Raw genomic sequence first — 55,771 nt, forward strand, 5'->3', positions numbered from 1 at the left:
TGCCGTGGAACGCGAAACTGTCCCCCGGCACGTCCACCACGTTCGGTCTGAACGGCACAAGCGCCGGCGGCCCGAACCCCGACCCCACCCTGGTGACCCTGAACGGAAAGGCCTGCACCCTCTCCTGACCGGGTTCTCCCTCGACCGCAGATCATGGAGTTGTGGCGCCCGGGCTAATGCAGTGATCATGAAGTTGGCGGCGGTGTTGATCTACATTGATGCCGCCAACTTCATGATCACGGCGATCTCCCGCTCGGCGCCCTTTGGGAGCCCGCCCGTTGCTGATCCCGCACGGGTACGGTCCCGGGATGGCGTACCTGTTCCTGGCCCTCGCGATCGCGGCCGAGGTGATCGGCACCAGCCTGCTCAAGACGAGCGACGGCTTCACCCGGCTCTGGCCCACGGTCGGCCTGGTGGTGTGTTACCTGTCCGCGTTCGGGCTGCTCGCCCTCGTGGTCCGGGACGTCCCGGTCGGCGTCGCGTACGCGATCTGGTCCGGGCTGGGCACCGCCGCGATCATGGCGGTCGGGGCGGCGTTCCTGGGCGAGCCGCTGAGCGTGGCGAAAGTGGTCGGGGCGGGCCTGGTCATCGCCGGCGTGGTGGTGCTCAACCTGGGTGGCACGCACTGAGGCCGGGCGGGACGGACGGTCCGGGTTGGTCCCGCGCCGCGCGCAGCAGCCGGAGCTGACCGATCTCGGCCGCGTTCTTCATCAACTCGGCGTTGACCCAGCCGACCATGTGCGCGACCGTGAGTCCGGCGTCCGCCGACCACGGGAAGGCGGCGGGCCGCGCCAGGTCGTCGACGGTCAGGCGGTCGAGTTCGTCCGTCCATGTCGTCCGCAGGCCACGCAGCCAGGTGATGGTTTCCTCCCCCGGCCCCGGCCACACCACGTCCGCACGCCGTCGTGCGGGCCGCCCGACGAGGTGGTCACCGGCGACCGACCACCACCAGCCGAGATGCCAGGTGAGCCACGCGATCGTGGGCACCGGGACCGGATCCGGCTCGGTGTCGGCCCAGTCGGGACGCCAGGCACCGTCCGCGTCGCGGCGCATAGTCCAGCAGAGCGCGGCCGGCTCCCGGAGGAAGTCGTCCGGTTCCAGCCGGTCGAGGTGATACGCGAACAACGACCAGGTCAGGTCGAACTGCCAGCGCAGCAGGGCGGGAGCGGTGATGGGCATCCGGCAAGAATGGCACGGCGGGCCCCACCGATCGACCGATTTACCCACAGCGGCCGGACGGCTCAGTGAACCGGTCGGCGCATCGCGACCCGGTCGGCCGGGTCGAGTCCGAGCGCCGCCTCGGCCACGAGCAACCTGACCAGCCCCGGCGTCAGCTCCGCCCCGGACAGCTCGCGGAAGCCGCAACGCGCGTAGTAGGGCGCGTTCCACGGCACCGACCGGAACGTGGTCAGCGTCAACGCCGGCAGCCCCTGCGCCGCTGCCCACCCCGCCACGTCGTCGAGCAGGCCCCGACCGATGCCGCGCCGGGCGTACGCCGGGTCGACGCTGAGCTGCTGCACGTGCGCGGCGCCGTCGACGAGGTCGACGAGCGCGAACGCGACCGGGCGGTCGGCCGCGTCGACCGCGACCCGCAGCCGGCCGGCGCGCTGCGCGGCGGCGAGCGCGTCCAGGGGCGGCGGTGGCATGTCCGCCACCAGGCGCATGCCGATCTCCCGGAACGGCGCGCCGGAGGCCACCTCGATCCGTTGCACCTCGGTCAGCTCGTCGGCCCGGCCCGTTCTGCTGCGCTCCACAGCGCCGACCCTGGCAGAGCGGACGGGACGGGGCGAGCGGATTTCGGCGTACCCTGCACCGGTGACGCTTCCCCTGCCGGCCGGCGACTTCCGCGCGTACCTGTTCGACTGCGACGGCACTGTCGTCGACTCGATGCCGGTGCACCACCGGGCGTGGAGCGCGGCGCTTGCCGAGTGGGACTGCGAGCTGCCGGAGGACCTGTTATACGCCTGGGGTGGCCGGCCGGTCGCCGACATCGTCGTCGACCTCAACGAGCGGCACGGCCTGGCCATGCCGGTCGAGGCGGTGGCCCGCCGCCGGGAGGAGCTGTTCCAGCGGCTGCTGCCCGGGGTGACCGCCGTGCCGGAGGTGCTGGCGCACATCGAGGACGCGCACGGGCGGGTGCCGTTCGCGGTCGTCTCCGGCAGCACCCGGGAGTCGGTGACCGCCTCGCTGACCGCGCTGGGTCTGCTGGACCGCTTCGAGACGCTTGTCTGCGCCGAGGACTGCGCGCGGCCCAAGCCCGACCCGGAGGGCTACCTGCTGGCCGCTCGTCGGCTGGGCGTCGACCCGGCCGGCTGCCTCGTGTTCGAGGACACCGACCTGGGCGTGGCGGCGGCGACGGCGGCGGGCATGGCGTCGGTCCGGGTGCCGCACCCCCACGACCGCGCCCCCACCGACCCGGCCTGACCCCGACCGGCTCCCCCGCACCGCGGCATCCCGTCGATCTTGGACTTGTGGCGCCCAGGAAGTGTTGAATGCGGGCTTTGTCAACCGCCACAACTCGAAGATCGACGAACGGGGCAGGATCGCGGGATGACCGACGAACGAGGCATCACCATCCGGTCGGGCGGGCCGGGGGACGCGCCCGCCGTGCTGCGGCTGTTCGACAGCGCCATCGCGTGGCTTGCCGAACAGGGCCGGACCGGCCAGTGGGGCGTCGACCCGGCCTCGACCGACCCGCGGCGCATCGCCCAGGCCGACGCCTACGCCGCCGGCGACGGCCTGTGGTTCGCCGAGATCGACGGCACCGAGGTCGGCGCGCTCGTGGTCGGCGCGGCGACGGAGTACGTGCCGCCGGCCACCGAGCCGGAGCTGTACGTCAACCTGCTGGTCACGGACCGGGCGTACGCGGGCCTCGGGATCGGCGCGCGGCTGCTGGCGCACGCGGCGGACCTGGCCCGCGAGCGTGGGCTGGGCCTGCTGCGGGTGGACTGCTACCGGAGCCCGGACCGGGCGCTGGCGCGGTTCTACGAGGGGTGCGGCTTCACCGCCACCGACCCGTTCACGGTCGAGCGGCCGGGCCGGGCGCCGTGGCCGGGGCAGGTGCTGGCCCGCCGGCTCGACTGAGCGCCGCCGACGTCAGCCGATCTCCTCGTCCACATAGCACCAGCGCCACGACTCCCCCGGCTCGATGGAGCGCATCACCGGATGCCCGCTCGACTCGAAGTGCTTCGTGGCGTGCTGGTAGACCGAGGAATCGCAGCAGCCCACGTGCCCGCAGCTCAGGCAGGAACGCAGGTGCACCCAGTCCCGGTTGCCGACCGCCACGCAGTCGGGGCACTCGGTGGTGGTGGCGGGCTCGACGTCGCCCGCCTCGGCCAGGTGCTGGCAGCTCATTCGACAACCTCCTGTCGTAGCAGGGACTCCTCCAGGTCCAGATCACGATAGGCGCGGGTGAGCACCTCCTCCGGGATCTGGCCGGAGTCGCGGGCGGCCCGGAACACCTCCCGCTCGGCGTCGATCATCTCCTGCCGCAGTCGCGCGTACGCCTGGGAGGGGGTTTCCCGTTCGGTGCCGCCGAGCCGTTCCCACGCCAGATTGGACCGGGACGTGGTCAGCCCGCGTAGCCGGTCCACCACCGCCGGCGGGGCGTCGTCGGCCATCGCGTCGAGCCGTTCCAGGGCCGCCCGGCTGGCCCGCTGCTGCACCCCGGCGGCGGAGAGCGCGTCCTGCACCGGGTCGTCCGGGGGCAGCCGCAGCTTCCGGGCCACCCAGGGCAACGTGGCGCCCTGCCCGACCAGGGTGGCCACGATCACCGCGAAGGCCAGCCAGATCAACAGCGCCCGGGGGTACGGCCGGTCGCCGGCGAGGGTGAGCGGCAGGCCCAGCGCGGCGGCGAGCGTCACCACGCCGCGCATGCCGGCCCAGCCGATGACGATGGGGATCTGCACCGGCGGCGCGGGGTCGCGCTGTCGCACCCGGGGCACCAGCCGGGCCACGTAGGTGGCCGGGAAGACCCAGACGAACCGGGCCAGGAAGACGGCGGCCAGCACCCCGACGGTGATCCCGACGAGCGAGCCGACCGGCTCGTCGAGGTCGCGTAGCACCTCCGGCAGTTGCAGGCCGACCAGCAGGAACACCAGCCCTTCGAGTAGGAACTGGATCAGCCGCCAGAACGCGGTCACCTGCAACCGGGAGGCGGCCGACATCAGCAGGGGCAGCTTGTGCCCGATGCCGAGCCCGGTCACCACCACCGCGACCACCCCGGAGGCATGGATCTGCTCGGCGGCGAACACCACCGCGAACGGCACGATCAGCGACAACGCGTTGTCCAGCATCGGGTCGGTGACGAGTTTGTGCAGGTAGCCGAAGACCACCACGCCGAGCAGCCCGACCACGATGCCGCCACCGGTGGCGACGAGCACCTCCCGGGCCACGTAGCCGAAGCTGACCCCACCTGCGCTGGCGGTGGCGGCGACGATCGCCACCCGCAGCAGCACAAGCGCGGTGGCGTCGTTGACCAGGCTCTCGCCCTCCAGGATGGTGACGATCCGCCGGGGCAGGCCGACCCGACGGGCCACCGCGGTGGCGGCGACCGCGTCCGGCGGCGCCACCACCGCGCCGAGCGCCAGGCAGATGGCGTACGGCAGGTCGGGCAGGAACAGGTGCACGACGGTGCCCACCACGAACGCGGTGAAGATCACCAGCCCGACGGCGAGCAGCAGGATCGGCCGCAGGTTGAGCCGGAACGCCGGCACCGACGTGTTCACCGCCGCCACGTAGAGCAGCGGCGGCAGGATGCCGATGAGCACCAGATCCGGTTCCAACCGCACGTGCGGGAAGAACGGCAGGTAGGACAGCGCGAGGCCGAGCACGACAAGCAGGATCGGCGCGAGCAGGCCGAGCCGGCGGGCCAGCGCCGCGCCGAACGTGGCGATCGCCAGGAACACCACGACCTCGAACAGAGCGTCCATGGGGTACGAGCCTAGGCGGCGCCGGTGTGGCGCATGTTCACGCGGTCGGCCGCACCTTCGGCAGCACCTCGGCGCCGAACGCGTCCAGGAACGCCCGCTGCTCCTGCCCGACGTGGTGCAGGGCGATCTGGTCGAAGCCCAGCTCGACGTACTCCTCCAGCCAGCCGACGTGCCGGCCCAGGTCGGCGGAGACGTTCACCGAGTCGGTGACCCTCGACATCGGCAGGTCGGCGCTTGCCTCGTCGAAGTGCGCGGCGGTCTCCAGGTCCCAGCAGACCGGCGGGGCGAAGACGTTGCTGCGCCACTGCTCGTACGCGATCGCCTCGGCCTCGGCCTGTTCCGGCGCCCAGCTCACGTGCACCTGGAGGTGCAGCGGCCCGCGCCCGCCCGCGTCCCGGTAGGCGTCGATCATCTGCCGGAGGTGGTCGACCGGCGCGTTGACCGTGATCAGCCCGTCGGCCCACTCGGCGCACCAGCGGGCGGTGGCGACGCTCACCGCGGCGCCGACGAGCGCGGGCGGCTCCTCGGGGCGGGTCCACAGCTTCGCCCGGTCCACGGTGACCAGCCCGTCGTGGCTGACCTCCTCCCCGGCCAGCAGCGCCCGGATCACGTCGACGCACTCGCGCAGCCGGGCGCTGCGGATGTCCTTGCGGGGCCAGCGGTCGCCGGTGATGTGCTCGTTGCTCGCCTCGCCGGTGCCCAGCGCCGCCCAGAACCGTCCCGGGTACATGGCGCCGAGCGTGCCGATGGCCTGCGCGATGATCGCCGGGTGGTAGCGCTGGCCGGGCGCGTTGACCACGCCGAACGACAGGTTGGTGGCCTGGAGGGCGGCGCCGAGCCAGGACCAGGCGAAGCCGGACTGCCCCTGCCGCTCGCTCCACGGCGAGAAGTGGTCGGAACACATGGCGGCGTCGAAGCCCGCGCGTTCGGCGTGGATCACCGCCTCCAGTAGCCGGGCCGGGTGGATCTGCTCATGGGATGCGTGAAAGCCGAACGCCGTCATGGGCAGCACTCCTACCCACCCCGCCGGGGATGTAAGCAGGGGCCCCCGCTTAACGCCTCCGGTAGAGGCGGGGCCCCCGCTTAACACCTCACCTCACTCGGCGTGCGCCCCGGCGCCCGCGCCGGACTCGCCCGCGCCGATCCACACCGTCTTGGTGTTGCAGAACTCGCGCATGCCGACGGCGGACAGCTCGCGGCCGTACCCGGAGTTCTTCACGCCACCGAACGGCAGCTCCGGATAGGACGTGGTCATGCCGTTGATGAACACGTTGCCGGCGTCCAGGTCGGTGGCGAAGCGCTCCTGCTCGGCCGGGTCGGTGGTCCAGGCGTTCGAGCCCAGGCCGAACGTGGTGCCGTTGGCCACCTCGATCGCCTCGTCGTACGAGCCGACCCGGTAGAGACCGGCGACCGGCCCGAACACCTCCTCGCCCCACATCCGCATCTCCGGCCGCAGGTCGGTGACCACTGTCGGCGGGTAGTACCAGCCGTCCCCGGACGGCTTCTCGCCCCCGCAGAGCACGGTGGCGCCCTTGTCGACGGCGTCGCGCACCTGGTCGTGCACCTCGTCCCGGCCGCGCTCGCTCGCGAGCGGCCCGACGTCTGTGGCGTCGTCCATCGGGTCGCCGACGCGCAGCGCCGACATCCGGGCGGCGAACTTCTCGGCGAACGCGTCGAAGACGTCTGTGTGCACGATGAACCGTTTGGCCGCGATGCAGGACTGGCCGTTGTTCTGGCAGCGGGCCGTGGTGGCGACCTCGGCGGCCTTGTCCAGGTCGGCCGAGGGCATCACCACGAACGGGTCGCTGCCGCCCAGTTCCAGCACGGTCTTCTTGATCTCCCGGCCGGCGATCTGGGCGATGGAGCGCCCCGCCGGTTCGCTGCCGGTGAGGGTGGCGGCCCGCACCCGAGGGTCGCTCAGGATCCGGTCGACCGCGCCGGAGCCGACGAGCAGCGTGGTGAACGCGCCTTCGGGGAAGCCGGCGCGGCGGAACACGTCCTCCAGGTAGAGCGCGGTCTGCGGGACGTTCGAGGCATGCTTGAGCAGGCCGGTGTTGCCGGCCATCAGGGCCGGCGCGGCGAAGCGCATCACCTGCCAGAGCGGGAAGTTCCACGGCATCACCGCGAGCACCGGGCCGATCGGCTGGTAGCGGACGTACGCCCGCTTCGCCTTGACCGCGGCGGCGTCGGCGGGCACGTCGGCGAGCATCCGCGGCGCGTTCCCGGCGTAGAAGCGGCAGGCGGTGGCGCACTTGGTGACTTCCGCCTTGGCCGCCGCGAACGTCTTGCCCATCTCGGTGGTCATCAGCCGGGCGGTCTCGTCCCGCTCGGCGTCGAGCAGGTCGGCGGCGGCGACGAGCCACCCGGCCCGCTGGTCGACGCCTGTGTCGCGCAACTGCCGGAAGGCGAGGTCGGCCCGCTCGATCGCGGCGTCGATCTGCTCCTCCGACATCGCGTCGTACGTCTTGAGCACCTGTCCGGTGGCGGGATTGGTGGTGGCGATGGGCATCTCGTACTCCTGTCACTCGAACAGCGAGTGCCGCACGCCCGGCTCCTCCCGGCGGCGAGCGGCGCGACGGCGCTGGATGACGACCATATCGACCACGGCCACCACGGCGAGGATCGCGCAGACGACGCCCAGCCAGGCCAGGCCGGCGACGAACGCGAGCACCGCGAGGACGGTCATCACGACCAAACCGAACAGCGCCAGCACGAGGCGCAGGTTCAGCGCGCTGTTCGCGTGGCCGACCGTGCCACGGGCGCGGCGGGGCTGTGCTCGGGTCATTCTTCCCGGCTACCCCGACACGGCCGGGGTTAACCGGCGGGACCCGCCGCGCCGGTGATCCCGGACACGGCGCGGGCGGCCGGCGGACGCGACCACCGGGGGGACGCGTTGGATCGTGCTGCCGGCTCCGGCGGAGATCCCGCCGCGGTGGAGAGGATGGCATGACCACGATGCAGGCCGGACCCGTGACCGTCGCCGTGTCCCGGCGCGCCGACCCGGCCCGTACCGGCGAGATGGTGGCGTGGATGCGGGCCGGCACGGCGCTCGCGGAGAGTTTCCCCGGGTTCCTCGGCGCCGGCTTCGTCCGCAGCGCGCCCGGTTCCGCCGACTGGCACGTGATGTACCGGTTCGCCGATGCGGACACGCTGCGCGGCTGGGAGGATTCGTCGCAGCGGCACTGGTGGCTGAGTTCGGCGCAGGGCATCGTCGAGCACACCCGGGTGGAGCGCCGCACCGGCATCGAGGGCTGGTTCGACCCGCCGGTGGACCACGTGGTGGAGACGTTCGGGAAGGCGGAGCCGGCCGCGCCGCCGCGCTGGAAACAGGCGGTCACCATCTGGCTGGCGTTCTTCCCGCTCAGCCTCACCGCCACGCTGCTGACCTCCCGGTTCCTCGCCGACGTGCCGCTGGCGGCGCGGACGCTGCTGATGACGCTCTGTCTCACCCCGCTGATGACCTACCTGGTGCTGCCGCGGATCACCCGCGCGCTGCACTGGTGGCTGCACGGAAAGCCCGCGCCCTGGCGCAGCACGCTCACGTGAACGACGGGGGTCGATGCAAGAAAGGCGACAGACCTCCCGTACGGACGGTCCAGGGGCATAGGGTCGACATGCTGCTCCGTGCCGCCGGACGGAGGACCGGATGCCTCGACGTTGGATCGCCGCGCTCGCCTGCCTCGCGGCGCTTGTGGCGCTGGCCTGTGACGGCTCCGGCTCGGCGTCGCCCCGCCCGTCCGGATCGGCCCGACCCGGCGACCCCCGGGTGCTGACCGCGCTCGGCGACTCGGTCACCACCGGCTTCGGCTCCTGCCTGGTGCTGGTGAGCTGCGAACGCAACTCCTGGTCGACCGGGGACAGCCTGCGGGTGGAGAGCCTCTTCCGGCGGCTGCGCGCGGACGTGCCGGCGTTGCGCGGGGACAACCGGGCGGTGCCCGGCGCCCGCGCGGCCGGGCTCGCCGACCAGGCCCGATCCGCCGTACGCGACAAGGCCGACCTGGTCACCATACTGATCGGGGCGAACGACGCCTGCCGCGACGACGTCGACGCGATGACGCCGACCGCCACGTTCCGGGAGCAGGTCGACGCGGCGCTGGCCGTGCTGCGTAAGGGCCGGCCGAAGGCCCGGGTGCTTGTGGTGAGCATCCCGGACCTGTACCGACTCTGGGTGATCGGGCATACCGAGAAACGGGCCGTCCGGGCCTGGTCGCACGGCGTCTGCCCGGCGCTGCTGGCCGACGCCACGTCCACCACGGCCGCCGCGAAGGCCCGCCGGGCCCGCGTCCGGGACCAGATCGACGCGTACGACGAGCAGCTCCGCGGCGCCTGCCGGGCCTACGGATCGCGCTGCCGGTGGGACGGCGGCGCGGCGCACCGCCTCCGGTTCAGCCTGGACCAGGTGAACTCGCTCGACTGGTTCCACCCGAACGCCGCCGGTCAGGGCCGGCTGGCCGAGGTGGCCTGGAACGCTTCCGGCTGGGCCCGCGACTGAGGCCGGGCCGCCTCTCCCCGGCGCGGCCGGGCCCGGCGCGGGCCGGTCAGGGCTGGCGCGGGCCGGTCAGGGCTGGCGCGGGCCGGGGATCTGACGGCCGGTGCCGCGGTAGAGCGCGCGGGCCCGGTCGGCGAGTTCCTTGGTGGCCGAGGAGTTGGCCCAGGTGCCGAGGATGATCGCGGCGCCGGGGATGACCTTGGCGAACATCCGCTTGGCGGCGCGTACCCCGGCCATCCGGGCCAGCCGGACACCGAGTTGCAGCATCACCCGGCCCAGCGCCCGGTCGCCGGACGAGCCGAACAACGCGCCGGCCCGTTCCCGGCCGGCGGCCACGCCGAGCGCCAGCCGGGCGGCCTCGGCGGCCTTGTGCACCCGCTGGAGCACCAGCAGGTCGGTGGCCCGGTCGGGGTTCGTCGGGTCGGCGCCGTAGGCGGCGGCCACGTGCAGCACCAGCCGGGCCTGGGTCCAGGCCAGCACACCGACGTCGATCACCGCGCCGGGCAGCCCGGCGGCGCCGGAGACCGCGCCGGAGAGCCGGGCGTGGTTGACGAACTTGCGGACCGCCAGGTCGGCCAACTGCTCGGGGGGCGCGTCCGGCCGCTGCGCCCGTTCCCGGGCGGCCCACTGCGCGGCCTCCGGACCCAGTCGACGCACCGCCTCCAGGGCCAGGTGCTCCGGCGCGTACTGCGGGTCCTCGCGCATCCGGTCCCAGAGGGTGGCCGGGGGCCCGTCGGGCACCTCCACCGGCGGGACCGGGACGGCGGGGACGGCGTTCGGCTCCCCGTCGACGGGGGCGGGGTCGGTCACGGGACGCTCCGGGGCTCGTCGTACGGGGGCGGGCCGGTCAGCGGCGGCGCGTCGAGGAGAGGCGGGTGGCGATCTGCCGCAGCCGCTCCTGGTTCTGCGGCTTGGCCATCTCGCGCCACCCCCGGTCGACCAACTGCTGCCCGCGCGGGGACCGCAGGAAGGTGGTGATCCGTTGCATAAGCGTCATGGCGTCCTCCAGTCCGCGGTCCCCTTCATGTGTACCGGGAACCCGCAAGCCCCTGATACCCGGACCGGCGCTCCGGCAACCGTCCACTCCGGTCAGCCGAGGATCTCCGCCACCACCGTGCCCGCGTTCCACTCGTGCTGCGCGTACGCGTCGGGGAAGGCCGAGATCTGCACCGCCTGGGCGGCGACGGACAGCGGCAGGTCCTGCCAGCCGGGGATCTCCTGCAGCGCGAACAGGAACGCCCTGGTCGCGTACCTGGGGTCCATCAGCTCGGCGACGGTGCCCCAGCCGCTGCTGGGGCGCTGCTGGAACAGCCCGACCGAGTCGTGGTCCCAGCCGATGGCCTGGTGCGGGTAGTTCTGGGACTCGGGCAGCACGCCGCTGGCGTAGTTGAGCAGGGTGCTCTCCTGCATCGCGGTGGCCACCGCGATGACCAGGCCGCGGCGCGGTACGCCCATCTCCCGGCCGGCCCGGACGATCTTCGTGGCGTTGTCCATCTGGATGCGGTTCAGCCCGGCGACCGGGACGATCCGGCGCGGTTCCGGCTTGCGCTTGACCGTGACCTTCGGCTTCGGCTTGGCGGTCGCCGAGGGGCTTGCGCTGGGGGTGGCCGGGGCGGTGCTCGGGGCGGTCGTGCTCGGGGCGGCGCTCGGGCGGGCCAGGCCACGCGAGGCGGCGCCGAGCGCGGCCCGCTCGGCGATCTCCGCGGCGGGGGCCGGCTTCGTCGTCGTCCGGTCGGCCGCGAAGCCGAACTGGCTGACGCCAACCAGGCCGAGGCAGCAGGCCGCGCCGGCGGCGACCACCAGCTTGGCGCGGTGGTTCATCACCCCCCGCAGGCGGGTACGCCGAGTGCCGTCGTCCTGCGACGAGGAAGCGGTTGTCCGGTAGGTCGAGGGGGTATCGTCCAAACGGTCAGCCGGGCGGCCGGGGCCGTTCGGGTGTTCAGGGGTGCCGTTGTCACGCATCCGACGAGGCTAGACAGGGCAAACCGGGATCACCCAGACCCATAAGGTGACCCCCGTCACACTATCTCCATGATCATTCGGACATCGATGCGGGACCCTGCCCGGCGCGCCGTCAACCTCACCGAACGGTCGAACCTCCGATCCGCCGCGAAGCTTGCCCGCCGGGGCAGGAACGTCGCAGCCGCTCCCCGCCCCACGGATGATCGACAAACTCGTCCTTTCGGCCGATCCGGGATGGGCCGCCGGACCGGGGCGTAGCCGAATTGTGATCACCATCCGGGCTCCGGACGGGTCCGTAACGGAATGGACCACGTACCCCGGTACGTTTGCCGAATCGGGGACGCCGTTCGCGCGCGGCGCTCCCGTACGCGTCGACAGGGAGGACCCACCGGTGCTCGACCCACACGAGCTCTACGAACTCACCGACGAGCTGCCCGACGTCGGCCAACCGGTGCTGATCCAGGCGCTCACCGGCTTCGTCGACGCCGGCAGCGCCACCCGACTGGCCCGGGAGCAGCTCCTCACCGCGCTGGACGCCCGGATGATCGCCCGCTTCGACATCGACCAGATCTACGACTACCGCTCCCGCCGGCCGGTGATGACCTTCGTCGAGGACCACTGGGCCGACTACGACACCCCGACGCTCGAACTGCACCTGCTGCACGACGACGACGAGACCCCGTTCCTCCTGCTCACCGGCCCCGAGCCGGACGTGCAGTGGGAGCGGTTCGTGGCCTCCGTCGCCGGGCTGTCGGCCCGTCTCGACGTCCGGCTCACGGTCGGGCTCAACTCGATCCCGATGGCGGTGCCGCACACCCGACCCAGCGGCGTCACCGCGCACGCCACCCGGCCGGAGCTGATCGCCGGCCACGAGCCGTGGCTCCAGAAGGTGCAGGTGCCGGCCAGCGTCGGGCACCTGCTGGAATACCGGCTCGGCGAGCAGGGGCGCGACGCGCTCGGCTTCGCCGCCCACGTGCCGCACTACGTCGCCCAGACCGAATACCCGGCCGCCGCGGAGGCGCTGCTCGCCGCCGTGTCCCGGAGCACCGGGCTGCTGCTGCCGAGCGACGGCCTGCGCACCGCGGCCGAGGCGATCCGGGTGGAGATCGACCGCCAGGTGGCCCAGACCGAGGAGGCGGCCACGCTTGTCGCGGCGCTCGAGGAGCAGTACGACACGTTCGCCCGGGGTCGCGGTGAGAAGAGCCTGCTCGCCACCGAGACCGGCCCACTGCCCTCCGCCGACGAGCTCGGCGCCGAGCTGGAACGCTTCCTCGCCGAGCAGACCCGCCCGGGCGACACCCCGGAACGCTGACGCCGGGCGGGCCGGGCGAGCCGGGCCGGGATGCGGCAGGCTGGGGGCATGCGCCTGGCGACCTGGAACGTCAACTCGGTGAAGGCCCGTCTCCCCCGGCTGCTCGACTGGCTGGGCACCACGAAACCCGACGTCGTCTGTCTCCAGGAGACGAAGTGCCCGGACGGGGCGTTCCCCGTCGCCGAGGTCGGCGAGCTGGGCTACGAGGTGGCCAGCCACAGCGACGGGCGGTGGAACGGCGTGGCCGTGCTGTCCCGGGTCGGGCTGGCCGACGTCACGGTCGGGTTCCCCGGCGAGCCCGGGTTCCCCGAACCCGAGGCCCGCGCCATCGCGGCCACCTGCGCCGGCCTGCGGGTCTGGTCGGTGTACGTGCCGAACGGCCGCGCCCCGGACGACCCGCACTACACGTACAAGCTGGCCTGGTTCGCGGCGCTGCGCGACGCGCTGGAGCCGGAGGTGGCCGCCGCCCTCCCGCTCGCCGTCTGCGGCGACTTCAACGTCGCGCCCACCGACGCCGACGTCTGGGACCCGGCGCTGTTCGCCACCTCCACCCACGTGACGCCTGCCGAACGGGCCGCCCTGGCCGCGCTGCGCGACCTGGGCCTGGCCGACGTGGTGCCCACCCCGATGAAGGGACCGCACCCGTACACCTACTGGGACTACCGCGCCGGCATGTTCCACCAGAACAAGGGCATGCGGATCGACCTGGTGTACGCCACCGCGCCGTTCACGGACGCGGTCCGCTCCGCGTACGTGGATCGGGAGGCCCGCAAGGGCAAGGGCCCTTCCGACCACGCCCCGATCGTGGTCGACGCCGACCTGGTGCCCGCCGTCGAGGCGCTCTGACCGGCCGCCGACGCGGGCGGCGGGCGCCGACGCGGGCGGCGGGCGCCGACGCGGGCGGCGCTGGTTAGGGTGGACGCATGGCAGTCGTGAAAATCAATGCGATCGACGTCCCGCCCGACGCCGGCGAGGAGTTGGAGAAGCGGTTCGCGGCCCGGGCCGGCGCGGTGGAGAACTCCCCCGGCTTCCTCGGCTTCGAGCTGCTCCGCCCGGTCGCCGGCGAGACCCGCTATTTCGTCTACACCAGGTGGGAGACGGAAGAGGCATACCAGGCGTGGGCGCAGGGCCCGTCCCGGGCGGCGCACGTCGGCGCCGGCGGCGAGCCCCGCAAGCCGGTGGCCACCGGCGCCACCCTCCTGGAGTTCGAGGTAGCCCTCCAGCTCCCCACTCCCTGAGCACCCGGCCACGGCTTCGGTGATCATGAAGTTGGCGGCCCTTCCTGTCCGTTTCCTCGACGTCAACTTCATGATCACGGTCAGCGGCGCTTTGATTCCATGGCGGTAAAGACTTCCACGAACTCGGTTATCGCCCAGTCCAGTTGGTTGCAGGTATGCCAGTCGACGCAGCTCAGGCACCCCAGTCGTCGCGGAGTGACGCTGGCCGCGAGGAAGTGGTTGTGGAGAGTCCGCTTGACTTCGAAGAGTCTGCGGAAGGCAGAGTCTTCGGAGGGGTCATCCATCGGCACGGCGAGAACACCCTCCCGAGCGAGCATGGTTGGGGCCCGCCCAGGGGGGGCAGAGTCCATGCGTCGTGCTCCCCCGGGCGGTTTCATGGCGCGGGCCGTCGTTGCCGAACGAAGAGACCTAGCCGCGACCAACAGCTTAGAGACCTTTCGTACCTAAGGCAATGCTGGTCTTGAAGGTGCACACTTCTCGTGATCCGATCAGAGGTGCCGAACGAAGGAACCTCGACATGCCCATACCGACTGGCGGCTACCGGGAGGTGGCCGAAGATCTGGCTACCCGCATCAAGAGTGGCGAGCACCCACCAGGTGAGCGATTGCCGACTTACAAGGAGCTTGCCGACCTGTACAGCGTCAGCGTCACGACCGTGCAGAGGGCAATCATCATCCTTCAGGATCGCGGCCTTGTGGTCGGTCTACAGGGTCGCGGCCTGTGGGTTGCTGAGGAGCTTCGGGGCTGAGATCAACCACTTCCCACCACCCACTATCGGAGACCACGCCGGATCTTGGAAGGAAATGGCCCCCGGAGGGGCCTTCCGCTTCCAAGATCTCTGCGGGACTGGTCAGCGCGGACGTGTGGTGAGCAGAGAGGCGAAGACGATCACGTTGTCCTCGTAGCCGGTGCGACCGCCCAGCCACGTGCCGCCGCAGGTGATCAGGCGCAGCTCCGCCGGGCCGGAGTCGCCGTAGACCCGGGCGGCGGGCAGTCTCGCCTTGTCGAAGTTCTCCACGCTGTCGACCTTGAACGTCACCACGCTGCGGTCGGCGCGGGTCACCTGGATCCGGGCGCCCGGCTTGAGTTGGCGCAGGCGGTAGAACACGGCCGGCCCGCTCTTGGTGTCGACGTGACCGACGATGATCGCCCGGCCGGGTTCGCCCGGCACCGCGCCCCGGTCGTACCAGCCGGTCTGGTCGGTCTCGGTAAGCGGCGGCACGTCCACCGACCCGTCCCGCGCCTGACCGACCGGGGTGACCGGCGCGGTGACCTTGATGGCCGGCACGGACAGGCGGACCGGAAGGCTGGCCGGTTTCCGGGCCGGCGCCGGGGCCGGCCCGGACGCTACCGCCGCACTCGACCCGGCCGACGCCTCGGCCCAGTCGAACGGCCCGGCGGTACGGCCGAGCCCCGCCCCGACGGCGAATACGCCGAGCAGCACCAGCACGACGGCAAACGGTTTCGACCAGGAGCTCCGCCTCCGATCCCGCTCCACCGGCGACCCAGCAGGCGACGACCCAGCGGGCGGCGGACCGGCGGGCGGCGGACCGGCGGACGACAGAAAGGCTGGCGGCGGACCGGCGGACCCGGATCCGGATCCGGATCGCACGGGCAGCGGACCGGCCGAGGGCGGTGTCCATGGACGGGATGCGGCAGGCGGCGGCATCCAGGGCCGCGATGCGGACGGCGGGACGTGCGCCGTCCGGGCCGCGGCGGGCGGCACGCCAGCAGGTGGCGGATCGGCCGGCGGCGGACTCCAGGGCCGAGAACCGGAGCGTGAACCGGATCCCGCCGCGGCGTCGGCAGCAGGAGCAACGGGCGGGACAGCGGCGGCACGAGAACCAACGGGCGGCCGGCCGGCGGCACGAGGACCGGCGGGCGGGGCGGCGGGCGGGGGCAGGGCGACGAACGGCCAACCGGAGCGCCGGGAACCGGCGGGCGGCGGGGCGGTGTGGTCGGCCATGGCGGGGCTCAGCGCCGCGCGGCGTGACGGCGGGAGGCGGCCACCCCGAGCCCGGCGCCGACCATGGTCAGCGCCAACCCGAACGGCACCAGCAGGCCGCCGAGGCCGGTGCCGGCGGTGCCGCCGAAGCCGGTGGCCGGGCCGCGGCTCGGGAAGTGGCTGGGCGGGTGACTCGGCGGCCGGGTCGGCTGCGCCCGCTTGACCACCTGGAGCATGGTGGACGCGGTTTCCCCGCCCGGACATTCGAGCTTGACCCGGTAGTTGCCGGGCCGGGTGCGCTCGTTGACCATCGGCGACGCGGTGAGCAGGCCGCGTTGCGGCTGCACCTGGATCCGGCCGAAGGCGTCGGAGACGACGATCGCCGGCACCGAGTTGTCCCGGCAGCTGGCCCGGATGCCGACCAGGTAGCCCGGTTCCACCGTGCCCGGGGTGACCTCCACGAAGATCACATCACCCGCGCCCGGCTGCTCCGGCATCGGCTCGGCGACGCGCGGCGCGGCCTGGGTGGGCGTCGCGCCGAGCAGCGGGACGGCGCACGCGACGGCCGCGACCAGCAGCGCCACCCGTCCCCTGACTGAACCCATGACCCCTCCCGGCGTACGGGATGAATCCTCTCACCCCCGGCCGCACCTCACATCCGATCGGCGCGGCAGTCGCGTAGGCTCGGGTCGCTGTGACCACCACCGACGCCCCCGCCGCCCGCATCCGCACCTTCCATCCGCGTCGCGGGCGGATGAGCGACCGACAGCGCGACGCGCTGGCGCGGCTCTGGCCCGCGTACGGCCTCCGGATCGCCGCCCTCGACGGGCCGTGCGATCCGACGGCGCTGTTCGACAGGCGGGCGCCACTGGTGCTGGAGATCGGCTCCGGCATGGGCGACGCCACCGCCGCCATGGCGGCGGCCGACCCGAGCCGACACTATCTGGCGGTCGAGGTGCACACGCCGGGAATCGCCAACCTGCTGGAGCTTGTGGAACGGCACCGGCTGGGCAACGTCCGGGTGGCCGAGGGGGACGCGTTGGACCTGGTCCGGGCCATGCCGGAGGGCTGCCTGGACGCGGTGCACGTCTACTTTCCCGACCCGTGGCCGAAGACCCGCCACCACAAGCGGCGGATCATCGCGCCGGCGCACGTGGCGCTGCTGCGATCCCGGCTGGCGTCGGGCGGCACGGTGCACTGCGCCACCGACTGGGCGGAGTACGCGGAGTCGATGCGGGCGACGCTTACCGCCGACCCGGAGCTTGTCGACGTGCACGGCGGGTACGCGCCCCGGCCGGCGCACCGGCCGGTGACGAAGTTCGAGCGTCGTGCGTTGGCCGCCGGCCGGGAGGTATTCGACCTGATGCACAGGAGACGCTGAACCCGGTTGGCGCGGCGGGGCACCGCCCAGGCACGATGGGAGCCGCCATGACTCTCACCGCCGCGCTGCCGAAGACCGCCGACCCGGACACCCTCTACGACGCGTTCGCCTCCTGGGCGTCCGAGCGCGGCCTCGACCTCTATCCCCACCAGGAGGAGGCGGTCATCGAGATCGTCTCCGGCGCGAACGTGATCATGAATACCCCGACCGGCTCGGGCAAGAGCCTGGTGGCGATCGCGGCGCACTTCGCCGCGCTCGCCGACGACCGGACGACCTTCTACACCGCGCCGATCAAGGCGCTGGTGTCGGAGAAGTTCTTCGCGCTCTGCGAGGTCTTCGGCGCGGAGAACGTCGGCATGCTGACCGGTGACGCGAGCGTCAACGCGGACGCCCCGATCATCTGCTGCACCGCCGAGATCCTGGCCAATCTGGCGCTGCGGGAGGGCCGCCGGGCCGACGTCGGCCAGGTGGTCATGGACGAGTTCCACTTCTACGCCGAGCCGGACCGCGGCTGGGCCTGGCAGGTGCCGATCATCGAGCTGCCGCAGGCGCAGTTCGTGCTGATGTCCGCCACGCTCGGCGACACCACCCGCTTCGTCGACGACCTGACCCGGCGCACCGGGCGGCCGACCGCCGTCGTCCGCTCGGCCGAGCGGCCGGTCCCGCTCCTCTTCTCGTACGCGACCACGCCGCTGCACGAGACGCTCGAGGAACTGCTGGAGACGAAGCAGGCCCCGGTGTACGTGGTGCACTTCACCCAGGCCGCCGCGCTGGAACGGGCGCAGGCGCTGACGAGCGTCAACGTCTGCACCCGGGCCGAGAAGGACATGATCGCCACCGCGATCGGCAACTTCCGGTTCACCTCGGGCTTCGGCAAGACGCTGTCCCGGCTGGTCCGGCACGGCATCGGCGTGCACCACGCCGGCATGCTCCCGAAATACCGCCGCCTGGTGGAGACGCTCGCCCAGGCCGGCCTACTCAAGGTCATCTGCGGCACGGACACGCTCGGCGTCGGCATCAACGTGCCCATCCGCACGGTGCTCTTCACCGGCCTCTCGAAGTACGACGGGGTGCGGACGCGCCTGCTCAAGGCCCGCGAGTTCCACCAGATCGCCGGCCGGGCGGGGCGGGCCGGCTTCGACACCATCGGCCGGGTGGTGGTGCAGGCCCCCGAGCACGTGATCGAGAACGAGAAGGCGCTCGCGAAGGCGGGCGACGACCCGAAGAAGCGCCGCAAGGTGGTGAAGAAGAAGCCGCCGGAGGGCTCCATCGGCTGGGGCGAGCCGACGTTCCAGCGGCTGGTCGAGGCGGAGCCGGAGCCGCTCACCTCAAGCTTCCAGGTCAGCCACTCGATGCTGCTCAACGTGATCGGCCGGCCCGGCGACGCGTTCGCCTCGATGCGGCACCTGCTCACCGACAACCACGAGGACCCGGCCGCCCAGCGCCGGCACATCCGCCGGGCCATCGCCATCTACCGGGCGCTGCGGGCCGGCGGCGTGGTCGAGGAGCTGCCCGAGCCGGACGAGACCGGCCGGCGGGTCCGCCTCACCGTCGACCTCCAGCTCGACTTCGCGCTCAACCAGCCGCTGTCGCCACTCGCGCTGGCCGCCATCGAACTGCTCGACCGGGAGTCCCCGTCGTACGCGCTCGACGTGCTGAGCGTGATCGAGGCGATCCTCGACAACCCGCGGCAGATCCTGTCCGCGCAGCAGTTCAAGGCCCGCGGCGAGGCGGTCGCCGCGATGAAGGCCGAGGGCATCGAGTACGAAGCGCGCCTGGAGCTGCTCGACGAGGTGACCTGGCCGAAGCCGCTGGCCGAGCTGCTGACCGGCGCGTACGAGATGTACCGGCAGGGCCACCCGTGGGTCGCCGACCACGAGTTGGCCCCGAAGTCCGTGGTCCGGGACATGTACGAGCGGGCCATGACCTTCCCGGAGTACGTCCAGTTCTACGGCCTGTCCCGCTCCGAGGGCCTGGTCCTGCGCTACCTCGCGGACGCCTACAAGACGCTGCGGCAGACCGTGCCGGAGGACGCCAAGACCGAGGAGCTCGTCGACCTCATCGAGTGGCTGGGCGAGCTGGTCCGCCAGGTCGACTCCAGCCTGATCGACGAGTGGGAGCGGCTGCGCAACCCGTCGGACGTGCCCGAGGTGGCCGCCTCGCTTGAGGACCGGCCGCCGGCGGTGACCCGCAACGCGCGGGCGTTCCGGGTGCTGGTGCGCAACGCGCTGTTCCGCCGGGTCGAGCTGGCCGCCCTGCGCCGCTGGGACCTCCTCGGCGAGATGGACGCCGCCGACGGCTGGCACGCGGACGCGTGGGCGGACGCGCTGGAGCCGTACTTCGACGCGTACGACTCGATCGGGGTGGGGCCGGACGCGCGCGGGCCGGCGCTGCTGATGATCGAGCAGGGCCGCGAACGGTGGACCGTACGCCAGATCCTGGACGACCCGGAGGGCGACCACGACTGGGGCATCAGCGCCGAGGTGGACCTCGCCGCCTCGGACGAGGTGGGCGCGGCGGTCATCCGGGTCACCGACGTCGGCCAGCTCTAGGACTATGCGAAAAAGGGCCGCCCGGGATGTCCGGGCGGCCCTTTTCATACCCTGGGCGATGTCAGACCCGTCGATTAGAATGTATGTACTAAACGAGCTGTTGACCTGGGAGGATGCTCGTGACTGCGCCCACCTCCGCTGCCCCTGTCACCCCCTACGCCACCCTTCTCGGGTTCACCCGCTACGTGGACCGCACCGGCCCCACCAAGGCCACGTTCGTCGGCGGCCTGCGCCGGCAGCGGGCCAGCCGGCACGGCTTCAACCCGCACGGCCAGTTCGTCAAGGCGCTCAAGGCCGACGTCGCGTTCCACACCGGCGGCACCCATCTGGCCCAGGTGGCCGACCTGGTCAAGCCGCGCTGGCGCCCGCTCTACGAGGCGCTCACGCCCGGCGCGACCCGATGGCTGCACTCGCTCGGTGAACCGGCCGGCGTCGACCTGGCACAGGCCCGTGAGGCGCTCGCGATGCTCGGCGACCTACCCGTGAAGATCAACCCGCAGTTCGGCGTACGCTTCGCCGACGGCCGGGCCGAGGCGATCCGGCTGCACTTCGACGAGGCGCCGCCGAGCGAGGAGGCCACGCTTGCCACCCTGCACCTGATGGCCCGGCACATGGACGCCGTGCTGCCGCACGCCGAGCCGGTGCTTGTCGACGTGCGCCGCGGCCAAACGCACCGAATGCCCCCCGACGCCAAGCCCGCGCAGATCGAGCAGTGGCTGGCCGGCGAGGCCGCCGCGTTCCGCGCCATCTGGTCCACCGCCGCCTGACGCGCGCTGATTCACGGAAAGGGTGGCTATCCGGCGCCGGATAGCCACCCTTTCCGTGAATCAGCGCGCCCAAAAAAAGGGGGGTTAGTACTCCAACGTCACTTGATCTGCCGGCTGGCTTACTCGGCTAGCTCATGAAGAAGATCATGGCCGCGAGGCTTGCCCCCATGGCCAGGTGCTCCCAACGGAGCAGGTCCGTGATCGGTCGATTGCGCAGCCGGACGAGTGCGGCAGTCATCCAGCAGAGGTAAGCCGCCGTGACGGCGCGTAGCAACACGAGCGCCGCGTGATGGCCGGTGACGGTGCCGTGGTCCATCCGGGGCCCGAGCGTCAGGACGTCACCGCCGGCGTAACGCCGGGGCGTGACCATTGGGCGGTGGGGCGGCCGTTGAGCCGCCACGGGTGACCACTGACCCGCGGCCAGCCTTGGGGTGAGTTTTCCCAGCTCTCCTGCCGGCCGTACACCGTGAGGTCCAGGGCGTGGTAGGTGGTCATCAAGGCCTCCACGCCCCGCCCGGTGGTCCAGTAGGTCTCGTAGACCTTGTCGCCGTCGCGCAGGTAGCACGCGATGAACCCGAAGTCACGACCGTCGGCCAGAGCCGGGTCGGAGTCTTTCGCCGAATACCAGGGGAACCTGTAGCCCATGAACTCCGCGAACGGGGCACTTTCCTCGTAGGGACCCTGGCAGAACACGGCGTAGGTGACGTCCCGAGCGTGCAAGTAGTCCAGTATCTGCATGTGACAGGTCGAGAAGGTGCACCCCTCACACTGATGCTCGTACGGCTTGCCGTCGTGCCACATGTGGAAGTAGGCGATGAGCATCCGGCGGCCCTCGAACACCTCCACCAGCGGGGTGTCCCCGCCAGGGCCCTGGACCGTCACCGTTGGCATCAAGGTCATCGGCAGCTGACGACGAGCGGCTGCGATCGCGTCTCCTTCGCGGGTATGGGCCTTCTCCCGGACCAGCAGTTCGTCGCGCTCGCGCAGCCAGGTCTCCCGGTCGACGACCGGGGGCGCGGCGGCGCTGGACGTGGGGGTTGCCGTCATGGCTATTTCCTTCGTGGAGTGGGCGTCGGTCACAGGTACAGACGACCGAGTCGGCGATCGTCATCGGTGACCGATGACGGATCGGTCCGCGGTCGTCAGTACGGTTGTGAGGACCACTCAGCCCCGGGGAAACCACATGTCCGACTCGTCTGATGAGCAGGCGGTATGGCTACAGCGCGCCTTCGACGAGCACCGGCGTGAGCTACACGTCCACTGCTACCGCCTCGCCGGGAACGTCACCGACGCGGATGACCTGGTGCAGGAGACCTTCCTGCGTGCCTGGCGGGCTCGCGACCGCTTCGAGGGTCGGGCGTCGGCGCGCACCTGGTTCTACCGGATCGCCACGAACGTCTTCCTCGACAGCCGCAAGGCGGCCGGTCACCGGACGGTACCGTACGGTGACCCGCTGGAGTGGTCCACCGAACTCGGTCCTTATCCCGACGCCCTGCTGGCCGACGATCCGCAGACCGGTCTCGCCGCCCGGGAGACCGTCGAGCTGGCCGTGATCGCAGCGCTCATGTACCTGCCGCCGCGGCAGCGGGCGGCCTTCGTGCTGCGCGACATCTACGGCTGGACGCCGCAGGAGATCGCCGCCGCGCTCGACACCGCCGTAGCGGCCGTCAACAGCCTTCTCCAGCGGGCCCGCCACACCCTCCGACGGCAAGCACCGTCGGACCCGAAGGACTGGCGCCGCCCGCAGCTCACAAGTGAGGACGAAGAGATCCTGCGCCGCTACGCCAACGCGAAAGACCCGGAGACGATCCGGGCACTGCTCGCCGAGGACGTACGGATCACGATGCCGCCCGAGCCGCCAGTCGTCGGGATCGACGCGGCCGCGGAGTTCCTCGGCCGACCGCTCGACTGGCGTACGTTTCCCACCTCGGCCAACGGGCGCCCGGCACTGATCAACTATCTCCGCCGGCCCGGCAGCCCGCTCTACGAGGCGTTGGTCGTCGACGTACTCCGGATCGAGAACGGGAAGATCGTAGAGAGCAACGCCTTCATCGGTGCCCGTCACGTCGCCGCCTTCAGCATGCCCGCCACGCTCGAGCCCTAGACGAGTAAGTCTCAAGCTAAGTGGCCGAGTCTGCGCTGGTAGTGGGATCGCTGTGGCACACGGCCACCGCACGATCTTCGGCTGTCCTCACAAACCATCGATGATCAACGCGGTGGTCGTCCTCATGCCCCGCGCAACGCCCAACGCCGAAGCCAAGTGACGTTGGAGTGTTAGGGAGTTAGGCCGGACGGCGACGGTGGTCACGAGGGGTGTACGCCTTCCGATCAGGTACGCCTAACCGTAACTGACCAGGTAAGGCACACCTAACTCGGCGTTGTCGATGGGCTTGCGGACGCCCGGCGTCAGTCCTCCGCGGCCTGGCGGCTCACCGGCACCACGGGCAGCGGCCACACCCCGGTGCGCGGGGCGGCCGGCACCTCGACCTGGTGGTCCGACCAGACGTACGTCTCGGGCAGCAGGTCGGCAACCGGCAGCGCGCGCAGCCCGTCCGGCGGCCCGACGATCACCCGGATCGCCGGAAAGTAGTCGAGCAGCACCTGCCGGCAGCGTCCGCACGGCGGGAGGACGCCCCGACCGCGGTCCCCCACCGCGACGATCGTCTCCAGCTCACCGGCGCCCTGGGTGGCGGCGGCGCCCAGGGCCACCACCTCGGCGCACGGCCCGCCGGTGAAGTGGTAGACGTTCACCCCGCTGAACACCCGGCCGTCGGCGCTGCGCACGGCGGCGGCCACGGTGTGGTTGTCACTGCGGCAGCGGAGCTTGGCGACGGCGGTGGCGGCCTGCACGAGCGCCCGATCGGTGTCCCGCATGATCATCCCCGTCCTCGTCGACCTCGTCGGCGGCAACTTTATCCGGGCCGGACGCCCCGACCAGGGACGGCACGCCCACCGCCGGTAACCCGGGGGCGGTACGCCGCGCGGCTGCCTATCCTTGGCGACGACATGCAGAATCCAGCCGTACCCGCCGCTCCCGAGACCGCCCGCGACCTGCACCGCCGCCTCGCCCCCCTGATGTTCCGCGACCAGCGCCGGCTGCAGCGGCGGCTCGACGGCGTGCGGAAGACGCGGGACCCGCAGCGGCGGGACGCGGCGCTTGCCGAGATCGCGGCGGACGTGGCCCGGGCCGAGGCGCGGCTGACGGCCCGGCGGGCCGCGGTGCCGGCGATCACCTACCCGGCGCAGCTCCCGGTCAGCGAGCGCAAGGACGACATCGCCGCCGCGATCCGCGACCACCAGGTGGTGATCGTGGCCGGCGAGACCGGCTCCGGCAAGACCACCCAGCTACCCAAGATCTGCCTGGAGCTGGGCCGTGGCGTCACCGGCCTGATCGGGCACACCCAGCCCCGGCGGCTGGCCGCCCGGACGGTCGCCGACCGGATCGCCGAGGAGCTCGGCACCGAGCTGGGCGGCGTGGTCGGCTTCAAGGTGCGCTTCGCCGACCAGGTGAGCGACACCAGCCTGGTCAAGCTGATGACCGACGGCATCCTGCTGGCCGAGTTGCAGACCGACCGGATGCTGCGGCAGTACGACACGTTGATCATCGACGAGGCGCACGAACGCAGCCTGAACATCGACTTCATCCTCGGCTACCTGCGGCAGCTACTCCCCCGCCGGCCCGACCTCAAGGTGGTCATCACCTCGGCGACGATCGAGACCGACCGGTTCGCGAAGCACTTCGCCGACGCGCAGGGCAACCCGGCGCCGGTGGTCGAGGTCACCGGGCGCACCTACCCGGTGGAGGTCCGCTACCGGCCGCTTGTCGAGGTCACCGAGGGCGAGGAGGAGGACGAGGCCGACGAGGAGAACGTCCGGGACCAGATCCAGGCCATCGGCGACGCGGTCGAGGAGCTGGCCGCCGAGGGGCCCGGCGACATCCTGGTCTTCCTCAGTGGCGAGCGGGAGATCCGGGACACCGCCGACGCGCTCGGCAAGCTGGTGCAGAACAAGCGCAGCCTGCTCGGCACCGAGATCCTGCCGCTCTACGCCCGGCTCTCCACCGCCGAGCAGCACCGGGTCTTCGCGGCGCACAGCAACCGCCGGGTGGTGCTCGCCACGAACGTCGCGGAGACCTCGCTGACGGTGCCCGGCATCAAGTACGTGGTGGACCCGGGCACCGCCCGGATCTCCCGCTACTCCAGCCGGCTCAAGGTGCAGCGGCTGCCGATCGAGCCGGTCTCCCAGGCCAGCGCCAACCAGCGCAAGGGCCGCTGCGGGCGCACCTCGGACGGCATCTGCGTCCGCCTCTACGACGAGGCGGACTTCGACTCCCGCCCGGAGTTCACCGACCCGGAGATCCTGCGCACCAACCTGGCCTCGGTCATCCTCCAGATGACCTCGATCGGGCTCGGTGACGTCGCCGCGTTCCCGTTCATCGACCCGCCGGACCGGCGCAACGTCGCCGACGGCGTCAACCTTTTGCACGAGCTGGGCGCGCTCGACCCGGCCGAGACCGACCCGGCGAAGCGGCTCACCCCGCTGGGCCGGCGGCTGGCCCAACTCCCGGTCGACCCGCGGCTGGCCCGGATGGTCCTCGAAGGTGAGCGCAACGGCTGCGCCACCGAGGTGGTGGTGATCGCCGCCGCGCTCTCCATCCAGGACCCGCGCGAACGCCCGGCCGACCGGCAGGCCCAGGCCGACCAGGCGCACGCCCGGTTCGCCGACAAGGAGTCCGACTTCGTCGCGTACCTGAACCTCTGGCGCTACCTGCGGGAGCGGCAGCGGGAGCTGTCCTCAAGCGCGTTCCGCCGGATGTGCAAGGCCGAACACCTCAACTACCTGCGGGTACGCGAGTGGCAGGACATCGTCGGCCAGTTGCGCCAGGTCCTGCGTACCGCCGACAAGGGTGAGGGCCGGCGCGGCGCCGGCGCCGACCTGCCGGAGGAGATCGACACCCCGAAGGTGCACCAGTCGCTGCTGCCCGGCCTGCTGTCGCACCTCGGCCTCAAGGACGCGCAGAAGCACGAATACCTGGGCGCGCGTGGCGCGAAGTTCGCGATCTTCCCCGGCTCGGCGTTGTTCAGGAAGCCGCCGCGTTGGGTGATGGCCGCCGAGCTGGTGGAGACGTCCCGGCTCTGGGGCCGGGTGGCCGGGCGGGTCGAGCCGGAGTGGGTCGAGCCGCTGGCCCAGCACCTGGTCAAGCGCAGCTACAGCGAGCCGCACTGGGAGAAGAAGCAGGCGGCGGTGGTGGCCTACGAGAAGGTCACGCTGTACGGCATGCCGATCGTCACCTCCCGCAAGGTCACCTTCGGGCGGATCGACCCGGCGCTGAGTCGGGAGCTGTTCATCAGGCACGCCCTGGTCGAGGGCGACTGGCAGACCCACCACCAGTTCTGGCGGGACAACCAGAAGCTCCTGACCGAGATCGAGGAGCTGGAGAACCGGGCCCGGCGGCGGGACATCCTGGTCGACGACGAGACCATCTTCGCCTTCTACGACACGCGGATCCCCGCCGACGTGGTCTCCGGCCGGCACTTCGACACCTGGTGGAAGAAGACCCGCCGGGAGCGGCCGGACCTGCTCACGTTCACCCGCGAGCTGCTTGTCAACGCCGGCCGGGGCGGGCTGGACGAGGAGGACTACCCGGACGAGTGGCGGGCCGACGGCGTCACGCTGCCGCTCACCTACACGTTCGACCCGACCGCGCCCACCGACGGCGTCACCGTCGACATCCCGCTGCCGCTGCTCAACCAGGTGCCGGCGGAGAGCTTCGACTGGCAGGTGCCGGGGCTGCGGGAGGACCTGGTGATCGCGCTGATCCGGACGCTGCCCAAACCGGTGCGGCGCAACTTCGTCCCGGTGCCCGACTACGCGCGGGCGGCGCTTGCCGCCATCACGCCCGGCGAGGAGCCGCTGCTGACCGCGCTGACCCGGCAACTGCGCCGGATGACCGGGGTGACCGTGCCGCCGGACGCGTGGGACCTGGGCCGACTCCCGCCGCACCTGCGGGTCACCTTCCGGGTGCTCGGCGACGACGACAAGCCGGTCGCCGAGGGCAAGGACCTGCCGGCGCTGCAACGCGAACTGCGTCAGGAGGTACGCCAGGTCGTCGCCGCCGCCGCGCCGGACGTGGCCCGCGGCGGGCTGACCGAGTGGTCGATCGGCACGCTGCCGCGCACCATCGAGCAGGTCCGCGCCGGCTTCGCGGTGACCGCGTACCCGGCGCTCGTGGACGAGGGCGCCACCGTCGGGGTGAAGGTGTTCGACTCCGCCGGTGAGCAGGAGGCCGCGCACTGGGCGGGCTCCCGGCGGCTGCTCCGGCTGACGCTGCCGTCGCCGGCGCGGTTCCTTCAGGGGCGGCTGAGCAACGAGGCGAAGCTGGCGCTGTCCCGCAACCCGCACGGCGGGGTGCCGGCGCTTATCGAGGACGCCACCGGGGCCGCCATCGACAAGCTCATGGCGGACGCGGGCGGTCCGGCCTGGGACGCCGAGGGCTTCGCCGCGCTGCGCGAGCGGGTCCGCGCCGACCTGGTCGACACCGTGGTCGAGGTGATGGGCCGGGTCCGGCAGGTGCTTGCCGCCGCGTACGCGGTGGAGCAGCGGCTGGGCGCGACCCGGAACCTGGCCGTGGTGGCCGCGCTCGCCGACGTCCGCGCGCAGCTCGGCGGGCTGGTGCACGCCGGCTTCGTCACCGAGGCCGGGTACGCCCGCCTGCCCGACCTGTTGCGCTACCTGACCGCGATCGAGCGCCGGCTGGACCGGCTGCCCGGCAACCCGCAACGCGACAAGTCTCAACAGGACCGCGTCGCCGTGGTGCAGAAGGAATACCAGGACATGCTTGCCGCGTTGCCGCCGGCCCGGCGGGGCTCGACGGCGGCCCGGCAGATCCGCTGGATGATCGAGGAGCTGCGGGTGAACGTGTTCGCCCAGGCGCTCGGCACTCCCTACCCGGTGTCGGAACAGCGCATCTACCGCGCCATGGACGACGCCGAGGGGCGCTAGAGCGGTTCCACGCCGGGCGGGAGCTGGTGGGTGGCGGTGGCGTCATGCACGTAGTCCAGCAGGATGCGGCGCAGCTCGCGGCCGGCGTGGGTGGGCACCACGTCGCGGCGGCGGGCCACCGCGATGGTCCGGCGGACGCCGGGCGGGACGAGCCGGGTGACCCGGATGCCCGGCCGGCGGGCCACCACGATGCCGGGGACCAGCGCGACGCCGAGCCCGGCCTCGACGAAGCTGAGCACGGCGTCCATCTCGCCGCCGTCCACCGACAGGGTCGGCTCGAAGCCGGCCGCCCGGCACGCCTGGAGAGTGGCGTCGCGCAGGTCGTAGCCCTCGCGGAACATGACGAGCGGCTGGTCGCGCAGGTCGGTGATGCGCAGCTCGCCGTCGGCCGAGACGCCCGGCAGCGGGTCCACCGAGGCGACCACCAGGCTCTCGGCCAGGATCGGATCGACGCGCAGCCCGGGGTCGGCACCGGCGGACGGCATGATGACGAGCGCCAGGTCGAGGTCGCCGCGGAGCAGGTCGCGGACGAGGTCCTGGGAGCCGCCCTCCTCGACCCGGAGGTCGACGGTGGGGTGCGCGTCGCGGAACCGGCGCAGCACCGGAGGCGCCAGTGAGGTGGCCAGGCTGGGCGTGGCGCCGAGCCGGACCCGACCGCGGCGCAGCCCGACCAGCTCCTGCACCTCGCGGGTGGCGGTGTCCACGTCGGCGAGGATCCGCTTGGCGAGCGGCAGCAGCACCTCGCCGGCTGTGGTGAGCGTGATGTTGCCCCTTATCCGCTCGAAGAGCGGGGCCCCCAGGTCGGCCTCCAGCGCGTGAATTTGCTTACTCAACGACGGCTGGGTTATGCCGACGACATCGGCAGCTTGGGTGAAATGTCGTACTTCTGCGACCGCGACGAAGTACCGGAGCTGATGGAGCTGCATCTACATAGCTTACGGCTATCAACACTGCGATTTCGATGCATTGGACGCCTGATCGTACGGCTCCTAGCGTCGGTCATGTGGTAATCACGAAAACTCGGTCGCCCATCCGCTCGAACGTCGGCCTGAAGGTCGTCATGGCGGTGACGGGCATCGTCCTGGTGCTGTTCCTGATCGCGCACATGCTCGGCAACCTCAAGGTCTTCACTGGCGAGACCTCGTTCGACCACTACGCGCACTGGCTGCGGGACATCGGCACGCCGCTGCTGCCGGCCACCTGGTACCTGTGGATCCAGCGCACGGTCCTCACCGTGGCGGTGCTGGCCCACATCGGCGCGGCCGTCGTGCTCGCCATGCGGGCCCGGGCCGCCCGCCCGGTGGCGTACGCGCACCGCCGGAAGATCCACGTGAACTACGCGGCCCGCACCATGCGCTGGGGTGGCGTGATCATCCTGCTCTTCGTGATCTACCACATCCTGGACCTGACCACAGGTCACCTGAACCCGCAGGGCGACCCGGCCAACCCGTACGGCAACGTGGTCGCCGACTTCGCCCCGGAACGCTGGTACGTCACGCTCTTCTACGCGCTCGCCATCGTGACCCTCGGCTTCCACCTGCGGCACGGCGCGTTCAGCGCGTTCCGCAGCCTCGGCCAGCAGACGCCGAAGGGTGAGCGCCGGGCCCGCGCCGCCGCGCTCGTCTTCGCCGTCGTGCTCTGCGCCGGCTACCTGGTGGTCCCGTTCGCCGTACTCACCGGATTGGTGGCCTGACATGGATCTCTACACCGAGGGCGACCCGATCGCCGACACCCGGGCCCCGGACGGCCCGGTCGAGACCCGGTGGGACCGGCACCGCTTCGAGATGAAGCTCGTCAACCCGGCCAACCGCCGCAAGATGACGGTGATCGTGGTCGGCACCGGCCTGGCCGGCGGCTCCGCCGCGGCGACGCTCGCCGAGCAGGGCTACCACGTGAAGTCCTACTGCTACCAGGACAGCCCGCGCCGGGCCCACTCGATCGCGGCCCAGGGCGGCATCAACGCCGCCAAGAACTACCGCAACGACGGCGACTCGGTGCACCGCCTCTTCTACGACACGGTCAAGGGCGGCGACTTCCGGTCCCGGGAGTCGAACGTGCACCGGCTCGCCGAGGTCTCGGTCAACATCATCGACCAGTGCGTCGCCCAGGGCGTCCCGTTCGCCCGCGAGTACGGCGGCCTGCTCGACACCCGCTCCTTCGGCGGCGCGCAGGTGCAGCGCACCTTCTACGCCCGGGGGCAGACGGGCCAGCAGTTGCTGCTCGGCGCGTACCAGGCCCTGGAGCGGCAGATCGGCCTGGGCAACGTGGAGATGAACGCCCGCCACGAGATGCTCGAACTGGTGACCGTCGAAGGCCGGGCCCGCGGCATCGTGGTCCGCGACATGGTCACCGGCGAGATCAGCACCGAGATGGCGGACGCGGTGGTGCTCGCCTCCGGCGGCTACGGCAACGTCTTCTACCTGTCCACGAACGCCAAGGGCTGCAACGTCACCGCCTCCTGGCGGGCGCACCGTAAGGGCGCGTACTTCGCCAACCCCTGCTACACCCAGATCCACCCGACCTGCATCCCGGTCTCCGGCGACCACCAGTCGAAGCTGACCCTGATGAGCGAGTCGCTGCGCAACGACGGCCGGGTGTGGGTGCCGAAGGCCAAGGGCGACGACCGCGGCCCGCGGGACATCCCCGAGGACGAGCGGGACTACTACCTGGAGCGGATCTACCCGTCCTTCGGCAACCTGGTCCCCCGCGACATCGCCTCCCGCGCCGCGAAGAACGTCTGCGACGAGGGTCGTGGCGTCGGCCCGACCGGCCTCGGCGTCTACCTCGACTTCGCCGACGCCATCGACCGGCTCGGACGCAAGGCCATCGAGGCCAAGTACGGCAACCTCTTCGAGATGTACGAGCGGATCACCGGCGAGGACCCGTACACGGTGCCGATGCGGATCTACCCGGCCGTGCACTACACGATGGGCGGCCTCTGGGTCGACTACGACCTCCAGTCGACCATCCCGGGCCTGTTCGTGATCGGGGAGGCCAACTTCTCCGACCACGGCGCGAACCGGCTCGGCGCCTCGGCGCTGATGCAGGGCCTGGCCGACGGCTACTTCGTGCTGCCGAGCACGCTCGCGAACTACCTGGCGTCCGGCCCGCTGGAGAAGATCGACGCCAGCCACCCGGAGGCGGTCGCGGCGCGTACCGACGTCGAGGACCGGATCAGGCGGCTGCTCGCGGTCGACGGCGACCGCACGGTGGACTCGTTCCACCGGGAGCTGGGCCAGATCATGTGGGAGCACTGCGGCATGGAGCGCTCCGAGGCCGGGCTGCGCAAGGCGATCGACGAGATCCGTGCCCTGCGCGAGCAGTTCTGGCAGCGGGTCCGCGTCCCCGGCGACGGCGAGGGGCTGAACCAGTCGCTGGAGAAGGCCGGCCGGGTGGCCGACTTCTTCGAGCTGGCCGAGCTGATGTGCGTCGACGCCCTGCACCGGGAGGAGTCCTGCGGCGGGCACTTCCGGGCCGAGTACCAGACCCCGGACGGCGAGGCGCAGCGCGACGACGACCGGTTCGCGTACGTGGCCGCCTGGGAGTACGCCGGCACCGGCGAGCCGGTGCTGCACAAGGAAGACCTGACCTTCGAATACGTCCACCCCTCGCAGCGGAGCTACAAGTGAACCTGACCCTGCGCATCTGGCGCCAGTCCGGCCCCGAGGACAAGGGTCGGATGGTGACCTACCCGGTGCCGGACGTGTCCCCGGACATGTCCTTCCTGGAAATGCTCGACGTCCTCAACGAGCGGCTGATCCTCGACGGCGAGGAGCCGGTCGCCTTCGACCACGACTGCCGCGAGGGCATCTGCGGCACGTGCAGCCTCATGATCAACGGTGAGGCGCACGGCCCGCAGCGCGGCACCACCGCCTGCCAGCTACACATGCGGCAGTTCTCCGACGGCGAGACGATCGACATCGAGCCCTGGCGGGCCCGCGCCTTCCCGGTCGTCAAGGACCTGGTGGTGAACCGGAACGCCTTCGACAAGATCATCGCCGCCGGCGGCTACATCACCGCGCCGACCGGCAGCGCCCCGGAGGCGCACTCCACCCCGGTGGCCAAGGACGACGCGGACGCCGCGTTCTCCTCGGCCGCCTGCATCGGCTGCGGCGCCTGCGTGGCGGCCTGCCCGAACGGCTCCGGCATGCTGTTCACCGCCGCCAAGGTCACCCAGCTCTCGCTGCTGCCCCAGGGCCAGCCGGAGCGCTACACCCGGGTGATCGGCATGGTCGACGCGCACGACGAGGCCGGTTTCGGCGGCTGCACAAACATCGGCGAGTGCGCCTCGGCCTGCCCGAAGGGCATCCCGCTGAACACCATCGGCCGGCTCAACCGGGACTACCTCAAGGCCACCACCAAGCGCGCCGGCACCCCCGGCTCCTGACCCCCCGTCGTCGAAACCCACGCGACCGCCGCGCCCCGCACCACGGAGGAGCGGCGGTCGCCGTTTCCCGGGGTACGCCACCCCGGCAGTCATCCCACCTGGGCCAACCCGGCGCGGCGCGGTCCGGCGCGGAGAGCGCGCGTGGTGCTGTCCGGGAAGTAAGCTCCCCGGCCGCTACGAACTTGATGACGCAGATGCATCAGGCGGGCGGCGCAAAGGTCCGGGACACCGGCGGCGGGGGACCGGGAGCAGCAGGGTGTACACCAGCTCGGCGAAGTGGTGGACTGCCAGGCTTGATCCACACCACTCCGGCGGAGTGGGGGTATCGGACAGGCGGGGATACCGCCACCTCACCGGACTGGTGTGGATCATCGGAGGTCCGCCGGTGCGCCCGGGGTGACCATGCGGGGCACGACGCCGAACCGGCTGACGCGCAGCGCAAGGCCGCCTCAGAGTGACCGAAAGCCAGGGCGACGCAAGGCGTAGTCCACGGCGGAGGCGGCGGAGTGGCGCGATGAACCACCTGCGTCATCAAGTTCCTAGGCTGCCGCTGGCACACACCGACACGGTGCGGAACCACGGGGCTCCCGCCAGCACCGACGGCACTCGCGGTGCACCGGGACCGCGCACACCGCCAGGACCGCGCACACCGCCGGCACCCGCGCCGACCCGCGGCGTCTCGCGGCGACGGCTCCGGTTCAAGTCACTCCTCGCGGGTAGCAGTCCGATGGACGGCACCGAGGAGGGGACATTCAGGCATGAAGGCACTGACCTGGCAAGGCAAGCGTGACGTCCGGGTCGAGGACGTCCCGGACCCCCGGATCGAGGAGCCGACAGACGCGATCGTCCGGATCACCTCGACCGCCATCTGCGGTTCCGACCTGCACCTGTACGAGGTGCTCGGCCCGTACCTCAAGCCCGGCGACGTGCTCGGGCACGAGCCGATGGGCATCGTCGAGGAGGTCGGGTCCGGAGTGACCCGGCTGAAGAAGGGCGACCGGGTGGTCGTCCCGTTCAACATCTCCTGCGGGCACTGCTGGATGTGCGAGCGGCAGCTCTACGCGCAGTGCGAGACCACCCAGGTCACCGCCGAGGGCAAGGGCGCGTCGCTGTTCGGCTACACCTCGCTCTACGGCTCGGTCCCCGGCGGACAGGCCGAGTACCTGCGGGTGCCGCAGGCCCAGTTCGGCCCGATCACGATCCCCGACACCGGGCCGGACGAGCGGTGGCTCTACCTCTCCGACATCCTGCCGACCGCCTGGCAGGCGGTGAAGTACGCGGACACCCCGCCGGGCGGCACGCTTGCCGTGTTCGGCCTCGGCCCGGTCGGGCAGTTCTGCGCCCGGATCGGCCGCCACCTGGGCGCCGGCCGGGTGATCGGCCTGGACCTGGTGCCGGAGCGGCTGGCGATGGCCCGCCGGCACGGCATCGAGGTGCTCGACGTCAGCCAGCTCGACGACGTGCCCGGCGCGCTCATCGACCTGGTCGACGGGCGCGGGCCGGACGCGGTCGTCGACGCCGTAGGCATGGAGGCGCACGGCGCGCCGGTCGGCAAGATCGCCCAGGCCGCCGCCGGTCTGCTTCCGGACAAGCTGGCCCAGCCGATGATCGACGCGGCCGGCGTCGACCGGCTCGTGGTGCTGCACGCCGCGCTGAAGGCGGTCCGGCGCGGCGGCACCGTCTCGATCTCCGGGGTGTACGGCGGCGAGCAGGACCCGATGCCGCTGATGGAGATGTTCGACCGGGGCATCCAGCTACGCATGGGGCAGTGCCACGTGCGGCGCTGGGTGGACGACATCATCCCGCTGCTGGAGCGCGACGACGACCCGCTGGGCGTGGAGGACCTGCGGACCCACCGGCTGCCGCTGGCGCAGGCGCCGCAGGCGTACGAGATGTTCCAGCAGAAGTCCGACGGCTGCGTCAAGGTCGTGCTCGCACCGTGACCCGGACGGTGGTCGTCACCGGCGCGACGAGCGGGATCGGCCGGGCGGCGGCCCGGGAGTTCGCGGGCCGCGGGGACCGTCTGGTCCTCGCGGCCCGCTCCCCCGAAACCCTGGAGCAGGTACGCCGGGAGTGCGTCGACGCCGGCGCGGCGGACGTGCGCGCCGTGCCCACCGACGTCACCGGTCCGGACGCGCTCGACGCGCTGGCGGCCACCGCGGTCGCCGGGTCCGGTCGGATCGACGTGTGGGTGCACACCGCGGCCGTGATGGCGTACGGGCGCTTCGAGGAGATCCCGGCGGACGTCTTCGAGCAGGTGGTCCGGACCGACCTGCTGGCCGCCGCCGGGGTGGCGCGGGTGGCGCTGCGGCACTTCAAGCGGGCCGGTGGGGGCACCTTGATCCTCACCGGGTCGGTGCTGGGCCACGTCACCGCGCCCTACATGAGCGGATACGTGACGAGCAAGTGGGGGCTGCACGGCCTGGCGCGGGCGTTGCAGCAGGAGTCGCGGGACCTGGCCGGGGTGCACGTCTGCCTGGTCACCCCGGGCAGCGTGGACACCCCGGTCTACCAGCAGGCGGCGAACTACGTGGGGCGGATCGGGCGGCCCCCGCTGCCGATCACCACACCGGAGCGGGTGGCCCGGGCCATCGCGCACTGCGCCGACAGGCCGCGCCGGGAGATCTCGGTGGGCCGGGTGAACCTGTTCATGCGGGTCGGTTTCACCGCGCTGCCGGCCGTCTACGACGTGCTTGTCGGGCCGCTGATGCGCGTCGGCGGGTTGACGAACCGGCCGACGCCCCCCAACCCGGGCGTCGTGTTCACCCCGAACCCGGGCGGCGAGGCGGTGCGGGGCGGGTGGTTGCCCGACCTGTCCGCCGTGGTGCGCGCGGTGGGCGGGGCGACCGCGGCGGTCGGCTCGGCGGTCCGGCGGCGGCTGCGCTGAGCGCGCCGGCGCCCGGCGCTCGCACGGACCGGCGCGGAGGTGGCTACCGTGTACTGCGGGACACGGCGGAGGGGACGAGCATGCGGGCACCACGGGAGCAGGAGACGGACGTCGCGCGCGGCGGGCGGGGGTGGCGGATCGCCGGGCTGGCCGTGGTCGCCGGGCTGGCGTGGGCGGCGCGGGACGTGCCGGCCCAGCTCGGCGGCCGGCTCAGCGGCGCGCGGGCCGATCGGGCGGCCCGATCACCGCGGTTCCGCGACGGCACGTTCCACAACCCGAGCGGCCGGAACGCCGCCATGGTCGCCGACCCGGGGCGCAACCTGGTCCGAGAACTGATCTTCGGCAAGCAGAAGCGTCGGCCCGGCAGCGCCGTACCGTTGCTGCGCCCCGCCGACGCCGCGCCGGCCGACCGGGACCGCGAGCTGAACGTGGTCTGGTACGGCCACGCCTCCACGCTCGTCGAGATCGAGGGGCACCGGGTGCTGCTCGACCCGGTGTGGAGCGACAGGTGCTCGCCGTCGGCGCTCGTCGGCCCGCGACGCATCCACGAGCCGCCGGTCCGCCTGGACGAGCTGCCCCGCCTCGACGCCATCCTCATCTCGCACGACCACTACGACCACCTGGACATGGCGACGGTCCGGGGGCTCCTCGCCCACCAGTCCGCGCCGTTCGTGGTGCCGCTCGGTGTCGGCGCGCACCTGGACCGCTGGGGGGTGCCGGCGGACCGCATCGTCGAGCTGGACTGGTCGGAGAGCCACCGGGCCGGTGGGCTGACCCTCACCGCCACCGCCGCGCAGCACTTCTCCGGTCGCGGGCTGCGCCGCGACGGCACGCTCTGGAGTTCCTGGGTGGTGGCCGGCGCGCGGCGGAAGGTCTTCTACACCGGCGACTCCGGCTACTTCGACGGCTACGCCGACATCGGCGCCGAGCACGGGCCGTTCGACGTGACGCTGATGCAGATCGGCGCGTACGACCGGGCCTGGCCGAACATCCACATGTTCCCGGAGGAGGCGGTCGCCGCCCACCTGGACGTGCGCGGCGAGCTGCTGGTGCCGGTGCACTGGGGCACGTTCAACCTGGCCCTGCACGACTGGTCCGAGCCGGTGGACCGGCTCTGGGCCGAGGCGAAGGCGCGGGACGTCCGGCTGGCCGTGCCGCGCCCCGGCGAGCGGGTGGTGGTCGACGAGCCGCCGGCCGTGGACGGCTGGTGGCAGGCCGTCGCCTGACCGGGCGTGGTCGCCCGAGGCGGGTCAGAGCACGAAGGCGTCGGTCCACAACGCGCCGGAACGCCCGGACAGGGCATCGAGCATCGCCACCGCCTGGCCGTCGGTGAGCTGCGCGACGAAGTCGACGATGGCCCGGCCCCGGGCCCGGCCGATCCGGTCCGGGGTACGCGGATGCAGCTCCGCCTCGGCCAGCTCCACCAGGTCGTGCAGCCGGCGGGGCAGCCGGGACTCCTCCTCCGGGTCCAGCAGCCACTCCCAGAGCGCCTCCACGAGCGTGTCCAGCAGCCGCGCCTGGCCGCGCTGGTGCAGGGCCAGGTCCGGCCGGGCCAGCACGAACCGGTGGTGGACGAACTTGAGCACCTGCACCTCGTGCCACTGCGCCTTGCCGAGCAGCACGTACCCGGACCGGACGTCCGGCTCCGGGGTCACCGTGATGGCGTCCACGAAACGGGTGGACCAGCGGGCGGAGAACCGGGCGACGTACTGCTCCGCCTCGATCGAGCCGTCGAAGGGCAGCGCCAGCAACCCCTCCACCAGTTCCTCCCGCACGTGTTCGACCGCGGCGGCGAACGCCTCGTCGTCGGCGATCCAGCCGTCCTTGCGGTGCAACTGGCGACGGAGTCGCTCGATCGCCGCTCCGGGCCGCCGGCCGGCGGTGTCGAGCGCCGAGGTGGTGATCGACCGCAGGTGCCCGTGCTCGCGCTGCCAGGCCATCAGCTCGGCGGCCACCGCGCCCTGCTGGAGCACCCCGACGCGATAGAAGTCCTCCACGTCGTGGATGGCGTACGCGATGTCGTCGGCGGTGTCCATCACGGACGCCTCCGGGGTCTGCTGCCAGTCCGGAATGCGCCCGGCGAACGGCTCCCGGGCCGCCCGCAGGTCGTCCAGCTCGGTCCGGTACGCGCCGAACTTCAGCGACCCGCTCTCCGGGTCGTCCGGGGGCGGCGCGGCGCCCCGGGGCGCCGGGTCGAGGTGCCGCGGGTGCGGGTCGGGGTGGTCCAGCCGGGTCCACGGATATTTCAGCATCGCCGCCCGGACCGCGGCGGTGAGGTCCAGCCCGGTGGTCGCCGCGCCGCGGATCTCGGTGCTGGTGACGATGCGGTACGACTGGGCGTTGCCCTCGAATCCGTCGGTCAACCCGAGCCGCTGCCGGGCCAGCCGGTCCAGGACCCGCTCGCCCAGGTGCCCGAACGGCGGGTGCCCGAGGTCGTGGGCGAGCGCGGCGGCCTCCACCACCTCCGGGTCGCACCCGCCCAGTTTCTCCAGCAGGTCCCGGTGGGCCGGGTCGGCGGTCAGTCGCTCGGCGATCGCGCGGGCCACCTGGGCCACCTTCAGGCTGTGGGTGAGCCGGTTGTGCACGAGCAACCCGGAGCCGCCGGGACTGATCACCTGGGTGACGCCGTTCAGCCGGGCGAAGAACGGTGACGAGACGATCCGGTCCCGGTCGGCCCGGAAGGGGCTGGCGGCCAGGTCGCCGAGCGCCCGGGCGCTGCCCCCGAAGAGCCGCCGGGCCCGGGGGTCCGCAGGTGCCTCCATGATCGCCACGCTAGCGCAGGTGGCGACGGTCGGGGCAGGGTGCTCCTAGAGACGCTCCACGGCCGGCCCGGCGCACCGGTTCCGGGCGTCGAAGACGTAGCGGGCCCGGCGGGACACCATGTCGTAGTCGAAGACGTCGTGGTCGGTCGTGACGATCACCGCGTCGGCGGCGTCGACCTCCCGTTCGGTGAGCGGCACCACGAGCACGCCGGCCGGGATCTGGTGCTCCTCCGCGTACGGCTCGACGGCCCGGACGTCGGCGCCGAGGGCGCACAGCCGCTGGGCGACGTCCGCGGCGGGCGAGTCGCGCATGTCGCCGGTGTTCTTCTTGTACGCGAGGCCGAGCATGAGCAGCCGGGCGCCGTTGACGGCACGGCCGGTGCGGTTCAGCCCGGCCATGACCCGTTGCGCCACGTGTTCGGGCATCTCGTGGTTGACGTCGTTCGCCAGCTCGATGAAGCGGAACTGCCGGCCCAGTCGGCGCTTGACCTGCCAGGACAGATAGCACGGGTCGATCGGCAGGCAGTGGCCCCCGACGCCGGGGCCGGGCCGGAACGACATGAACCCGAACGGTTTCGTCTCGGCCGCGTCGATCGCCTGCCACACGTCGATGCCCAGGCCGTGGGAGAGCATGGTGAGCTCGTTGATCAGGCCGAGGTTCACCTGGCGGAACGTGTTCTCGATCAGCTTGGTCAGCTCCGCGACCCGGGGGGAGGACACCGGCACGGTCCGCGCCACGATCCGGCGGTAGAACCCGTCCACCCGGTCCCGGGCGGCGGCGTCCACGCCGGAGACCACCTTCGGCGTGTTCTCCAGCCGCCAGGTCGGGTTGCCGGGGTCGATGCGTTCGGGGCTGTAGCCGAGGTGGAAGTCGCCCGGGGCACGCAGCCCGCTGGCCGTCTCCAGAAGCGGGCGGAGCAGTTCCTCGGTCGTGCCCGGGTACGTCGTCGACTCCAGCACCACAGTGGCGCCCGGCCGCACGTACGGGCCGACGTGGATGCCGGCCTGCTCCACGTAGCTCAGGTCCGGGGTGCCGTCGCGCAGCGGCGTCGGCACCGTGATGACACAGACGTCGAAGCCCTCGGCGTCGGCGTACTCGGTGGTCGGACGGTAGCGACCGCTGCTGAGCGCGCGGCCGAGGCGGTCGGTGGGGATGTCCTCCACGAACGACTCGCCGGAGGCGAGCCGCTTGATCCGGTCGGCGTCGACGTCCAGGCCCACCACCTCGAAGCCGGCCTCGACGGCCCGCATGGCCAGCGGAAGACCCACGTACCCCTGGCCGATGACGACTACCTTCTCAGCGCTCACCCGGACTCCCGACACGTAGGAAATCACCTGGTTGGAGGCTAGAGGGGTTTCTGAGGCCGGAAGTCCGTTTTCGGGATATCGGGTCCGGCCGGCGGCCGGGGCGGAGCGCCGCGGTGCGCGGCGTCCGACCCGAGCGGGCAGAATGCACGACGAACCCACCCGAGAAGGCGGATCAGGATCGTGACTCAGTCTGTGCACAAGCGGATCGCCGAGGAACTCGGCGTCGCCGAGCGCCAGGTGCGGGCGGCCGTCGAACTGCTCGACGGCGGCGCCACCGTGCCGTTCATCGCCCGCTACCGCAAGGAGGCCACCGGCCTGCTCGACGACGCGCAACTGCGCACGCTTGAGGAGCGGCTGCGCTACCTGCGCGAGCTGGACGAGCGCCGGGCCGCGGTGCTGGAGTCGATCCGCGGCCAGGGCAAGCTGGACGAGGCGCTGGAGGCGCAGATCCTCGCCGCGGACTCGAAGTCGCGGCTGGAGGACATCTACCTGCCCTACAAGCCGAAGCGGCGGACCCGGGCGCAGATCGCCCGCGAGGCCGGGCTGGAGCCGCTCGCCGACACGCTGCTCGGCGACCCGACGCAGGACCCGAAGACGCTCGCGGCCACCTTCGTCGACGCGGACCGGGGCGTGGCGGACGCGACCGCCGCGCTGGACGGCGCACGGGCCATCCTGATCGAGCGCTTCGCCGAGGACGCCGACCTGATCGGCACGCTGCGCGAGCAGATGTGGTCGCGGGGCCGCCTGGTCTCCCGGGTACGCGAGGGCCAGGAGTCCGCCGGCGCGAAGTTCGCCGACTACTTCGACTTCGCCGAGCCGTACCCGAAGCTCCCCTCGCACCGGATCCTCGCCATGTTCCGGGGCGAGAAGGAAAACGTGCTGGAGCTGACCATGTCCCCGGAGGCCGACGGTGACGCCGACGCGGCCACCGGGCCCAGCCGGTACGAGGCCGCCGTGGCCGGCCGGTTCGGCATCACCGACCGGGGGCGGCCCGCCGACCGGTGGCTTGCCGACACGGTGCGCTGGGCCTGGCGTACCCGGATCCTCATCCACCTCGGCGCGGACCTGCGGATGCGGCTGTGGCAGGCGGCCGAGGAGGAGGCCGTCCGGGTCTTCGCCACGAACCTGCGCGACCTGCTGCTCGCCGCCCCCGCCGGCAGCCGCGCCACCATGGGTCTCGACCCGGGCCTGCGGACCGGGGTGAAGGTGGCGGTGGTGGACGCCACCGGCAAGGTGGTCGCCACCGACACGATCTACCCGCACGAGCCGCGCCGGCAGTGGGACGCCTCGATCGACACGCTGGCGAAGCTGGCCGGGGCGCACGGCGTCGAACTGGTGGCGATCGGCAACGGCACCGCCAGCCGGGAGACCGACAAGCTCGCCGGTGAGCTGATCACGCGGCATCCGCAGCTCGGCCTGACCAAGGTGATGGTCTCCGAGGCCGGCGCGTCGGTCTACTCGGCCTCCGCGTACGCCTCGCAGGAGCTGCCCACGATGGACGTGTCGCTGCGCGGCGCGGTCTCGATCGCCCGTCGCCTCCAGGACCCCCTCGCCGAGCTGGTGAAGATCGACCCGCGGTCGATAGGCGTCGGGCAGTACCAGCACGACCTGTCCGAGGTGAAGCTGTCCCGCTCCCTCGACGCCGTGGTCGAGGACTGCGTGAACGCCGTCGGCGTCGACGTCAACACCGCCTCCGCTCCCCTGCTGACCCGGGTCTCCGGCATCGGCGCCGGCCTGGCGGAGAACATCGTGCTGCACCGGGACGCCAACGGGCCGTTCCGCACCCGGGGCGAGCTGAAGAAGGTCGCACGGCTCGGGCCGAAGGCGTTCGAGCAGTGCGCCGGCTTCCTGCGCATCCCCGGCGGCGACGACCCGCTCGACTCGTCGAGCGTGCACCCCGAGGCGTACCCGGTGGTGCGCCGCATCCTCGCCACCACCGGGCAGGACCTGCGCGCGCTGATCGGGAAGTCCGCGATCCTGCGTGGCCTGCGGGCCACCGACTTCGTCGACGGCGCCTTCGGCCTGCCCACGGTCACCGACATCCTCGCCGAGCTGGAGAAGCCCGGCCGGGACCCGCGACCGGAGTTCCGCACCGCCACCTTCGTCGAGGGCGTCGAGAAGATCGGTGACCTGACGCCGGGAATGGTGCTGGAGGGCGTGGTCACAAACGTGGCCGCGTTCGGCGCGTTCGTCGACGTCGGCGTGCACCAGGACGGGCTGGTGCACGTCTCGGCGATGTCGCACACGTTCGTCAAGGACCCGCGCGACGTGGTGAAGTCCGGCGACGTGGTGAAGGTGCGGGTGCTCGACGTGGACGTGCCGCGCAAGCGGATCTCGTTGACCCTGCGGTTGGACGACGAGGCGGAGCCGGGGGCCGGGCGGGGCGGCGGCCGGGCCGACGGCGGCCGGCAGCACCGCGGCGACCAGGGCCGGACCGGCCCAGACCGCGGCGACCGCGCTCGGAGCGGGCAGGGCCAGGGCGGTCGGGGCGGGCAGGGCCAAGCCGGTCGCGGCGGACAGGGCCAGGGTGGGCAGGGACGCGGCGGGCAGGGACGCCAGGGGCGCGACGGCGGCGGGCCGCCCGCCGACAGCGCGATGGCCGACGCCCTCCGTCGGGCCGGCCTGCTCTGACCCGGCCCGCCGTGGACCGGACCGGCGGCGGCGGTGGCGACCGGCGTACGGTCGGGTGATGGTCACGGACGACGGCGCGGGCGCGGACTGGCGTGAGACGCGACGGCACGCGGTGCGGGCGCACGCCGCCGCCGACGAGCGGCGGCGTGCGGCGGAACAGGCGGAGGCGGCGGAGCTTGTCGGCGCGTTCGTCGCCGAGGCGCGACAGCGGGGGCTCGCCACCACCCGCCTCGTCGCCGTGTCCTACGACGGGCGGCACCGCTACCGGACCGGGCTGCACGGTTGGTACGTCGACCGGTCCCGGCACCGGGCCGTCGACGTGGCGGGCCGGTTCCACCTGCTGACCGTGCCGGCCAGCCTGCGCGCGCTGCTGTTCGGGGCCACGCCCGAGCCGTCCCCGCCACCGCTTGTGATCGGCCGTGGTGGCCGCGACGGCGAGTCGCTACCGCTGGAGGCGCTGCTGCGTCGCCGGCTCAGCGCGGGCGACGACTGGCCCTGACCCGGCCACCGTCCACCATCTCGTGCAGGGTCCGCTCGACCCGGTCGGCGCCGGCGGCGACGGAGAAGACCCGGTCGTAGTGCGCCCGGCCAGCCCGACCGAGCAGTTCCAGCTTCTCCCGGCCCAGGTCGCAGATCTCCCGCAGGGCGTCCGCGATCGAGTCGGGGTCACCGGGTCGGGCGGTGATCCCCGCGCCGCTGTCCCGCGCCACGGCGGCGGCGTCCCCCTCCGCGGCGACGAGCAACGCGCGCCCGGCGGCCAGGGTCGCCTGCACCTTGCTGGGCATGGTGTACGCGGACATGCCGCCCCGGCGCAGGCTGACGTAGTGCGCGTCCCCGGTGGCCATCAGCGCGGGCATCCGGTCCCGGGGCACCTGCCCGAGGAAGCGCACGTTCGTCGCTCGCACCGCCCCGGCCCGGCGGCGCAGCCGCTCCTCGGTGGTGCCGGAGCCGGCGATCAGGCAGACCAACCGGGGGTCACCGGCACGGGCGCAGGCGTCGATGAGCGAGTCGAGCGCCTGTGCCTCGCCGAGCGCGCCGGCGTAGACGAGCACGACCTGGTCCGTCCGGAGACCGAGTTCGGCGCGCAGGTCGGCGGCGCGGGCGCCAAGCCTCTCGTCCGCCCACACCGGGATGTGCACGAGCTTCTCCCGGGGCACCCCACGGTCGGCGAGCAGGTCCGCGGCGCCGGGTGAGACGTGGGCGATCCGGGCCGCGCTGCGGTACATCGCGCCGCACCAGGCGGCCATCCCCCGCTCGACCGTCCGCGACATCCGGCCGGCGCCGAGGAAGCCGCTCGCCAGCACGCTGTCCGGCCACAGATCCAGCACGTGCAGCAGCACCGGAACCCGGTGCACGTACCTGGTGAACCACATCGGCAGGGCGACGCTGATCGGCGAGTTGCCGACCCAGAGGGCGTCCAGGCCCCGCAGCGCCGGGGTGCCGGAGACCAGCGCGGAGACGGCGAAGGACCCGTAGTTCGCCAGCCGACGCGGCGCGGAGCGGTCGTGGCTGGGATAGAGGGCCACCCGGCGGATCCGGACCGGTCCGTCGGTCTCGTCGACGCGGCGGGCCAGCCGGTAGCCGGGCGCGAGCCGGCCGGTCGGATAGTTCGGGAAGCCGGTGAGCACCTGGACCTCGTGTCCCCGGTCGGCCAGGGCCCGGGCCAGCATCCCGGGCAGGGCCGCCGGACCCGGCTCCGGGTCGAACCACTGGGTGAGCAGGCCGATCCGCATCGCCCTCACCCCGCCGCCACGCCGGCCACCGGGTGGGCGGGCCGCGTGCCGTCGGCCCGCCACAGGTCGCGGAGCGAGTCGCTCAGGTCGTGCGCCGGAGCCCAGCCGAGCACCCGACGGGCACGGTCGATGTCGGCGCACATCCAGGGCACCGCGGCCGAGCGGGTGGCGTCGGCCGGGAAGCTGCCGTGGCGGATCTCGCCGCGGAAGCCGGCCACGTCGGCGAGCAGCCGGACGACGTCCCGGGTCGCCACCGCGCGCCCGCTGCCCACGTTGACGACGCGCTCCGCGCCCGGCGCGCAGCGCGTCGCGGCAAGCACCGCCGACGCCACGTCCCGCACGTCGACGAGATCCCGGTAGGTGTCGTGCAGACCGAGGGCGATGTCACAGGCCCCGCCGGCGAGGGCCGAGCCGACCATCGCGGTCACCCGGGACAGCATGTTGCCCGCAGGCATCCCCGGGCCGACCGGGTTGAAGACCCGCAACACGATCGTGTCGAGCCGGCCGGCGTCGCCCGCCAGCTCCGCCAGGCGGGTCGCGGCCAGGTGGCTGAGCCCGTACTCGCTGACGGGCGTGCCCGGGTGGTCCTCGGCGACGGCGAGGCCGTACGGCACGACGCCGTACTCGGCCGCCGAGCCGATCCGGATCAACCGCGCCCCGGGCGCGGCGACGGCCATCGCCTCGATCAGCTTCGCGGTGGTGACGACGTGCGCCCGCACGAAGTCGTACCCGGAACCGACGATCCGGCCCGCCGCGCTCACCACCACGTCCGGTCGTTCCCGGGCGACAAGCGCGGTCAACTCGGGCAACCCGATCCGGACCAGGTCGCACTGCGCGCGGGTGGGGCACCGCAGGGCGGTGTGCCCGGCCAGCGCGGCGCCGATGTGGCGGCCCAGGAAGCCGCCGGCGCCCAGCAGCAGCACCCGGTTCATCGGCGGCACGCGGCGCCCTGGTCGCCGGCCGGCGACGGCGCGGGCGGCTCGTCGTTGCCGGTGAACTCGTGCCACGTGGCCGCGCCGGGTGCGGAGATGCCCTGCCGGCTGAGCACCACCCGGACGGTGTCCAGGAGGATCCTCAGGTCCAGCAGGAAGGACCGCCTGTCGACGTAGTCCACGTCGTAGCTGAACTTCGCCTCCCAGCTCAACTCGTTCCGGCCGCGCACCTGGGCGAGCCCGGTGATGCCCGGCCGCACCTCGTGCCGCCGGGCCTGCTCGGCGTTGTAGAGGTCGAGGTAGCGCACCAGGTGCGGACGGGGACCTACCACGCTCATCTCGCCGCGCAGCACGTTCCAGAACTCCGGCAGCTCGTCGAGGCTGCTCGCCCGCAGCCAGCGTCCCGCCCGGGTGAGGCGTTGGGCGTCGGTCACCAGCCCCCGCTCCGGATCGGGGTGGCGCATGGTGCGGAACTTCACCACCTCGAACAACTCGCCGTGCCGGCCGGGCCGGGTGTGGCGGAACAGCACCGGCCGCCCGTGCGTCACAAGCACCACCAGGGCGACGAGGGCCAGCAGGGGCGCGCCGACGGTCAGGACGACGAGTGCGCCGAGCACGTCGAGAAGCCGTTTCCAGCGGTCGTAGGGTCGCCGGGTCGTCGGGGCGGCTCCCCGTCCGGCCGCCCGGCCGGAGGCGCCGCCGCGCGGCTGCGCCGAGTGGACAGCAACTTTGGGCATGAAACAGACCTACCACCTTTGCGGCGGTCGTTCCGCGCTTTCACATTCGCCGGCGCAACTCGTGGAAGGTGAACGTGAGAGATGAGCGTTCCTCCCTTTTCCGGAAGCGCGCCCGGTCGTGTTATCGCGACAGTATGGTCGCCTTTGACGAGATCGCTATTCCCGAGGATGGTCCGCCGGGAAACAGGCAGGAGGAGATATGCTTTCCTCGCTTTCGGACAGACGTTTTCTCATCACCGGCGGCACCGGGTCGTTCGGACAGACAATGGTCTCCCGACTGCTCGAAGCCGGTGCCGCCGAGGTGCGGGTCCTCAGCCGGGACGAGTCGAAACAGGACGCGATGCGGCACCGCCTCGGCAATGACCGGGTCCGCTACTACGTCGGCGATGTCCGGGACTACGACAGCGTGCTCAAGGCCGCCCGGGGCATGGAGTTCGTCTTCCACGCCGCCGCCCTCAAGCAGGTGCCCTCCTGCGAGTTCTTCCCGCTCGAGGCGGTCCGCACCAATGTGCTCGGCAGCGCCAACGTGGTGGACGTCTGCGAGCGGGTCGGCGTGGAGACGCTCGTATTGCTGAGCACCGACAAGGCCGTCTATCCGGTCAACGCGATGGGCATGACCAAGGCGCTCATGGAAAAGGTGGCGCAGGCGCACTCCCGAAACAACCCGGCGGCCCGGACCCGGGTCTGCTGTGTGCGCTACGGCAATGTGATGTACTCGCGCGGTTCGGTCATTCCACTTTTCATCGACCAGATTCTCCGCGGCGGTCTGCCGACGGTCACCGATCCGACGATGACCCGTTTCCTGATGTCGCTGCCCGAGTCGGTCGAACTGGTGGAACACGCGTTCGCGTTCGGCCAGCCGGGGGACGTCTTCATCCGCAAGGCCGACGCCTGCACCATCGGCGACCTGGCCACGGCGCTGTGCAACCTGTTCGGGGTGCCGGCGAAGTTCAACGTCCTCGGCATCCGGCACGGGGAGAAGCTCTACGAGACCCTGGCCAGCCGCGAGGAGCTCGCGTTCGCCGAGGACCTCGGCGATTTCCTCCGGGTGCCGGTGGACAGCCGTGACCTGAACTACTCCCTCTACTTCGAGGAGGGCGACGTCGAGCACGGGGGCCTCGCCGACTTCCACTCGCACAACGCCCGCCGGCTGTCCGTACCGGAGATCGAATCGTTGTTGATGACGCTGCCCGAGGTGCGCGCGCAGGTCCGGGCCGCCGCGGCGGCCGTGGAGACGGCATGAGCGAACGCACCGAGCGAAGCGAGGGCCGTGAGCGCATGCCCAGCCAGCACGGCATGAGCACGGCCGCGGACTTCGACCGACCCGACCGGGTGCCCCGGCGGCGCAGCGACCACCAGGCCGACCAACGGGCCGACCAACGCCCGGCACGACGGGTCCTCGTCGTCGGCGTCACCGGCATGCTCGGCCACGCCGTGCTGCGCGAACTCGGCCACGATCCGGATCTCGACGTCCACGGCCTGGCCCGCGGCATCGACGACCGGGCGGCGCTGTTCCCACCGCACCTGCTCGCCCGCATCGTCCCGGCCGTCGACGTGACCCGGTTCGGTCACGTCCGGCAACTCGTGGAAGAACTGCGACCCGACGTCGTCATCAACTGTGTCGGCGTCATCAAGCAGCGGCCGGACGTGCAGGACGCGGTGCTCACGGTCACCCTCAACGCCCTCTTCCCCCACCTGCTGGCCGACGCCTGCGCGCAGGTCGGCAGCCGGCTCGTCCACGTCAGCACCGACTGCGTGTTCTCCGGCCGCCGGGGCGACTACCGCGAGGACGACCTGCCCGACCCGCCCGACCTCTACGGTCGGTCGAAGCTGCTGGGCGAGGCGACGACGGGCTCGGCGCTCACCCTGCGTACCTCGATCGTCGGGCACGAGCTGACCACGAACCGTTCCCTGGTGGACTGGTTCCTCTCCCGCCGGGGTCGGGTACCGGGCTTCACCAGGGCCGTCTACAGCGGGGTGACGACCGTGGAGTTCGCCCGGCTGTTGCGCACGATCGTCCTGCCCCGGGCGGAGCTGACCGGCCTGTACCACGTCGCCGCCGCGCCGATCTCGAAGTACGACCTGCTCCGACTGGTCGCCGAGGTGTACGGCTGGTCCGGTGAACTGGTTCCGGACGACGAGTTCGCCTGCGACCGGTCGATGCGCGCGGACGCCCTCGCCCGGGCCACCGGCTACCGTCCGCCGAGCTGGCCGGACATGATCGCGGCGATGCACGCCGCCCGGGCCCGCTGGGCGCTCGACCAGCCCCGGCCGGGCCTGGCGCGCGTGCCGCTCTGACGGACCAAACGACCACCGCCGGTACCGCCGGCCTGCCGGAGTCAAAGGACATCACGTGGGGAACCGAGTGGGTCAACTGTGCCTGATCGTCGGCGCGGTCGTTGCCGTCGTGGCCACCACCGTCGCCAGCATCTCCGTCCCGCTGGTCGCGGTCGGGGCGGTGGCGTTGCTGCTGCTCGCGCTGTTCGCGCAGCAGATGGACGGCTGGCGGTGGCTGCTGGGCCTGACCATGGCGCTCCTGATCGGCGCCTCGTCCAAGGTGCCGGCCCTGGCGGATGCCAGCTTCTATCCCCGGTACGTGGCAGTCGCCGCCCTGGTCGTCTGGGCACTGCACACGCCGGGCCGGGCGGTGTCCCGGATCGACCCGTGGACCCGCCTGCTCCTCGGCGCGCTCTGGGCGATGGCGGGTCTCGCCACGCTGAGCTTCGCCTGGTCGGTGGTGCCGCTGGAGACCCTCCAGCGCGGTGTCGCGCTGCTCCTGCTGGCCGCGCTGGTGCACGCCGTGATCCGATTCCGGTGGTCGGACCGGGCCGCCATGCTGGCCGACCTGCGCGTGGTCTACCTGGTTCTCAGCGGCTCCATCCTGCTCGGTCTCGGCTTCGGGCTCGCCGACGGCACGCTCGTCGCCGCGCTGTCGTACGCCCGGTTCGAGGGCCTCTACAACAACCCCAACATGCTCAGCATCGTCTGCGCCCTGACCATCCCGCTGGGCTGGGTGTTCTACCGGCAGTCCCGGCGGCGGGTGGAACTGCTCGGCATGGTGCCGGCTGCCGCCTGCCTGCTGCTCTCCCAGTCCCGCACCGGGCTGATCGCCGTGCTCGTCGGCGGCCTCTGGGTCGTCCTGCGTCAGGGGCTGAGCCGGATGGTCCGCCTCACCGCCGGGCTGGCCGCCGGGCTCCTGGTGGCGTACCTGGTCAACCTGCTGCCGATCCTCTTCGCGAACCCCTGGATGCGGCAGCTCGAACTGCGCTTCACCGACCCCACCGGCGGTGACCTGTCCAACGGCCGCACCGAGATGTGGCAGGCGACGATCGACCTGTGGTGGCAGAACCGCCCCGCCCTGGGCTTCGGGTACGCGTCCCGGACCCACTTGATCACACTCGCCAGCATCGACGAGTCCCTGGGGACCCGGGTGAGTGTGGTGCACAACAGCTATCTGCAACTGCTGCTGGAGTTGGGGCTCGCCGCCGTGGCGCCGCTGGCGCTGCTGCTGCTGGCCGTCGGGCGGGTCGCGCTGCGGGCACCGGTGCGCCGGGCCGATTCGGGTCTGGTGTGGCTCGTCGTCACCGGCCTGCTGATCCAGATCACCGAGTCGGCCATCTTCGGCACCGGGCAGACCTACCCGTACGTGTTCTGGCTCGTGGCCGCCGGTGTGCTGCGGCACCTGCCCGGCGACCGGGCCGACGCGGACAGCGCCGCGCCGTCCCCCTCAGCCGCGCACCCCCGACGGGCGCACGGCCCGGTGGGCGCCGTGCCGCGCCGGCCGGCGCCGGTTCTGCCCTGAGGTCATCCCACGGTGGGCGTCCCGGTCGGGACGCCCACCGCCTGGTCGTCGCCGGGCTCAGCCCCGGTCACCGGCCGCCACGAAGGCGCTCACCCGATCCCGCCAGGCCCGGTGGTCGAACGACTCGCGGGCCCTCGACCGGGCGGCCCGGCTCATCGCCGTCCAGTCCTCGTCGCGCAGCCGCAGCGCACGCTCGACCGCCAGCCGCACGTCGTCCGGCCCGTTACCGTCGAGCACCAGCCCCTCGACGCCGTCGCGCACGTAGGCGGCCAGGTCGCTTGTGTGGTTGAGCAGCACCGGGCAGCCGGCGGCGAGGCTCTCCGGCACCTTGGACGGGAAGCCGTTCGCCGCGTACCCGCCGGTGGGGCGGACCAGCATCGAGAAGTGCGACTCCGAGAGCAGCGTCAGCACGGTGGCGCGGGGGACCCGACCGAGGAACCGCACGTCGGCGGAGAGCCCGTCGAGCACCGAGACGTCCAGGTCCGAGTGGGCGGCGGCGTCCTCGCGGGTGACCCCGGCGATGGTGAGGCTGACCCGTCGCTGCTGGTCCGGGGTGAGCCGGCTGATCCCGCGCACGATCACGTCAAGCATGTCCTTGCGGCCGGGGGTGCCGGCGTACAGCAGGCGCAGGCCGGTGGAGAGCGCGGGCGGCTGCGCGGCCCGGAAGTCGTCACAGTCCACCTGCGGCGGCACCACGAGCACGTCCAACCCGTGCGCCGCGAAATAGCCGGCTAGTGTGGTGGAGACCGCCGTGGCGCGACCGACGAGCCGGGTGGCCAGGAACGTCGACCAGCGGTGCCGGACGAAGTACGGGGTGAGCCAGCCGCGCCGGAACTGCCGCCGGTCGTGGCGTTCGCTGGCGTCCACCACGACCGGGCAGCGCAGCGCGAGGCGCAGCACCGTCCAGTTGCCGAGGGTCATCAGCGCCATCGGCAGCAGCACCACGCTCACGTCGCCACGGCGTAGCCCCCGCCGGCGGACGGCCCGCAGCACCCGGACCGGGCGGGCCAGCCGGGCCGACATCCGGGTGAACCGGTGCCGGCCGCGGATCCGCAGGGTGACGAGGTCGATGCCGGCCGCGCCGGGCGGCGGGGTCGGGAAGTCGACCTCGCAGGGCCAGTCGTTGACGACGAGCGTGCGGCTGCCCCCGGTGGCGGCGGACCGGGCCAGTTGCAGCAGGCGGTTGGAGGTGGCGTCCCCGTGCGGGAAGGCGTACGCGCCGACAAGCAGCGGACGGGGTCGGTCGGCCCGCCCGGTCGATTCGCCGTCCGGCCGTGGCTCCCGGCCGAGTTCCCGGCCGAACTCCCGGCCGACGACAACGCTCTGGTGATCGGTCATCTCACTCACCGTTCCGAGCCGACAGTTGGCCGGCTGCTCTCTCGGGGCACCCGGCCCCACCCCGGGCGGGCCGCCGCCCACCGTCGGTAGATCTCCAGGTGGATGGCGGTGGCCCGGTCGAGGGCGAAGACGCTGCCCGCGAAGCGCGCCGCAGCCGCCCCGACGGTGGTCGACGCGGTGTGGGCCGCCGCCTCGTCCACCGCCCGCGCCCACGCCTGGGGCACCGCGTCGACACCGACGATTGTCACGCCGGGAAGCCGCTCGCCGATGAAGCGCACGCCCGGCAGGTCGGCGGCCACCGTGCCGACACCCAACGCGACCGGTTCCAGCACTCCCCCGGGCAGCCCTTCCAGGCACGACGGGTGGACGACGACGTCGGCCTGCCGCAACAGCCCGCCCACGTCCTCGCGGGGGCCCAGCAGGTGCACCCGGTCGCCGACACCTGCGGCAGCCGCCGCGGCCCGGACGCGCTCGTCGTCCGCTGGGTCGCCCGGCCCGACGAGCACGGCGTGCGCCGACACCCCCCGGTCACGGAGCGCGGCCAGGATCGGCGGCAGGAGCCAGCGGCGCTTCTCCGGCGAGGCCCGCCCGACGGTCAGGCACACCAGGTCCGCCGGCGCCGCGCCGATCAACGCCCGCAGGTCGTCGGGGCTGGGCCGGCGGAGCCGGTCGAGGTCGAGCCCGTTGAGCACCACCTGGCAGCGGGGGTCGTCGCGCCAGGCCGGGTGGTAGCCGAACGTCAGCGAGCTGGGCGAGACGCCGAGGATGTCGGTGGCGAATATCCGCAGCAGCCGTTCGCAGACCGACCGGTAGACCCGTCGGCGGAGGTTCCGGCGCCTGTTGTCGTCCCCCCGGAAGTGCGCGACCCGTCCGGGCACGCCGCGCAGCGCGCCGAGCGCGAGCAGCACACCGGAGAAGTTGGCGCAGTCGGCGTGCACCACGTCCGGGCGCAACTGCCCGAGCAGGCGCAGGAAGCGGGCGGGGAAGCGCACGTCGAGGGGCATCGCGGTGACGGTGCCGCCGTGGCCGGTGACCATGCCGGCCATCGGTCCCGGCCCGACCACGTCGCTGAGGGTCACCAGGTGCAGTTCGACGCCGGCGGCGGCGAGCCGGGGCAGCAGTTCGGCGGTGCGCGTCTCGGTGCCGCCGAAGTTCAGCTCGCCGACGACCCGCAGCACCCGGATCCGGCCGGTCACGACGGCCCGCACCGGGCGAGGGCACGCCGGTATCCCACAAGCGCCGCCGGCACCATGGTGAGCAGGTACGCGACGCATGCCGCCCCGGGGAGGCCGGGCAGGCCGAACTGTCGCAGCCACCAGACCTTGAGCACGGTCGCCAGCACCAGGAACGACGCCCAGCCGACGAACTGCGGCCGGAGCAGGCCGATGCTGTTCTGCACCATGATCAGCGGGGAGGTGACCGCGACAAGCAGGGACCAGCCCGCCAGCCCGGCGAGGACCGGGAGCCGGATCGTCGACAGGTCGACGGTGCCGACCCAGAGTTCGATCAGCCGATGGCCGTAGCCGACAAGCAGCAGCCCGACCGCCCCCACGATCACGCCGTAGAGCGCCACCATCCGTCGGGTGTTGCGGCGTACCCAGGCCACCTCGCCCCGCGCCAGGGCAGCGCCGTTGACCGGCCAGATCGTCATGCCGACCAGACCGACGAAGATCCAGAGGACGCCGAACAGCTTGCCCACGACGGCGTAGTGCGCCGCCACCGACAACCCCAGGACGTTCGCGACAAGCGGGTTGTCCACGTTCAGCGCGATCGACGACATCGTCGTGAGCGCGAAGAACCGCAGGCCCAGCCGGAGCAGCCCGACGACGGTGTCGCGGTGCACGAGTCGCGGCGCCGGCCGGCCGGCGGGCTCGGCGGACCAGAAGTAGGTGAGCGTGTTGAGCAGGTTGGTCGCGGGCACCGCCAGCACCGCGCCGGCGACGACCACGAGCGGTCCCCAGTCGGCGGCGATGGCGACAAGCACGACGGCCATCGCGGCCAGGGCTCCGGCCGCCTGCCAGATGTTGCTCTGCACCATCTGACCGCGGGCGTACTGGATCCGCTGGATCAGCGAGAGGGGAATGTTGACCGCGAAGGCGCCGAAGCAGATCAGGACCAGGGTGGCGGTCTGCGCGGCGACGGTCGGGTCGCGGACGGCGAACAGGTCCACCCAGGGCACCATCGGGGTGACCACCACGAGCGCCGCCAGCAGCAGCACCCCGACCACGCCGAGGGTGGCGAAGGCGCCGGAGATCTCCCTGGCCTGCTGTCGGGGATCGTCGGCGAGCTGACCGAGCCGGGTGAGCAACCCGTTGCCCAGCCCCAGATCGGCGAACCAGGCCATCCCGGTGAGCGCGGTGATCGCCATCCACAGGCCGTACCGCTGGTCGCCGAGATACCGGAAACAGGCAGGCGTGATGACGAGCGGCGCGGCCAGGCCGATCCCCTTCGCCACCATCGCGGTGGCGATGCCCACCGTGACGGTGCGGTCCCGGTTCGTCGCCGACAGCGGAGCCGACGCGGGAACGGGGGACGCGACCGGGGCGCCGCTCGGCGGCGCGGTGACGACAGCCGTCCCCGCGGTCACCGCCGCCGGCCCGGCCGGGCCCGCGGCCCGGGTCACCGGAGTGTGGCAGGGGCGACGCCCAGCCGCTCGGCCATCCACTCGCCGGTCGCCCGCAGCCCCTCGGGCCGGGCGACGGGCGTGACGTCCGGGAAGAGGTGTCGCAGGGTGGTGTTGTCCGCGAGCGAATGGGGGACGTCACCGACGCGCGGCGGCGCGTGCTCCCGGGTGATCGGCCGCCCGAGCAGGTCCTCCAGCTCGTCGAGCACCCGGAGCAGACTGGCCCGCGCCCCGAAGGCGAGGTTGACCGGATGCGGGTGGTGCACCCGGCGACGGAGCGCGTCGAGAATGACGTCGCAGACCGTGCCGACATAGGTGAAGTCGCGGGACTGGGTGCCGTCGCCGTGCACCACGACCGGCTCGCCGCGCAGGGCGGCGTACGTGAACCGGGGGATGACTGCCGCGTACGCGTGGTCGTGCCGCTGCCCGGGACCGAAGACGTTGAAGAACCGGAAGGCCAGCGTGGGCAGCCCGAACGACGCCTGGTGCGCCAGGGCGTACGCCTCGGTGGCGAGCTTGCTCGCCGCGTAGGGGCTCATCGGGCGGGTCCAGGTCAGCTCCGCCTTGGGCAGCGCCGGGTTCATGCCGTACACCGACGAGGAGGACGCGACGAGCACGTGTGCGACGTCGTGCCGACGGGCCGCCTCCAGCACCATCAGCGTGCCGGTGGCGTTCGCGTGGTGGGAGGCGAGTGGGTCGCGCAGCGACCGGGGCACGCTTGGCAGCGCGGCCAGATGGACCACTGCCTCCCGGCCCGCCATCGCGGTGTCCAGGGCGGCCCGGTCCAGGATCGACCCCTCGACGAGGTCGACGTCCAGCCCGTCGAGGTTGCCCCGCAGCCCGACCGAGAAGTCGTCGAGGACGCTCACTTCCTTGACGGCCGGCTCGGCCAGCGCGGCGCGGGCCAGGTTGGCGCCGATGAAACCGGCCCCACCAGTGATCAGAATGCGCATGAAAACCCCCCGGTTACGCACGTCACCTGTACATCGAGCTAGTACTCGGCGCGTTACGGCGGCGGTGGAATTTCACCTGTTCAGGAGGCAGTCGGCGGTTTCCCTGCGGGACGGTCGGCAGACGTCCACCGAACGGCCGATGATTCTGTCCGAGAACCGACCGAAAACCGCCGCGAGCTGCGGAAAAGCGCACAGTGACAGCATCTTCGTGCGTTCGCGGTGGAGGTGTGGAATGCCCGAGCTGATCGTCTACCGGTCCAACGCCCTGATGTCCGTGAGGTCACGCTTCGACGCCACCCGGGATGTGGTCATGCCCGTCAACCTGGCCTACGCCGAGAGCATGGTCGGCATGTGGCACTCCGGCCTTCCCCAGGTGAGTCTCGTGCCCTCGACCGCGACCGACGCCCAGGTGTGGCCGGTCATGTCCGCCGTCGGCACCAAAATCCACGACACCTCGGACGACAACTGCCCGATCAACACCGGTTGGTCGTACGTCGGCGGCAACCACGGCTACAACGTCGGCACCCAGATCGTCGTGGCCAACCACGGCAAGACGACAGCCGACGTGGGTTCGCAGTGGAGCGACGGCACCCGGATCTTCACCCTGCTCGCCATCACCAACGCCAGCAGCCTGCTGTTCGGCAACCCGTACACGATCGTCAACGGCATCGCCCAGGGCGCCCGGGTCCGGCCGGCCGCGCCGCTCACCCACGTCTCGGGTGGGACCCACCGGACCACCGTGCCGATCACCAACGTCACCCCGGACGCGCAGATCCGCCCGGCCACCCACTCCCACACGGTGACCGTCGAACTCGACGGCCGGCCGGTGCCGGACGGCCGGTCGACCGGCCTGGATCTGGTGATCCACGAGTCCTACCTCATCCCCACCTACCAGGGGATGATCGATACCGCCCGGGCGAACGTCGGCACCCCGATCGCCACGATCATGCCGAGGATCCCGTCCCTGTGCCGGATCTCGAACGTCTACCGCTGGTCGCCCGGCGGCAGTCTGATCGTCACGCAGACGGTCGCCGCACTGTCGCGGTTCGCCCTGAACGCGGGCGTCACCCAGTGCGCGCCGCTGACCCCGGTGGCGGGCGGCAGCCGCCGGCAGTTCATGCCGAACGTGGGCGTGGCCGGCGGGCTGAACTGGTCCACCTGGGCGAAAATCGACAACCTGGCCGCCCTCACCGACTTCACCCCGGCGACCCTCGTCAACAAGACGTGGCCGGCGACAAGCATGACCCAGTGGGTGGTCAGCGGCGGACTCATCCAGCAGTGGGGGCTCGCCGTCGGACTGCTACCGGTCGCGGACGGCGCGCCCGCGGTCCGGGTCCGCTACACCACCGCCAAGGGCTGGTTCATCAGCTCCAGCCTCAAGAAGAACTATCCGCAGTTGGTGTGGGGTCGCGTCATGGCACCCGGGGAGTCGGTGACCGGCACCGCCTACCGCCGCTATCTGGCGCCGCCCTCGACCGCCACCCAGATCATCGTCTCCGACGGCGGTCGCGACTTCGTGATGATCGAACGGGTCGACCCGGTCGCCCAGGCCACGATGCCGGCGCCGCAACTGTACGGCCGGCTGCTGGTCCGGGTCGGGCCGACGAACCTCACCGTGCCGGCCCGGGTCACCCTCGAGGGCATCCCGTACAGCTTGCCGGTCTCCCCCGGGTACGGGATGTGGCGCGCGGATCCCGTACCCGGGGGCTGACCCGAGACGCCCGTCGTGGCCCTCAACCGGTGGGCACGCCGTAGATCCGCTTCATCGCCTCGTGTTTGGCCGGGACGGGCAGGTGCCCGATGCCGAGCGACTTGGCCTTGAGCCGTTCGAGATATTCGTCCGTGCTGCGCACCGGCCGCGCCGGCACCCCGACCGCCACGGTGTTGTCCGGGATGTCGCGGGTGACGATCGCGCCCGCCCCGATGACGCACCTGTTGCCGATGGTGACGCCCGCCAGGATCATCGCGCGCATGCCGATGTAGACGTCGTCGCCGATCGTGATCGGCGCGGTCCAGTCGAGGTCGGGATGGTCCTTCCGCAGGATCAACGTGCCACCGTCGTGGGTGACGAACTGCACCTCGGAGGTGATGTAGACGTT

Annotated in this window: 53 protein-coding genes (2 of these 53 only partly in view); 27 read left to right on the forward strand and 26 right to left on the reverse strand. The window is 72.3% G+C overall.

Going from position 1 to position 55,771, the window contains the following annotated elements:
• Together SM450_RS17630 and SM450_RS17635 are read left to right on the forward strand one after the other, a co-directional pair.
• A protein-coding gene (locus SM450_RS17630) for a glycoside hydrolase family 9 protein (RefSeq protein WP_474620817.1) crosses the window boundary here: on the forward strand, positions 1 to 128 show its final stretch. Its footprint begins 2,482 nt before the window's first position; 128 of the gene's 2,610 nt are visible here — the last part of the coding sequence; its start codon lies beyond the left edge, outside the window; it ends in the stop codon at positions 126 to 128.
• Between the two features lie 180 nt (positions 129 to 308).
• Positions 309 to 629 (forward strand): DMT family transporter, encoded by a 321-nt coding sequence (locus tag SM450_RS17635; RefSeq protein WP_474620818.1) that lies wholly within the window; start codon positions 309 to 311, stop codon positions 627 to 629.
• Here SM450_RS17635 and SM450_RS17640 read toward each other — a convergent pair.
• The gene (locus tag SM450_RS17640) at positions 607 to 1,179 is read right to left on the reverse strand and encodes a DinB family protein (RefSeq protein WP_474620819.1); all 573 of its coding nucleotides are present in this window, start codon (positions 1,177 to 1,179) and stop codon (positions 607 to 609) included. The genes SM450_RS17635 and SM450_RS17640 overlap by 23 nt on opposite strands.
• Positions 1,180 to 1,241: 62 nt before the next feature.
• The gene (locus SM450_RS17645) at positions 1,242 to 1,754 is read right to left on the reverse strand and encodes a GNAT family N-acetyltransferase (protein WP_474620820.1); all 513 of its coding nucleotides are present in this window, start codon (positions 1,752 to 1,754) and stop codon (positions 1,242 to 1,244) included.
• Positions 1,755 to 1,815: 61 nt separating this feature from the next.
• On the opposite strand from SM450_RS17645, the gene SM450_RS17650 reads away from it, so the two are divergent.
• A complete protein-coding gene (locus tag SM450_RS17650) occupies positions 1,816 to 2,424 on the forward strand; it encodes an HAD family hydrolase (protein WP_474620821.1) in 609 nt (202 codons plus the stop codon).
• A 126-nt stretch (positions 2,425 to 2,550) separates the two neighbouring features.
• Positions 2,551 to 3,084, forward strand: coding sequence for a GNAT family N-acetyltransferase (locus SM450_RS17655; protein ID WP_474620822.1), 534 nt, complete (start codon positions 2,551 to 2,553; stop codon positions 3,082 to 3,084).
• Between the two features lie 12 nt (positions 3,085 to 3,096).
• On the opposite strand, the gene SM450_RS17660 is transcribed toward SM450_RS17655, so the two are convergent.
• The 5 genes from SM450_RS17660 to SM450_RS17680 form a co-directional block, all read right to left on the reverse strand.
• Entirely contained in the window at positions 3,097 to 3,354 is a 258-nt protein-coding gene (locus SM450_RS17660; protein ID WP_474620823.1) for a UBP-type zinc finger domain-containing protein, read from the reverse strand.
• Positions 3,351 to 4,931 (reverse strand): Na+/H+ antiporter, encoded by a 1,581-nt coding sequence (locus SM450_RS17665; protein ID WP_474620824.1) that lies wholly within the window; start codon positions 4,929 to 4,931, stop codon positions 3,351 to 3,353. The genes SM450_RS17660 and SM450_RS17665 overlap by 4 nt, the downstream gene beginning before the upstream one ends.
• Before the next feature lie 37 nt (positions 4,932 to 4,968).
• Positions 4,969 to 5,934: a TIGR03885 family FMN-dependent LLM class oxidoreductase gene (locus tag SM450_RS17670; RefSeq protein ID WP_474620825.1), complete on the reverse strand. Its 966-nt coding sequence runs from the start codon at positions 5,932 to 5,934 to the stop codon at positions 4,969 to 4,971.
• 93 nt (positions 5,935 to 6,027) lie between these two features.
• Positions 6,028 to 7,440, reverse strand: coding sequence for an NADP-dependent succinic semialdehyde dehydrogenase (locus tag SM450_RS17675; RefSeq protein ID WP_474620826.1), 1,413 nt, complete (start codon positions 7,438 to 7,440; stop codon positions 6,028 to 6,030).
• A 12-nt stretch (positions 7,441 to 7,452) separates the two neighbouring features.
• A complete protein-coding gene (locus SM450_RS17680) occupies positions 7,453 to 7,716 on the reverse strand; it encodes a DUF6343 family protein (RefSeq protein ID WP_474620827.1) in 264 nt (87 codons plus the stop codon).
• Between the two features lie 161 nt (positions 7,717 to 7,877).
• On the opposite strand from SM450_RS17680, the gene SM450_RS17685 reads away from it, so the two are divergent.
• Complete coding sequence (locus SM450_RS17685) at positions 7,878 to 8,477, forward strand: antibiotic biosynthesis monooxygenase (protein ID WP_474620828.1); 600 nt, start codon at positions 7,878 to 7,880, stop codon at positions 8,475 to 8,477.
• Between the two features lie 100 nt (positions 8,478 to 8,577).
• Positions 8,578 to 9,423 (forward strand): GDSL-type esterase/lipase family protein, encoded by an 846-nt coding sequence (locus SM450_RS17690; protein WP_474620829.1) that lies wholly within the window; start codon positions 8,578 to 8,580, stop codon positions 9,421 to 9,423.
• 66 nt (positions 9,424 to 9,489) lie between these two features.
• Here SM450_RS17690 and SM450_RS17695 read toward each other — a convergent pair whose 3' ends face one another.
• The 3 genes from SM450_RS17695 to SM450_RS17705 all read right to left on the reverse strand — a co-directional run bounded on the left by SM450_RS17695 (position 9,490) and on the right by SM450_RS17705 (position 11,382).
• Positions 9,490 to 10,230, reverse strand: coding sequence for an EcsC family protein (locus SM450_RS17695; RefSeq protein WP_474620830.1), 741 nt, complete (start codon positions 10,228 to 10,230; stop codon positions 9,490 to 9,492).
• Positions 10,231 to 10,267: 37 nt separating this feature from the next.
• Complete coding sequence (locus tag SM450_RS17700; protein ID WP_474620831.1) at positions 10,268 to 10,417, reverse strand: hypothetical protein; 150 nt, start codon at positions 10,415 to 10,417, stop codon at positions 10,268 to 10,270.
• A 92-nt stretch (positions 10,418 to 10,509) separates the two neighbouring features.
• Positions 10,510 to 11,382, reverse strand: coding sequence for a peptidase M23 (locus tag SM450_RS17705; protein ID WP_474620832.1), 873 nt, complete (start codon positions 11,380 to 11,382; stop codon positions 10,510 to 10,512).
• Positions 11,383 to 11,773: 391 nt separating this feature from the next.
• On the opposite strand from SM450_RS17705, the gene SM450_RS17710 reads away from it, so the two are divergent.
• From SM450_RS17710 to SM450_RS17725, 4 genes are all read left to right on the forward strand, one after another.
• The gene (locus tag SM450_RS17710; protein ID WP_474620833.1) at positions 11,774 to 12,694 is read left to right on the forward strand and encodes a proteasome assembly chaperone family protein; all 921 of its coding nucleotides are present in this window, start codon (positions 11,774 to 11,776) and stop codon (positions 12,692 to 12,694) included.
• 48 nt (positions 12,695 to 12,742) lie between these two features.
• On the forward strand, positions 12,743 to 13,540 hold the full coding sequence (locus tag SM450_RS17715) for an exodeoxyribonuclease III (RefSeq protein WP_474620834.1): 798 nt from the start codon (positions 12,743 to 12,745) through the stop codon (positions 13,538 to 13,540).
• Positions 13,541 to 13,617: 77 nt separating this feature from the next.
• Positions 13,618 to 13,932 carry an antibiotic biosynthesis monooxygenase family protein gene (locus SM450_RS17720; protein ID WP_474620835.1) on the forward strand — a complete coding sequence of 105 codons (315 nt, stop codon included), beginning with the start codon at positions 13,618 to 13,620 and terminating at the stop codon, positions 13,930 to 13,932.
• Positions 13,933 to 14,449: 517 nt separating this feature from the next.
• Positions 14,450 to 14,680, forward strand: coding sequence for a winged helix-turn-helix domain-containing protein (locus SM450_RS17725; RefSeq protein ID WP_474620836.1), 231 nt, complete (start codon positions 14,450 to 14,452; stop codon positions 14,678 to 14,680).
• Positions 14,681 to 14,782: 102 nt separating this feature from the next.
• Here SM450_RS17725 and SM450_RS17730 read toward each other — a convergent pair whose 3' ends face one another.
• A complete protein-coding gene (locus tag SM450_RS17730) occupies positions 14,783 to 15,430 on the reverse strand; it encodes a class F sortase (protein ID WP_474620837.1) in 648 nt (215 codons plus the stop codon).
• 476 nt (positions 15,431 to 15,906) lie between these two features.
• Positions 15,907 to 16,482, reverse strand: a complete 576-nt coding sequence (locus SM450_RS17735; RefSeq protein ID WP_474620838.1) for a hypothetical protein — start codon at positions 16,480 to 16,482, stop codon at positions 15,907 to 15,909.
• 89 nt (positions 16,483 to 16,571) lie between these two features.
• Between SM450_RS17735 and trmB the strand changes: the two genes are divergently transcribed.
• The 3 genes from trmB (at position 16,572) to SM450_RS17750 (ending at position 20,577) form a co-directional block, all read left to right on the forward strand.
• A complete protein-coding gene (trmB, locus tag SM450_RS17740; protein WP_474620839.1) occupies positions 16,572 to 17,258 on the forward strand; it encodes a tRNA (guanosine(46)-N7)-methyltransferase TrmB in 687 nt (228 codons plus the stop codon).
• 47 nt (positions 17,259 to 17,305) lie between these two features.
• On the forward strand, positions 17,306 to 19,810 hold the full coding sequence (locus SM450_RS17745; RefSeq protein ID WP_474620840.1) for a DEAD/DEAH box helicase: 2,505 nt from the start codon (positions 17,306 to 17,308) through the stop codon (positions 19,808 to 19,810).
• Between the two features lie 119 nt (positions 19,811 to 19,929).
• Positions 19,930 to 20,577 carry a hypothetical protein gene (locus SM450_RS17750; RefSeq protein ID WP_474620841.1) on the forward strand — a complete coding sequence of 216 codons (648 nt, stop codon included), beginning with the start codon at positions 19,930 to 19,932 and terminating at the stop codon, positions 20,575 to 20,577.
• 127 nt (positions 20,578 to 20,704) lie between these two features.
• Here SM450_RS17750 and SM450_RS17755 read toward each other — a convergent pair whose 3' ends face one another.
• Positions 20,705 to 20,893: a hypothetical protein gene (locus tag SM450_RS17755; RefSeq protein WP_474620842.1), complete on the reverse strand. Its 189-nt coding sequence runs from the start codon at positions 20,891 to 20,893 to the stop codon at positions 20,705 to 20,707.
• Positions 20,894 to 20,907: 14 nt separating this feature from the next.
• On the reverse strand, positions 20,908 to 21,624 hold the full coding sequence (locus SM450_RS17760; protein ID WP_474620843.1) for a DUF899 family protein: 717 nt from the start codon (positions 21,622 to 21,624) through the stop codon (positions 20,908 to 20,910).
• A 136-nt stretch (positions 21,625 to 21,760) separates the two neighbouring features.
• On the opposite strand from SM450_RS17760, the gene SM450_RS17765 reads away from it, so the two are divergent.
• A complete protein-coding gene (locus SM450_RS17765) occupies positions 21,761 to 22,681 on the forward strand; it encodes an RNA polymerase subunit sigma-70 (protein WP_474620844.1) in 921 nt (306 codons plus the stop codon).
• Between the two features lie 302 nt (positions 22,682 to 22,983).
• Here SM450_RS17765 and SM450_RS17770 read toward each other — a convergent pair whose 3' ends face one another.
• Positions 22,984 to 23,451 carry a cytidine deaminase family protein gene (locus SM450_RS17770; RefSeq protein WP_474620845.1) on the reverse strand — a complete coding sequence of 156 codons (468 nt, stop codon included), beginning with the start codon at positions 23,449 to 23,451 and terminating at the stop codon, positions 22,984 to 22,986.
• Between the two features lie 132 nt (positions 23,452 to 23,583).
• Here SM450_RS17770 and hrpA point away from each other — a divergent pair, with 132 nt between their 5' ends.
• Complete coding sequence (gene hrpA, locus SM450_RS17775; protein ID WP_474620846.1) at positions 23,584 to 27,579, forward strand: ATP-dependent RNA helicase HrpA; 3,996 nt, start codon at positions 23,584 to 23,586, stop codon at positions 27,577 to 27,579.
• Here the strand turns inward: hrpA and SM450_RS17780 are convergent.
• Positions 27,576 to 28,505: a LysR family transcriptional regulator gene (locus SM450_RS17780; RefSeq protein ID WP_474620847.1), complete on the reverse strand. Its 930-nt coding sequence runs from the start codon at positions 28,503 to 28,505 to the stop codon at positions 27,576 to 27,578. The genes hrpA and SM450_RS17780 overlap by 4 nt on opposite strands.
• Before the next feature lie 35 nt (positions 28,506 to 28,540).
• Between SM450_RS17780 and SM450_RS17785 the strand changes: the two genes are divergently transcribed.
• The 6 genes from SM450_RS17785 to SM450_RS17810 all read left to right on the forward strand — a co-directional run bounded on the left by SM450_RS17785 (position 28,541) and on the right by SM450_RS17810 (position 36,079).
• On the forward strand, positions 28,541 to 29,272 hold the full coding sequence (locus SM450_RS17785; RefSeq protein WP_474620848.1) for a succinate dehydrogenase cytochrome b subunit: 732 nt from the start codon (positions 28,541 to 28,543) through the stop codon (positions 29,270 to 29,272).
• 1 nt (position 29,273) lies between these two features.
• A complete protein-coding gene (locus tag SM450_RS17790; RefSeq protein WP_474620849.1) occupies positions 29,274 to 31,208 on the forward strand; it encodes a fumarate reductase/succinate dehydrogenase flavoprotein subunit in 1,935 nt (644 codons plus the stop codon).
• Complete coding sequence (locus SM450_RS17795) at positions 31,205 to 31,966, forward strand: succinate dehydrogenase/fumarate reductase iron-sulfur subunit (protein WP_358043294.1); 762 nt, start codon at positions 31,205 to 31,207, stop codon at positions 31,964 to 31,966. The genes SM450_RS17790 and SM450_RS17795 overlap by 4 nt, the downstream gene beginning before the upstream one ends.
• 758 nt (positions 31,967 to 32,724) lie before the next feature.
• Positions 32,725 to 33,909 (forward strand): zinc-dependent alcohol dehydrogenase, encoded by a 1,185-nt coding sequence (locus SM450_RS17800; protein ID WP_474620850.1) that lies wholly within the window; start codon positions 32,725 to 32,727, stop codon positions 33,907 to 33,909.
• Positions 33,906 to 34,853: an SDR family NAD(P)-dependent oxidoreductase gene (locus tag SM450_RS17805; RefSeq protein WP_474620851.1), complete on the forward strand. Its 948-nt coding sequence runs from the start codon at positions 33,906 to 33,908 to the stop codon at positions 34,851 to 34,853. The genes SM450_RS17800 and SM450_RS17805 overlap by 4 nt, the downstream gene beginning before the upstream one ends.
• An 80-nt stretch (positions 34,854 to 34,933) precedes the next feature.
• Entirely contained in the window at positions 34,934 to 36,079 is a 1,146-nt protein-coding gene (locus SM450_RS17810) for an MBL fold metallo-hydrolase (RefSeq protein WP_474620852.1), read from the forward strand.
• 24 nt (positions 36,080 to 36,103) lie between these two features.
• Here the strand turns inward: SM450_RS17810 and SM450_RS17815 are convergent, their stop codons facing one another.
• Both SM450_RS17815 and SM450_RS17820 read right to left on the reverse strand, forming a co-directional pair.
• Positions 36,104 to 37,615, reverse strand: a complete 1,512-nt coding sequence (locus tag SM450_RS17815; protein WP_474620853.1) for a deoxyguanosinetriphosphate triphosphohydrolase family protein — start codon at positions 37,613 to 37,615, stop codon at positions 36,104 to 36,106.
• 45 nt (positions 37,616 to 37,660) lie between these two features.
• Positions 37,661 to 39,121, reverse strand: a complete 1,461-nt coding sequence (locus SM450_RS17820) for a nucleotide sugar dehydrogenase (RefSeq protein WP_474620854.1) — start codon at positions 39,119 to 39,121, stop codon at positions 37,661 to 37,663.
• Between SM450_RS17820 and SM450_RS17825 the strand changes: the two genes are divergently transcribed.
• Positions 39,104 to 41,554, forward strand: coding sequence for a Tex family protein (locus SM450_RS17825; RefSeq protein ID WP_474620855.1), 2,451 nt, complete (start codon positions 39,104 to 39,106; stop codon positions 41,552 to 41,554). The two genes, SM450_RS17820 and SM450_RS17825, sit on opposite strands and share 18 nt — an antisense overlap.
• A 58-nt stretch (positions 41,555 to 41,612) precedes the next feature.
• Positions 41,613 to 42,053 carry a hypothetical protein gene (locus tag SM450_RS17830; protein ID WP_474620856.1) on the forward strand — a complete coding sequence of 147 codons (441 nt, stop codon included), beginning with the start codon at positions 41,613 to 41,615 and terminating at the stop codon, positions 42,051 to 42,053.
• Here SM450_RS17830 and SM450_RS17835 read toward each other — a convergent pair.
• The 3 genes from SM450_RS17835 to SM450_RS17845 are packed head-to-tail and all read right to left on the reverse strand — an operon-like array spanning position 42,028 to position 44,956.
• Positions 42,028 to 43,287, reverse strand: a complete 1,260-nt coding sequence (locus SM450_RS17835) for a glycosyltransferase family 4 protein (RefSeq protein ID WP_474620857.1) — start codon at positions 43,285 to 43,287, stop codon at positions 42,028 to 42,030. The genes SM450_RS17830 and SM450_RS17835 overlap by 26 nt on opposite strands.
• Before the next feature lie 5 nt (positions 43,288 to 43,292).
• Positions 43,293 to 44,219 carry an NAD-dependent epimerase/dehydratase family protein gene (locus tag SM450_RS17840; RefSeq protein ID WP_474620858.1) on the reverse strand — a complete coding sequence of 309 codons (927 nt, stop codon included), beginning with the start codon at positions 44,217 to 44,219 and terminating at the stop codon, positions 43,293 to 43,295.
• Positions 44,216 to 44,956, reverse strand: coding sequence for a sugar transferase (locus tag SM450_RS17845; protein WP_474620859.1), 741 nt, complete (start codon positions 44,954 to 44,956; stop codon positions 44,216 to 44,218). The genes SM450_RS17840 and SM450_RS17845 overlap by 4 nt, the downstream gene beginning before the upstream one ends.
• A 199-nt stretch (positions 44,957 to 45,155) precedes the next feature.
• Here SM450_RS17845 and SM450_RS17850 point away from each other — a divergent pair, with 199 nt between their 5' ends.
• From SM450_RS17850 to SM450_RS17860, 3 genes are read left to right on the forward strand one after another with little or no spacing between them, the layout of a single operon-like run.
• Positions 45,156 to 46,199 (forward strand): polysaccharide biosynthesis protein, encoded by a 1,044-nt coding sequence (locus SM450_RS17850; protein ID WP_474620860.1) that lies wholly within the window; start codon positions 45,156 to 45,158, stop codon positions 46,197 to 46,199.
• Positions 46,196 to 47,254: a dTDP-4-dehydrorhamnose reductase family protein gene (locus SM450_RS17855; protein WP_474620861.1), complete on the forward strand. Its 1,059-nt coding sequence runs from the start codon at positions 46,196 to 46,198 to the stop codon at positions 47,252 to 47,254. Before SM450_RS17850 ends, SM450_RS17855 begins: the two co-directional genes overlap by 4 nt.
• Positions 47,255 to 47,309: 55 nt before the next feature.
• Positions 47,310 to 48,758 (forward strand): O-antigen ligase family protein, encoded by a 1,449-nt coding sequence (locus SM450_RS17860; RefSeq protein ID WP_474620862.1) that lies wholly within the window; start codon positions 47,310 to 47,312, stop codon positions 48,756 to 48,758.
• A 57-nt stretch (positions 48,759 to 48,815) separates the two neighbouring features.
• Here the strand turns inward: SM450_RS17860 and SM450_RS17865 are convergent, their stop codons facing one another.
• Genes SM450_RS17865 through SM450_RS17880 form a run of 4 tightly spaced genes read right to left on the reverse strand, consistent with a single transcriptional unit; the run spans position 48,816 to position 53,672 of the window.
• Positions 48,816 to 50,096 carry a glycosyltransferase gene (locus SM450_RS17865; protein ID WP_474620863.1) on the reverse strand — a complete coding sequence of 427 codons (1,281 nt, stop codon included), beginning with the start codon at positions 50,094 to 50,096 and terminating at the stop codon, positions 48,816 to 48,818.
• Positions 50,097 to 50,101: 5 nt separating this feature from the next.
• Complete coding sequence (locus tag SM450_RS17870) at positions 50,102 to 51,304, reverse strand: glycosyltransferase family 4 protein (RefSeq protein WP_474620864.1); 1,203 nt, start codon at positions 51,302 to 51,304, stop codon at positions 50,102 to 50,104.
• The gene (locus tag SM450_RS17875) at positions 51,289 to 52,719 is read right to left on the reverse strand and encodes a lipopolysaccharide biosynthesis protein (protein WP_474620865.1); all 1,431 of its coding nucleotides are present in this window, start codon (positions 52,717 to 52,719) and stop codon (positions 51,289 to 51,291) included. Before SM450_RS17875 ends, SM450_RS17870 begins: the two co-directional genes overlap by 16 nt.
• A complete protein-coding gene (locus SM450_RS17880) occupies positions 52,716 to 53,672 on the reverse strand; it encodes an NAD-dependent epimerase/dehydratase family protein (protein ID WP_474620866.1) in 957 nt (318 codons plus the stop codon). Before SM450_RS17880 ends, SM450_RS17875 begins: the two co-directional genes overlap by 4 nt.
• Before the next feature lie 232 nt (positions 53,673 to 53,904).
• Between SM450_RS17880 and SM450_RS17885 the strand changes: the two genes are divergently transcribed.
• Positions 53,905 to 55,383, forward strand: a complete 1,479-nt coding sequence (locus SM450_RS17885) for a hypothetical protein (protein WP_474620867.1) — start codon at positions 53,905 to 53,907, stop codon at positions 55,381 to 55,383.
• A gap of 22 nt (positions 55,384 to 55,405) precedes the next feature.
• Here SM450_RS17885 and SM450_RS17890 read toward each other — a convergent pair whose 3' ends face one another.
• Positions 55,406 to 55,771: the 3' portion of an acyltransferase gene (locus SM450_RS17890; protein ID WP_474620868.1), read on the reverse strand. It continues 153 nt past the right edge of the window; 366 of the gene's 519 nt are visible here — the last part of the coding sequence; the start codon falls outside the window, past its right edge — the gene reads right to left on this strand; its stop codon occupies positions 55,406 to 55,408.

The sequence above is a fragment of the Micromonospora marincola genome (assembly GCF_056150385.1).

What these genes read in the sequence shown, in the direction of transcription:
- SM450_RS17635 (WP_474620818.1), top strand. Translation starts at nt 309, where the DNA reads ATGGCGTACCTGTTCCTGGCCCTCGCGATCGCGGCCGAGGTGATCGGC.
- SM450_RS17640 (WP_474620819.1), bottom strand. Translation starts at nt 1,179, where the DNA reads ATGCCCATCACCGCTCCCGCCCTGCTGCGCTGGCAGTTCGACCTGACC.
- SM450_RS17655 (WP_474620822.1), top strand. Translation starts at nt 2,551, where the DNA reads ATGACCGACGAACGAGGCATCACCATCCGGTCGGGCGGGCCGGGGGAC.
- SM450_RS17660 (WP_474620823.1), bottom strand. Translation starts at nt 3,354, where the DNA reads ATGAGCTGCCAGCACCTGGCCGAGGCGGGCGACGTCGAGCCCGCCACC.
- SM450_RS17665 (WP_474620824.1), bottom strand. Translation starts at nt 4,931, where the DNA reads ATGGACGCTCTGTTCGAGGTCGTGGTGTTCCTGGCGATCGCCACGTTC.
- SM450_RS17670 (WP_474620825.1), bottom strand. Translation starts at nt 5,934, where the DNA reads ATGACGGCGTTCGGCTTTCACGCATCCCATGAGCAGATCCACCCGGCC.
- SM450_RS17675 (WP_474620826.1), bottom strand. Translation starts at nt 7,440, where the DNA reads ATGCCCATCGCCACCACCAATCCCGCCACCGGACAGGTGCTCAAGACG.
- SM450_RS17680 (WP_474620827.1), bottom strand. Translation starts at nt 7,716, where the DNA reads ATGACCCGAGCACAGCCCCGCCGCGCCCGTGGCACGGTCGGCCACGCG.
- SM450_RS17685 (WP_474620828.1), top strand. Translation starts at nt 7,878, where the DNA reads ATGACCACGATGCAGGCCGGACCCGTGACCGTCGCCGTGTCCCGGCGC.
- SM450_RS17690 (WP_474620829.1), top strand. Translation starts at nt 8,578, where the DNA reads ATGCCTCGACGTTGGATCGCCGCGCTCGCCTGCCTCGCGGCGCTTGTG.
- SM450_RS17700 (WP_474620831.1), bottom strand. Translation starts at nt 10,417, where the DNA reads ATGACGCTTATGCAACGGATCACCACCTTCCTGCGGTCCCCGCGCGGG.
- SM450_RS17705 (WP_474620832.1), bottom strand. Translation starts at nt 11,382, where the DNA reads ATGCGTGACAACGGCACCCCTGAACACCCGAACGGCCCCGGCCGCCCG.
- SM450_RS17715 (WP_474620834.1), top strand. Translation starts at nt 12,743, where the DNA reads ATGCGCCTGGCGACCTGGAACGTCAACTCGGTGAAGGCCCGTCTCCCC.
- SM450_RS17720 (WP_474620835.1), top strand. Translation starts at nt 13,618, where the DNA reads ATGGCAGTCGTGAAAATCAATGCGATCGACGTCCCGCCCGACGCCGGC.
- SM450_RS17725 (WP_474620836.1), top strand. Translation starts at nt 14,450, where the DNA reads ATGCCCATACCGACTGGCGGCTACCGGGAGGTGGCCGAAGATCTGGCT.
- SM450_RS17735 (WP_474620838.1), bottom strand. Translation starts at nt 16,482, where the DNA reads ATGGGTTCAGTCAGGGGACGGGTGGCGCTGCTGGTCGCGGCCGTCGCG.
- SM450_RS17745 (WP_474620840.1), top strand. Translation starts at nt 17,306, where the DNA reads ATGACTCTCACCGCCGCGCTGCCGAAGACCGCCGACCCGGACACCCTC.
- SM450_RS17755 (WP_474620842.1), bottom strand. Translation starts at nt 20,893, where the DNA reads ATGGACCACGGCACCGTCACCGGCCATCACGCGGCGCTCGTGTTGCTA.
- SM450_RS17760 (WP_474620843.1), bottom strand. Translation starts at nt 21,624, where the DNA reads ATGACGGCAACCCCCACGTCCAGCGCCGCCGCGCCCCCGGTCGTCGAC.
- SM450_RS17765 (WP_474620844.1), top strand. Translation starts at nt 21,761, where the DNA reads ATGTCCGACTCGTCTGATGAGCAGGCGGTATGGCTACAGCGCGCCTTC.
- SM450_RS17770 (WP_474620845.1), bottom strand. Translation starts at nt 23,451, where the DNA reads ATGCGGGACACCGATCGGGCGCTCGTGCAGGCCGCCACCGCCGTCGCC.
- hrpA (WP_474620846.1), top strand. Translation starts at nt 23,584, where the DNA reads ATGCAGAATCCAGCCGTACCCGCCGCTCCCGAGACCGCCCGCGACCTG.
- SM450_RS17780 (WP_474620847.1), bottom strand. Translation starts at nt 28,505, where the DNA reads ATGCAGCTCCATCAGCTCCGGTACTTCGTCGCGGTCGCAGAAGTACGA.
- SM450_RS17785 (WP_474620848.1), top strand. Translation starts at nt 28,541, where the DNA reads ATGCATTGGACGCCTGATCGTACGGCTCCTAGCGTCGGTCATGTGGTA.
- SM450_RS17790 (WP_474620849.1), top strand. Translation starts at nt 29,274, where the DNA reads ATGGATCTCTACACCGAGGGCGACCCGATCGCCGACACCCGGGCCCCG.
- SM450_RS17800 (WP_474620850.1), top strand. Translation starts at nt 32,725, where the DNA reads ATGAAGGCACTGACCTGGCAAGGCAAGCGTGACGTCCGGGTCGAGGAC.
- SM450_RS17810 (WP_474620852.1), top strand. Translation starts at nt 34,934, where the DNA reads ATGCGGGCACCACGGGAGCAGGAGACGGACGTCGCGCGCGGCGGGCGG.
- SM450_RS17815 (WP_474620853.1), bottom strand. Translation starts at nt 37,615, where the DNA reads ATGGAGGCACCTGCGGACCCCCGGGCCCGGCGGCTCTTCGGGGGCAGC.
- SM450_RS17830 (WP_474620856.1), top strand. Translation starts at nt 41,613, where the DNA reads ATGGTCACGGACGACGGCGCGGGCGCGGACTGGCGTGAGACGCGACGG.
- SM450_RS17835 (WP_474620857.1), bottom strand. Translation starts at nt 43,287, where the DNA reads ATGCGGATCGGCCTGCTCACCCAGTGGTTCGACCCGGAGCCGGGTCCG.
- SM450_RS17840 (WP_474620858.1), bottom strand. Translation starts at nt 44,219, where the DNA reads ATGAACCGGGTGCTGCTGCTGGGCGCCGGCGGCTTCCTGGGCCGCCAC.
- SM450_RS17845 (WP_474620859.1), bottom strand. Translation starts at nt 44,956, where the DNA reads ATGCCCAAAGTTGCTGTCCACTCGGCGCAGCCGCGCGGCGGCGCCTCC.
- SM450_RS17850 (WP_474620860.1), top strand. Translation starts at nt 45,156, where the DNA reads ATGCTTTCCTCGCTTTCGGACAGACGTTTTCTCATCACCGGCGGCACC.
- SM450_RS17855 (WP_474620861.1), top strand. Translation starts at nt 46,196, where the DNA reads ATGAGCGAACGCACCGAGCGAAGCGAGGGCCGTGAGCGCATGCCCAGC.
- SM450_RS17865 (WP_474620863.1), bottom strand. Translation starts at nt 50,096, where the DNA reads ATGACCGATCACCAGAGCGTTGTCGTCGGCCGGGAGTTCGGCCGGGAA.
- SM450_RS17880 (WP_474620866.1), bottom strand. Translation starts at nt 53,672, where the DNA reads ATGCGCATTCTGATCACTGGTGGGGCCGGTTTCATCGGCGCCAACCTG.
- SM450_RS17885 (WP_474620867.1), top strand. Translation starts at nt 53,905, where the DNA reads ATGCCCGAGCTGATCGTCTACCGGTCCAACGCCCTGATGTCCGTGAGG.